46 protein-coding genes and 2 pseudogenes are annotated in these 53,833 nt (G+C 64.0%); 33 read left to right on the top strand and 15 right to left on the bottom strand.

The window, feature by feature from the left end; translation table 11 throughout:
• Positions 1–701: zinc-binding dehydrogenase (locus Q7U29_RS16845; protein ID WP_304743369.1), on the top strand; the 701-nt coding region annotated here is incomplete at its 5' end.
• Between the two features lie 148 nt (positions 702–849).
• Positions 850–1,929: an isocitrate/isopropylmalate dehydrogenase family protein gene (locus Q7U29_RS16840; protein ID WP_304743367.1), complete on the top strand. Its 1,080-nt coding sequence runs from the start codon at positions 850–852 to the stop codon at positions 1,927–1,929.
• A gap of 295 nt (positions 1,930–2,224) precedes the next feature.
• Here the strand turns inward: Q7U29_RS16840 and Q7U29_RS16835 are convergent, their stop codons facing one another.
• The 3 genes from Q7U29_RS16835 to Q7U29_RS16825 are packed head-to-tail and all read right to left on the bottom strand — an operon-like array spanning position 2,225 to position 3,886.
• On the bottom strand, positions 2,225–2,692 hold the full coding sequence (locus tag Q7U29_RS16835; protein WP_304743366.1) for a helix-turn-helix transcriptional regulator: 468 nt from the start codon (positions 2,690–2,692) through the stop codon (positions 2,225–2,227).
• On the bottom strand, positions 2,679–3,014 hold the full coding sequence (locus tag Q7U29_RS16830) for a hypothetical protein (RefSeq protein WP_304743364.1): 336 nt from the start codon (positions 3,012–3,014) through the stop codon (positions 2,679–2,681). Before Q7U29_RS16830 ends, Q7U29_RS16835 begins: the two co-directional genes overlap by 14 nt.
• 50 nt (positions 3,015–3,064) lie before the next feature.
• Complete coding sequence (locus Q7U29_RS16825; RefSeq protein ID WP_304743363.1) at positions 3,065–3,886, bottom strand: enoyl-CoA hydratase; 822 nt, start codon at positions 3,884–3,886, stop codon at positions 3,065–3,067.
• A 227-nt stretch (positions 3,887–4,113) separates the two neighbouring features.
• Between Q7U29_RS16825 and Q7U29_RS16820 the strand changes: the two genes are divergently transcribed.
• The gene (locus Q7U29_RS16820) at positions 4,114–5,091 is read left to right on the top strand and encodes a tripartite tricarboxylate transporter substrate binding protein (protein WP_304743361.1); all 978 of its coding nucleotides are present in this window, start codon (positions 4,114–4,116) and stop codon (positions 5,089–5,091) included.
• 211 nt (positions 5,092–5,302) lie between these two features.
• On the opposite strand, the gene Q7U29_RS16815 is transcribed toward Q7U29_RS16820, so the two are convergent.
• Both Q7U29_RS16815 and Q7U29_RS16810 read right to left on the bottom strand, forming a co-directional pair.
• Complete coding sequence (locus Q7U29_RS16815) at positions 5,303–5,698, bottom strand: helix-turn-helix domain-containing protein (protein WP_304743359.1); 396 nt, start codon at positions 5,696–5,698, stop codon at positions 5,303–5,305.
• Complete coding sequence (locus tag Q7U29_RS16810) at positions 5,695–6,753, bottom strand: LysR family transcriptional regulator (RefSeq protein ID WP_304743358.1); 1,059 nt, start codon at positions 6,751–6,753, stop codon at positions 5,695–5,697. Before Q7U29_RS16810 ends, Q7U29_RS16815 begins: the two co-directional genes overlap by 4 nt.
• A gap of 238 nt (positions 6,754–6,991) precedes the next feature.
• Here Q7U29_RS16810 and Q7U29_RS16805 point away from each other — a divergent pair, with 238 nt between their 5' ends.
• From Q7U29_RS16805 to Q7U29_RS16780, 6 genes and pseudogenes are all read left to right on the top strand, one after another.
• Positions 6,992–7,534, top strand: coding sequence for a cysteine hydrolase family protein (locus Q7U29_RS16805; RefSeq protein WP_304743356.1), 543 nt, complete (start codon positions 6,992–6,994; stop codon positions 7,532–7,534).
• Positions 7,527–7,799 (top strand): hypothetical protein, encoded by a 273-nt coding sequence (locus Q7U29_RS16800; RefSeq protein WP_304743355.1) that lies wholly within the window; start codon positions 7,527–7,529, stop codon positions 7,797–7,799. Before Q7U29_RS16805 ends, Q7U29_RS16800 begins: the two co-directional genes overlap by 8 nt.
• A gap of 174 nt (positions 7,800–7,973) precedes the next feature.
• Positions 7,974–8,387 carry a DUF3830 family protein gene (locus tag Q7U29_RS16795; RefSeq protein ID WP_304743353.1) on the top strand — a complete coding sequence of 138 codons (414 nt, stop codon included), beginning with the start codon at positions 7,974–7,976 and terminating at the stop codon, positions 8,385–8,387.
• Between the two features lie 2 nt (positions 8,388–8,389).
• Positions 8,390–9,210 (top strand): annotated as a pseudogene (gene puuE / locus Q7U29_RS16790) (allantoinase PuuE); the annotation flags it as partial.
• Positions 9,185–9,649: pseudogene (locus tag Q7U29_RS16785) on the top strand (M20/M25/M40 family metallo-hydrolase); the annotation flags it as partial. The pseudogenes puuE and Q7U29_RS16785, both read left to right, overlap by 26 nt.
• A 453-nt stretch (positions 9,650–10,102) precedes the next feature.
• Positions 10,103–10,837: a cytochrome c biogenesis CcdA family protein gene (locus tag Q7U29_RS16780; RefSeq protein WP_304743352.1), complete on the top strand. Its 735-nt coding sequence runs from the start codon at positions 10,103–10,105 to the stop codon at positions 10,835–10,837.
• 131 nt (positions 10,838–10,968) lie between these two features.
• Here Q7U29_RS16780 and Q7U29_RS16775 read toward each other — a convergent pair whose 3' ends face one another.
• The 3 genes from Q7U29_RS16775 to Q7U29_RS16765 form a co-directional block, all read right to left on the bottom strand.
• Positions 10,969–11,271: a copper-binding protein gene (locus Q7U29_RS16775; protein WP_304743350.1), complete on the bottom strand. Its 303-nt coding sequence runs from the start codon at positions 11,269–11,271 to the stop codon at positions 10,969–10,971.
• Between the two features lie 143 nt (positions 11,272–11,414).
• Positions 11,415–12,929, bottom strand: a complete 1,515-nt coding sequence (locus Q7U29_RS16770) for a sensor histidine kinase (protein ID WP_304743349.1) — start codon at positions 12,927–12,929, stop codon at positions 11,415–11,417.
• Positions 12,930–13,059: 130 nt separating this feature from the next.
• Positions 13,060–14,334 (bottom strand): serine hydrolase, encoded by a 1,275-nt coding sequence (locus Q7U29_RS16765; RefSeq protein WP_304743347.1) that lies wholly within the window; start codon positions 14,332–14,334, stop codon positions 13,060–13,062.
• A 137-nt stretch (positions 14,335–14,471) separates the two neighbouring features.
• Between Q7U29_RS16765 and Q7U29_RS16760 the strand changes: the two genes are divergently transcribed.
• The 13 genes from Q7U29_RS16760 to Q7U29_RS16700 all read left to right on the top strand — a co-directional run bounded on the left by Q7U29_RS16760 (position 14,472) and on the right by Q7U29_RS16700 (position 32,468).
• Positions 14,472–15,386, top strand: a complete 915-nt coding sequence (locus tag Q7U29_RS16760; protein ID WP_304743345.1) for a dioxygenase — start codon at positions 14,472–14,474, stop codon at positions 15,384–15,386.
• 314 nt (positions 15,387–15,700) lie between these two features.
• Complete coding sequence (locus Q7U29_RS16755) at positions 15,701–17,020, top strand: CmpA/NrtA family ABC transporter substrate-binding protein (RefSeq protein WP_304743343.1); 1,320 nt, start codon at positions 15,701–15,703, stop codon at positions 17,018–17,020.
• Between the two features lie 62 nt (positions 17,021–17,082).
• Positions 17,083–17,991: a nitrate ABC transporter permease gene (ntrB, locus tag Q7U29_RS16750; protein ID WP_304743342.1), complete on the top strand. Its 909-nt coding sequence runs from the start codon at positions 17,083–17,085 to the stop codon at positions 17,989–17,991.
• 12 nt (positions 17,992–18,003) lie between these two features.
• Complete coding sequence (locus tag Q7U29_RS16745) at positions 18,004–18,798, top strand: ABC transporter ATP-binding protein (protein ID WP_304743340.1); 795 nt, start codon at positions 18,004–18,006, stop codon at positions 18,796–18,798.
• Between the two features lie 89 nt (positions 18,799–18,887).
• On the top strand, positions 18,888–19,313 hold the full coding sequence (locus Q7U29_RS16740; RefSeq protein WP_304743339.1) for a globin family protein: 426 nt from the start codon (positions 18,888–18,890) through the stop codon (positions 19,311–19,313).
• An 8-nt stretch (positions 19,314–19,321) separates the two neighbouring features.
• Entirely contained in the window at positions 19,322–20,539 is a 1,218-nt protein-coding gene (locus tag Q7U29_RS16735) for an NAD(P)/FAD-dependent oxidoreductase (RefSeq protein ID WP_304743337.1), read from the top strand.
• A gap of 13 nt (positions 20,540–20,552) precedes the next feature.
• Positions 20,553–23,261, top strand: a complete 2,709-nt coding sequence (locus Q7U29_RS16730) for a nitrate reductase (RefSeq protein ID WP_304743336.1) — start codon at positions 20,553–20,555, stop codon at positions 23,259–23,261.
• 200 nt (positions 23,262–23,461) lie between these two features.
• Positions 23,462–24,298, top strand: coding sequence for an aldo/keto reductase (locus Q7U29_RS16725; RefSeq protein WP_304743334.1), 837 nt, complete (start codon positions 23,462–23,464; stop codon positions 24,296–24,298).
• 294 nt (positions 24,299–24,592) lie between these two features.
• A complete protein-coding gene (locus Q7U29_RS16720) occupies positions 24,593–25,582 on the top strand; it encodes a DMT family transporter (protein WP_304743333.1) in 990 nt (329 codons plus the stop codon).
• A gap of 269 nt (positions 25,583–25,851) precedes the next feature.
• Positions 25,852–29,220, top strand: coding sequence for an autotransporter domain-containing protein (locus Q7U29_RS16715; protein WP_304743330.1), 3,369 nt, complete (start codon positions 25,852–25,854; stop codon positions 29,218–29,220).
• Positions 29,221–29,268: 48 nt separating this feature from the next.
• Positions 29,269–30,351 carry a zinc-binding dehydrogenase gene (locus Q7U29_RS16710; protein WP_304743328.1) on the top strand — a complete coding sequence of 361 codons (1,083 nt, stop codon included), beginning with the start codon at positions 29,269–29,271 and terminating at the stop codon, positions 30,349–30,351.
• Between the two features lie 129 nt (positions 30,352–30,480).
• The gene (locus tag Q7U29_RS16705) at positions 30,481–31,182 is read left to right on the top strand and encodes a class I SAM-dependent methyltransferase (protein ID WP_304743326.1); all 702 of its coding nucleotides are present in this window, start codon (positions 30,481–30,483) and stop codon (positions 31,180–31,182) included.
• A 113-nt stretch (positions 31,183–31,295) separates the two neighbouring features.
• Entirely contained in the window at positions 31,296–32,468 is a 1,173-nt protein-coding gene (locus Q7U29_RS16700) for a fumarylacetoacetate hydrolase family protein (RefSeq protein WP_304743324.1), read from the top strand.
• Between the two features lie 120 nt (positions 32,469–32,588).
• On the opposite strand, the gene Q7U29_RS16695 is transcribed toward Q7U29_RS16700, so the two are convergent.
• Together Q7U29_RS16695 and Q7U29_RS16690 are read right to left on the bottom strand one after the other, a co-directional pair.
• Positions 32,589–32,825, bottom strand: coding sequence for a hypothetical protein (locus Q7U29_RS16695; protein ID WP_304743322.1), 237 nt, complete (start codon positions 32,823–32,825; stop codon positions 32,589–32,591).
• 307 nt (positions 32,826–33,132) lie between these two features.
• On the bottom strand, positions 33,133–33,594 hold the full coding sequence (locus Q7U29_RS16690; RefSeq protein WP_304743320.1) for an Lrp/AsnC family transcriptional regulator: 462 nt from the start codon (positions 33,592–33,594) through the stop codon (positions 33,133–33,135).
• Positions 33,595–33,732: 138 nt separating this feature from the next.
• Between Q7U29_RS16690 and Q7U29_RS16685 the strand changes: the two genes are divergently transcribed.
• Both Q7U29_RS16685 and Q7U29_RS16680 read left to right on the top strand, forming a co-directional pair.
• Positions 33,733–36,102 carry a transketolase gene (locus Q7U29_RS16685; RefSeq protein ID WP_304743318.1) on the top strand — a complete coding sequence of 790 codons (2,370 nt, stop codon included), beginning with the start codon at positions 33,733–33,735 and terminating at the stop codon, positions 36,100–36,102.
• A 279-nt stretch (positions 36,103–36,381) separates the two neighbouring features.
• Positions 36,382–37,812, top strand: coding sequence for an aldehyde dehydrogenase family protein (locus Q7U29_RS16680; RefSeq protein ID WP_304743316.1), 1,431 nt, complete (start codon positions 36,382–36,384; stop codon positions 37,810–37,812).
• A 218-nt stretch (positions 37,813–38,030) separates the two neighbouring features.
• Here the strand turns inward: Q7U29_RS16680 and Q7U29_RS16675 are convergent, their stop codons facing one another.
• Positions 38,031–38,996, bottom strand: coding sequence for an SMP-30/gluconolactonase/LRE family protein (locus Q7U29_RS16675; RefSeq protein ID WP_304743314.1), 966 nt, complete (start codon positions 38,994–38,996; stop codon positions 38,031–38,033).
• Positions 38,997–39,239: 243 nt separating this feature from the next.
• On the opposite strand from Q7U29_RS16675, the gene Q7U29_RS16670 reads away from it, so the two are divergent.
• Entirely contained in the window at positions 39,240–40,058 is an 819-nt protein-coding gene (locus Q7U29_RS16670; protein ID WP_304743312.1) for an NAD(P)-dependent oxidoreductase, read from the top strand.
• A 6-nt stretch (positions 40,059–40,064) separates the two neighbouring features.
• Here Q7U29_RS16670 and Q7U29_RS16665 read toward each other — a convergent pair whose 3' ends face one another.
• A complete protein-coding gene (locus Q7U29_RS16665; protein WP_370691769.1) occupies positions 40,065–40,730 on the bottom strand; it encodes a GntR family transcriptional regulator in 666 nt (221 codons plus the stop codon).
• Between the two features lie 200 nt (positions 40,731–40,930).
• Here Q7U29_RS16665 and Q7U29_RS16660 point away from each other — a divergent pair, with 200 nt between their 5' ends.
• Positions 40,931–42,637 (top strand): IlvD/Edd family dehydratase, encoded by a 1,707-nt coding sequence (locus Q7U29_RS16660; RefSeq protein ID WP_304743308.1) that lies wholly within the window; start codon positions 40,931–40,933, stop codon positions 42,635–42,637.
• 148 nt (positions 42,638–42,785) lie between these two features.
• On the opposite strand, the gene Q7U29_RS16655 is transcribed toward Q7U29_RS16660, so the two are convergent.
• Positions 42,786–43,592 (bottom strand): enoyl-CoA hydratase/isomerase family protein, encoded by an 807-nt coding sequence (locus tag Q7U29_RS16655; RefSeq protein ID WP_304743306.1) that lies wholly within the window; start codon positions 43,590–43,592, stop codon positions 42,786–42,788.
• 249 nt (positions 43,593–43,841) lie between these two features.
• On the opposite strand from Q7U29_RS16655, the gene Q7U29_RS16650 reads away from it, so the two are divergent.
• From Q7U29_RS16650 to Q7U29_RS16635, 4 genes are all read left to right on the top strand, one after another.
• A complete protein-coding gene (locus Q7U29_RS16650) occupies positions 43,842–45,062 on the top strand; it encodes an NAD(P)/FAD-dependent oxidoreductase (protein WP_304743304.1) in 1,221 nt (406 codons plus the stop codon).
• A gap of 102 nt (positions 45,063–45,164) precedes the next feature.
• Positions 45,165–46,151: a sialic acid TRAP transporter substrate-binding protein SiaP gene (locus Q7U29_RS16645; RefSeq protein ID WP_304743302.1), complete on the top strand. Its 987-nt coding sequence runs from the start codon at positions 45,165–45,167 to the stop codon at positions 46,149–46,151.
• A gap of 158 nt (positions 46,152–46,309) precedes the next feature.
• Entirely contained in the window at positions 46,310–46,882 is a 573-nt protein-coding gene (locus Q7U29_RS16640; protein ID WP_304743300.1) for a TRAP transporter small permease, read from the top strand.
• Between the two features lie 15 nt (positions 46,883–46,897).
• Positions 46,898–48,178, top strand: a complete 1,281-nt coding sequence (locus Q7U29_RS16635; RefSeq protein ID WP_304743299.1) for a TRAP transporter large permease — start codon at positions 46,898–46,900, stop codon at positions 48,176–48,178.
• Between the two features lie 91 nt (positions 48,179–48,269).
• Here the strand turns inward: Q7U29_RS16635 and Q7U29_RS16630 are convergent, their stop codons facing one another.
• Positions 48,270–49,217: a ribokinase gene (locus Q7U29_RS16630; RefSeq protein WP_304743297.1), complete on the bottom strand. Its 948-nt coding sequence runs from the start codon at positions 49,215–49,217 to the stop codon at positions 48,270–48,272.
• Positions 49,218–49,261: 44 nt separating this feature from the next.
• Positions 49,262–50,155, bottom strand: a complete 894-nt coding sequence (locus Q7U29_RS16625; RefSeq protein WP_304743295.1) for a sugar kinase — start codon at positions 50,153–50,155, stop codon at positions 49,262–49,264.
• A 224-nt stretch (positions 50,156–50,379) separates the two neighbouring features.
• On the opposite strand from Q7U29_RS16625, the gene Q7U29_RS16620 reads away from it, so the two are divergent.
• From Q7U29_RS16620 to Q7U29_RS16610, 3 genes are all read left to right on the top strand, one after another.
• On the top strand, positions 50,380–51,639 hold the full coding sequence (locus Q7U29_RS16620) for a Glu/Leu/Phe/Val dehydrogenase (protein ID WP_304743293.1): 1,260 nt from the start codon (positions 50,380–50,382) through the stop codon (positions 51,637–51,639).
• Positions 51,636–52,478, top strand: coding sequence for a VOC family protein (locus Q7U29_RS16615; protein WP_304743291.1), 843 nt, complete (start codon positions 51,636–51,638; stop codon positions 52,476–52,478). The genes Q7U29_RS16620 and Q7U29_RS16615 overlap by 4 nt, the downstream gene beginning before the upstream one ends.
• Before the next feature lie 139 nt (positions 52,479–52,617).
• Complete coding sequence (locus Q7U29_RS16610) at positions 52,618–53,325, top strand: TetR/AcrR family transcriptional regulator (protein ID WP_304743289.1); 708 nt, start codon at positions 52,618–52,620, stop codon at positions 53,323–53,325.
• The last annotated feature ends 508 nt before the right edge of the window (positions 53,326–53,833 follow it).

Below are 53,833 nucleotides of genomic sequence, written 5' to 3'. Positions count from 1 at the left end.
TCAAGCCGAACGCAATCGGCGTCTATTGCGACGGCGGCTATGCCGACCACATGACGGTGCCGCACCCGAAATACCTGATCAATCTGAACGGTCTCGATCCCATCACCGCGGCGCCCTATGCCTGCTCCGGCGTGACCACCTGCAGCGCGCTGAAGAAGGTCGAGAAGGATTTCAGCACGCCGATCGTGATCTTCGGCGCCGGCGGGCTCGGCCTGATGGCGCTGTCGCTGCTGAAGGCGATGGGCGGCAAGGGCGCCATCGTCGTCGATATCGATGCGCGCAAGCGCGAAGCAGCCATGGCGGCGGGCGCGCTCGCCGCCGTCGATGGCAAGGCCCCCGACGCGCTGGAGCAATTGACAAAGGCAGCCGGCGGCCCGATCCGCGCCGTGATCGATCTGGTTGGCAATGCCGCGACCGCGCAACTCGGCTTCGACTGTCTTTCCAAGGGCGGCAAGCTCGTGATCGTCGGCCTGTTCGGCGGCGGCGCGCCATGGGCGCTGCCGCTGATCCCGATCAAGGCGATCACCATCCAGGGCAGCTATGTCGGCAATCTGCGCGAGACCAAGGAACTGCTCGATCTGGTGCGCAACATGAAGATCCCGCCGATCCCGGTGACGACGATGCCGCTGGCCCAGGCCAACCAGGCGCTGCTCGATCTGCAGAAGGGGAAACTGGTCGGCCGCGCGGTGCTGACGCCGTAGGTTTTCCACCTTCGTCACTTCCGTCATTGCGAGGAGCTCTTGCGACGAAGCAATCCATCTTTCTTCGCGTTGCCACATGGATTGCTTCGCTGCGCTCGCAATGACGTTGTTAGTTGATTGCCCGCTTCTTTCATCAAGGAAACTCCCCATGTCCGCCAACAATGCCCTCCACATCGCCGTGCTCGGCGGCGACGGAATTGGCCCCGAGGTGATGGCGCCGGCGCTGGAAGTGCTACGCAAGATCGAGGCGACCACCGAGTTGAAATTCCGCTTCACCGAGGCGCCGGCCGGCGCCAACCATTATCGCGAGACCGGCAAGTCGATGCCGGAAAGCACGATCCGGCTATGCGACGAGGCCGACGCCGTCCTGCTCGGCGCCTGCGGTCTGCCGTCGGTGCGCTACCCCGATAACACCGAGATCGCGCCGCAGATCGAACTGCGCGTTCACTTCGATCTCTATGCCGGGGTGCGGCCGGCACGGCTCATTCCGGGCGTGCCGAGCCCGATCGTCGGCGCCGATGCGCGCGGCATCGATCTGATCGTTGTCAGGGAATCCACCGAGGGCCTGTTCGCCTCGATGGGCAAGGGCGTCGTCACCGACAGCGAGGCGCGCGAGACGCTGGTGATCACCCGAAAAACCTCGGAACGATTGTTCGAATTCTCCTTCCGTCTCGCCGAACGCCGCAAGGCGCGCGGCAAGCCCGGTCAGCTGGCCTGCGTCGACAAGGCCAATGTGTTCAAGGCGTTTGCCTTCTTCCGCGGGATTTTTGACGAGGCCGCCAGGAAGCACCCCGGGGTCAGGGCGGATCACATGTATATCGATGCCTGCTCGGCGCTGCTGGTGAAGCGGCCCTGGGATTTCGACGTGCTGGTGACGGAGAACATGTTCGGCGACATTCTCTCCGACCTCACCGCCGGCCTGATCGGCGGCATGGGCATGGCGCCGTCGGCCGACATCGGTGATAAACACGCCGTGTTCCAGCCCTGTCACGGCACCGCGCCCGACATCATGGGGCAGGGCAAGGCCAATCCTACCGGCATGATCCTCTCCACCGCGATGATGCTGGACTGGCTCGCCGACAAGCACGGCATCGAAGGCGCCGCGGAAGCCGGCGAATGCATCGAGCGCGCGGTCGACAAGGTCTATGCGGACGGCATCAAGCCGATGGAATTCGGCGGCAACAACGGCACCGCGGATATCGCGAAGGCGGTGATCGCGGCGTTGTAGGCGGGGCGGCGTCAAGAGCTTGCCCGTCTGCCTGATCCCACCACAGCTCGTCATACCCCGCGAAAGCGGGGTGCCCAGTACGCCGCGGCCTTTCGGTTCAATCGCTACCGTCTCTGGAATACTGGATCACCCGCTTTCGCGGGTGACGACAGTTTTGGGTGGCGAGACCGTCATTGCGAGGAGCACTCTTGTCCGCCGAAGCCCGCCTTCGGGCGAAGGCGGATGCGACGAAGCAATCCAGCTTCCTTGCTTGCTGCAAGCTGGATTGCTTCGCTGCGCTCGCAATGACGGTAGATTACTTCAGCAACGCGATCAGCTGGCTGCGTTTGCTGACGCCGAGGCGCTCGTAGATGGCGCGGAAATGGTTGCCGACGGTGTGGTCGGAAATCGCCAGCCGCCGGGCGATTTCCTTGTCGGACATTCCGGTGACGGCGAGGTCGACCATTTCACGCTGTCGGTCGGTCAGCGCGGTCAGATCGATCGGCGATTTCGCGGCCTGTTTGGTTCGCAGAAACAGCGTGTGCAGCACCGGGGCGATCAGGTCGAGCGCCGCCAGGGTTCGCTTCGGCCATTCGCGCGGCACGCCTGAAAAGCTGAGATAGGTTCCGGCATTGGCAAAGGGATCGATGACGCCGTGGGCGGCTACGACGCCGAGCGCGAAGCGGCCGATCTCCTCGAGCTCGAGCCGGGTGGCGGTGATCGGGACGCCGGCTTCATCGAGGGCGCCGTCCTTGTCGAGGATGAAGGCCTTACGGTTGGACACCCACCACGCGCGATTTCAGATCGAATTTGCTTTCGAGGCCGGCGAGGAAATCCGGGGCATGCCCGCTCGATACCAGCGAGCGCATCTGGATGCGGCCGCCCGACAGGTTGCCGTAGGCGCCGAGGAATTTTTCGAACGGGAAGAAGTTTCGCAGCGGTCCTTCGGTCCACGCCAGCACTTCGGTTTCGGTCACCGATGCCGCCGGGAGTGCGCGCAGCGCCTCGATCCAGACCTGGAGATCCAGATCGGGACTGGGCGGGGCGGCGTGGTCCTTCCCGGTTTTGCGTGGCGCGACCGCTTTCTTCTTTGATGGACGACGCAATTGGTACTCCACGCGGTCGGACAAGTCCGCCTGTTTTCCGGCCGTTCGATTTACCGTCCCTTGAACTGCGGCTTCCGCTTCTCCATGAACGCCTGCCGGCCCTCGCGGAAATCTTCCGAATCCATGCAGGTCGTGCCGATGTTCCTGATCGCGTCCATGTCGCGGTGGCTCTCGTCCTTCAGCACCTGCGCGATGGTGATCTTGGCGGCCTGAATGGCGAGCGGCGCGTTTCCTGAGATGGTGCGGGCAATTTCCAAAGTCGCGTCCCACAGTTCGAGGTCCGCCACGACGCGATCGACCAGTCCGATCCGTACCGCTTCCGCGGAATCGATCCGCATGCCCGTGTACATCAACAGCCGTGCCCAGGACGGACCCACCAGCGACACCAGGTGCTTCAATCCGTCATAGCCATAGGCGATGCCGAGCCTGGCGGCGGGAATGCCGAACTGGCTGTAGTCGGAGGCGATGCGGATATCGGCCAGCATCGCCACCTGCATGCCGCCGCCGAGGCAGAAGCCGCGGATGCAGGCGATAGTCGGCTTTGGATAATCCGCCAGCAGCGCGCGCTGCGCGGCGCTCTTCCTGGAATATTGCTCCGACGCCTCGGCGTTGTGCCGGGTCTTCTCGAACTGGCTGATATCCGCACCCGAAACAAAAGCCTTGTCGCCGGCACCGACCATGATCACGACGCGCACATCGGGATCGTCGCGCAGTTCGACCAGCGCATGGCCGAGCCCTTCCCACATGTCGAGCGACATGGCGTTGCGCTTTTGCGGGTTGTTGAAGGTGATGACGCCGATGCCATCGGCCACGCTTTGCAGGATTTTGCCGTCGGCGAAGGATTTTTCTGATTTTTGCGGGATGTCCAGCATGGTGTGCGCTTTCGTGAAGGGATCAGGAGGCCGCGGGATTGAAGCACTGCTTCGATGCCGCGGCAATGAAGGTGAGCCAGCGCATGGCTGTGAACTGAAGCCAGCCCGGCTGCAGGGGTAACGGAATGGGATATCAACGAAATGCTCGCGAAAGTTGTATTGAGATGTCGCATGAGCGGCTATGCTGTTCCGCAACAGCGATGGAGATAATGCGCTGGGAGGAAACCATGGGATTGACGCGCCGGGAAGCGATGGCCGGATGCGGGGCAGCCTTGCTGACGGGATTGCCGGCCTTTGCGCAGGCGGCCTATCCCAGCCAGAGCATCAAGATGATCGTGCCCTATCCCGCGGGTGGCACCACCGATCTTCTCGGCCGCCTGGTCGCCGATCAGCTGAGAAGCGGGCTTGGCGCGCATGTCAGTGTCGAGAACAAGCCCGGCGCCGCCACCGCCGTCGGCGCGGAGCATGTGGCGCGGTCTGCGCCGGATGGCCATACCTTGCTGATGGCGACCTCGACCACGCTGGCCATCAACAAGACGCTCAACAGGAAGTTACCTTACGATCCGGTCAAGGACTTTACCCCGATTGCGCTGGTGGCCGGCGTGCCGTTCGCGCTGATCGTCAACCCGCAGATGCCGGCGAAGACGCTGTCCGCCTTCATCGCCTACGCCAAATCGAAGCCGGGACTGGCCTATGGTTCGGCCGGCAATGGCAGTCCGCAGCATCTCGGCGCCGAGATGCTGAAGGCGGCGACGGGGATCAAACTCCGCCACGTGCCGTATCGCGGCAGCGTGACCGCGATGCAGGACATGATCGCGGGGCACATTGCCTTCGTGATGATGGATTTGCAGCCTGCGCTGAAGCCGATTCGGGAGGGCAAGGTGAGGTGCCTCGGCGTCGCCACGTCAAAGCGGGTCGCCGCCGCGCCCGAGATTCCGACGTTGGCTGAAGCGGGCCTGCCCGGCTTCGAACTGGTGGCGTGGCAGGGCGTAGTCGGGCCCGCCGGCCTGCGGCGCGATATCGCCGACCAGCTGGCGGCGCAGATCGGAAAACTGCTTGCCGATCCAGCAACGCGCGACAAATTGACGACGCTGGCGCTGGAGCCGCTGCCCGGCTCAACGCCGGAAAGTTTTGCAGCTTACGTCAAGACCGAGGTCGATCGCTGGGCCGTGATCGTCAGGAATTCGGGCGCCACGCTGGAATGACGAGACGTCATGCCACAGCTGGCGCTGCTCGCACGAGGCGCGATGGTGCCTTGATATCGAACAGCCCAATGCCGCCGTTTTCTACGGCGGTGGGCTCGTCCTGTCGCGCCCGGACCGGCTATGGCCCGGCGAGAGATACCGCGAGCCAACCGTTTGCACTGCGATCCCGGGCCGCGAACCACGGGTTCGCGCCGGGATTGATTTGCAGCGCTCAGTCTTCGTTCGCGGCGATCGATTCCATCAAGGACACCAGCTGACGCTGAACGGTCTGGTCCTTGATCTTGCTGTAGGCGCGCAACAGCCTCAGGCTGAACGCGCTGTCGAGGAACAGCAGGCTCTCGACTTCGCGCGCCTTGCCGTCGCCGTCATAGAAGAACGTCACGGGCACATCGAGCGCGGTGGCGATTGCCTGAAGACGGGCAGCGCCGACGCGGTTGACGCCCTTCTCGTACTTCTGCACCTGCTGGAAGCTGACGCCGAGTTTGTCGCCGAGCTCCGCCTGCGAGATCTTCTGCTCAACGCGCCGAAGCCGGATCCGCTTGCCCAATTCAATGTCGGGTTTCCCGGCACTGCGTTGCTTCATTTTCTTCGCTGCTGCTTTCATCATTCTGCCTTTTGTCGTCCGTCGGTCGAGAAGCCCCCGAACAGATGGGTCAGGGATTCACCCATATATACCGCTTTAAATTCGCGTGGATGGACGAATTCGTCCTTGAACCACGGGAATCTTGCGGGATTGAAAGCCTCCACCAGCCAGTCGATCATGTGCCGTACCCGGGGGATACGGCCACTACCGGCATGATAGGAAAGCCAAATGTCGAACGGCCGGCTCAATGGAATTTCGAGCGGCACGATCTTACCGCCGAGCGCCCAGCCGTAGGTTGGAAATACGCCGATGCCAGCGCCGTTGGCGACGGCCCAGTAATGCGCGCTGCTGACGTTGGTTTTCATCACCAGCAAATCGCGTTGAGAATATCCCGGAAACAGACTGTCGAACGTTTCCTTGGCGGCGATCTCATCGGCGACCTGCATCACCAGCCGGTGCTTGACGAGTTCTGCCGTCGTTTTCGGCGCGCCGAAAGTCTCGATGTATTTCTCGCTGGCGAAGAACATCATGTGCATGCGGCCGAGCCGCACCAGCTTGACGTCGAGCGCCGCGGGTCGCGACAGATGGATCGCAACGTCGGCCTCATGCCGCGACACGTCGGCAGAGCGCATCGCGCAGTGCAGGTCGACCATGATGTTCGGGAACGATTGCTGGAATTCGACGAGGCGGGGCGCCAGCCAGAATGTCCCCAGGCCCTCGGTAACGGCTACCCGGACTTCGCCGGACAGCGTATTGGTGACGGAATTGCTGGCGCGCAGCAGGTCGAACGAAGCCGCCTCCATGCGTTCCACCGCCGACACCACCTGCGAGCCTTCGTCGGTCAGCCTGGTGCCGTGGACGTCGCGGGTGAACAGGGTGGCGCCGATCTGCCGCTCGAAATCGTCGATGCGGCGGCGCACGCCGTTGATGGACAGGTCCAGCCGCTCCGCGGCGGACCTGAAACTGCCGCAGCGGACCACTTCCAGGAAAACCCTGGCGGCGTCCCAGTCCGTGAGACTGCCGATGGCGACCTTCTGGCGTTCCTCCTGAGGAACGCCCCTTTCCACTACCAGACGCATACAGATTCCTTTCTGCCCGCTAAACTTGGCAGAATATCGTGAAAACTACAACCATTGCGGGTCCAGGGGCTGGGGATTCCGAGGGTTATACTTACCCTGTGGCTGAGCCTGCAGGCCGCCCCCGGCACATTGGGATACCACCCGGTAACCGTTCCGGGCTCGAGAGGGGCGCCAAGTGACGTCAGTTGTAAGCCTTCGGAGTTTCGCGAATTCCTCCAGCGTCCCGATCGTCGTGTTCGTGGACATGCAGCAGGAATATGTGGCGAAGCCGCGGCTGCTGGCGATTTCCCAGATCGACCGCGCGCTGGATAATTGCCGCAGGGTGCTGGACCATTCGCGCCAGATCGGGCTGCCGGTGGCCTTCATCCGGATGCTCAACGAGTCCGCCTTCTTCGACCGGGCAACCCCGTTCGTGCGCTGGATCGAGGGTTTCGAGCCCACCCGCAACGAAATGGTATTCGAACGGGCGAGCCCGTCGTGTTATTCTTCCCAATCGTTCACCGCGTTGGTGAACCAAAGCCGTGGCGGCATCGTGCTGGTCGGGTTTGCAGGCGAGTCGGCCTGCCTGTCGACCATGATCGATGGCTTCCATCGTAACCACAAGGTCGCCTATCTCAGCGATGCATCGGCCAGTCATGCCCTCCACGACATGTCCGCGGACGACGTTCAGCGGGCCGTATCGAGAATATCTGCGCTTTATGGAGACGTCTATGAAACCGCCGACTGGATCGCCTCCACTTTACCTCGCAAGCTCGGTAACGGAAGAAACGCTGGTGGCTAATTCAGAAGAACGACTGCAGTCGATCCTCGCAACCCTCGAGCAGTGCCGGGCGGCCCTGGTCAAGGAAGCTCGCCCGGAGACCGCCAAGCTTGTTTCGCTGGCCGTTCTCGACCTCCGGATCGACATCGGCCAGCTCCCGGATTCGGACCTGAAGGCGCTGTGCGATGCGATGACGCCGCCGGAGCGGGGGCCTGCGGGACGGTCGAACGATCCGAACTCGCCACGGGGCCCGCGAAAGCGCGCCGTGCTGAAGCTGGTCAAGTAGCGCCGCGGGTTCGGCGATAGCGGGATTGCTTGCTGGATGGGCGGCTCATCCGATCCGGCCGGTGAGCTTTTTCCGCAAATCCAATTACCGCAAATCCAGTGACAAAAATGATCTTGCTTGATCGCGCGGCGGCTGCAATCTGGTCCTCAAATTGAGGAACAGGGAAGCATCTGGATGAGCCAACTCATTGTCCGCGTGGGCGACTTCACGTTCGACGCACGTTTCGAAGACCAGCTGGCGCCCAAGACCTGTTCCGCCTTCCGCACCGCGATGCCGTTCGAGAGTCAGGCGGTTCACGTCCGCTGGAGCGGCGAGGCGGTCTGGCTGCCGCTCGGCGATTTCGACTTCGGCGTCGGCTATGAGAACCACACCAGCTATCCCGCACCAGGCCAGATCATCCTTTATCCCGGCGGCATCAGCGAGACCGAAATTCTGCTGGCCTATGGCGGGGTGCACTTCGCCAGCAAGATGGGCCAGCTCGCCGGCAACCACTTCATCACGCTGACCTCGCGGCTCGAGCGGCTGCCGGAACTCGGCAAGACCGTGCTCTACAAGGGGGCGCAGAAGGTCCGGTTCGAGGCGGCCTAGGAATGGCTGATACCCCTTATCCCCGGGATCTCCGCGGCTATGGCCGCAACCCGCCCGATCCGCAATGGCCCGATGGCGCGCGGATCGCGGTGCAGTTCGTGGTCAATTTCGAGGAGGGCGGCGAGAACAATATCCTGCACGGCGATCCCGCCTCGGAAGCCTTCCTGTCCGATGTGCTCCGCAGCCATGGCCGGGACAACGCCACGCCAACATCGAATCGATGTTCGAATACGGCTCGCGCGCCGGCTTCTGGCGGCTGTGGCGCGCCTTTACCGAACGCAACTGGCCTGCAACCGTGTTCGGAGTCGCAACCGCGCTGCAGCGCAATCCCGACATCGTCGCGGCGATGAACGAGGCCCGTTGGGATATCGCCAGCCACAGCCTGAAATGGGTCGAGCACCGCAATATGCCGGAGGCGGAGGAGCGGGCGACCGTTGCGGAGGCGATCCGCATTCACACCGAGGTGACCGGCGCGCGGCCGCTCGGCTGGTACACCGGACGGTCCTCGATCAACACGCTGCGGCTGGTGATGGAGGCCGGCGGCTTTCTGTATTCCAGCGATTCCTACGCCGACGATCTGCCCTACTGGGTCAGGGGCGCGTCCGGACCGCATCTCGTCATCCCCTACAGCCTCGATGCCAACGACATGCGTTTCGTCAATGCCCAGGGTTTCGGCGATGGTGATCAGTTCTTCAATTATCTGAAGGACAGCTTTGATGTGCTCTACGCCGAAGGCGCGACCTCGGCGAAAATGATGTCGGTGGGCCTGCATTGCCGGGTTGCCGGCCGGCCGGGCAGGGCTGGTCGGCACCGTCGGATATATCGATGCGAGGCCGGGCGCCACCAATGTCATCCCGGGGCAGGCGTCGTTCACCATCGATATCCGCGCGCCGTCAGATGCGCACCGCAAGCTCGCCGTCGCCGATATCGTCAGGCGAATCGAGAACATTGCCAAACGCCGCAAGCTGGCGCTGCAACTCGATGTCACCCACGAGAACCGCTCCGTGCCCTGTGCACCCTGGCTGCGGAACCAGTTGTCGGAAGCCGTCGCCGCGGAGGGATTTCGCACCTTCGAACTGCCGAGCGGGGCCGGCCATGACGGCATGGCGATGATCGACGTCGCCGACGTCGCGATGCTGTTCGTGCGCTGCCGCGGCGGCGTCAGCCATCATCCGGACGAGCATGTCGATCCCGATGACGCCGATGCCGGCGCCCGCGTGCTGCTGCGGCAGATCGAGAATTTCCGTCCGCGGCAGCCGTGAGCGGTAACGGCGACGCAAGGCGTTCAAAAAATCTCAAAAACAACCCCATGGACAGAAAGAAAGTCGAGCAATAACAACCTGTTGCTGGCGCCGCCGAATGCCCGATTCACCCTAACATGATACCTGTCAGCTTTGTCGTCGCCGGCAGGTGGTATTTCTGTCCCAGCCGCGATCAACTGTTTCCACAGTCGGACTGTAGGTTTCCGGAATCGATACCTCGCCGCACGCGGGAAAGCTGGCGCTGCGGAAGCACTCATCCGAGACGCCCATGCCAGGACCGATCCCCGGCAGCAGGGCTCACCGGGAGCTGAACGAAAAGTGAGCGGCAGAGCGGCTTTCGCAGGCTTGCAGCGGTCGCGGAGATGCTAGACCGCTGCGGGGAACCGCAGACAACGAACCGGGGCCCAGGCTGGAACTCCAATCCGGCCCAATAGCAATGATGGCAATGGCGGCATGATGCACGATGTCTCGATCCCCGCGGCGCTGCTTGCCGGTCTGGTCAGCTTTCTGTCGCCCTGCGTACTGCCGCTGGTGCCGCCCTATCTGATCTACCTCACCGGCGCGACCATCGAACATGTCGCCAACGACGAGACGGAAGCGACCTCCCGGCGCGCGGTGATGATCTCGGCCGGCATGTTCGTGCTCGGCTTTTCCACCGTGTTCGTGGCGCTCGGCGCCAGCGCCTCGTTGATCGGAAGCCTGATCCGCGCCTGGTCGGCGGAACTGTCAATCGTGGCGGGCATCGTCATCATCGTCATGGGCCTGCATTTCCTCGGGTTGACCCGGATCGGCTTCATGATGCGCGAGGGACGGTTGCCGATCCCGAAGCCGGTCGGCCTGTGGGGCGCCTATGCGATGGGGCTCGCCTTTGCGTTCGGCTGGACGCCCTGCATCGGCCCGATCCTGGCGGCCATCCTGTCGGTGGCCGCCGCCGAGGCCACGGTGGCCAAGGGTGCGATGCTGCTGGCGGTCTATTCCGCCGGGCTCGGGATTCCCTTCCTGATCGCGGCCTTCATGGTCGAACAATTCTCCGCGCTGTTTGCGCGGATGAAGCGCTACCTCGTCAATGTCGAGCGGGCGATGGGCGTGCTGCTGGTCGTCACCGGCATCGGCTTCCTGACCGGCGCGGTCACCAGCGTCAGCATCTGGCTGCTGGAGACGTTTCCGGCATTGCAGAATTTCGGCTAGGGCGTTTGCCGCCTTTGATCTCAGGCGTGCCCCGCGCGACACTATGGTCATGCAGATGGCGCGGCTCTGCTCATGAACACCGCGTTGTTCGCCCGGAGAATCCGGATCGGATGAGAGGTGGCCTGGAAAGACTAGCGCTTCTCGATTTTCGTAATGGTCTTCGTTCCGCCCGTTTCGCTGACGGAAAACGCGACCCTGTCGCCGGCATGCAAATTGGTCAGCATGCCGGCCTGTACCTTGAATTGCTCCGCCGTTCCGCCGGTATTCGCGCCAACCGTGGCGCTTTCAGTGCCCTTTTGCGCCCGTTGAATGGTGACGGTCCCGCTGAGCCGATTGACCATGGTGACCGTTCCCGTCAGCGCCTCCTGCGCCAGCGTCACCGAACCGATGAGCGTGAGCAGGGAACCCGCCAAAAACGTCTGTGTCAGCTTCATCGCGATCTCCCGGATTTCGAGCCTTCGGAGATAAGCTCCGAGGAGCGGATATTGTTCCCTGCCGGGCAAACCCTCAATCGAAAAAAGCTCCGCCGCCGGGCCGGGCGCGGACGCCGCGATGCGGCCAGCGACTGCCGGGACGGCTAATCGGCGCCGGTGGGCTCGAGCGTGCAGGTCACGGTGTAAACCACGCCATGGGGCAAAAAATCAACGGTGGCCTCGCCGCCGAGTTGATCGCGGGCGCTGCGCTCGATCAGCCGCGATCCGAATCCGCGCTGCACCGGGGCCGTGACGTGAGGGCCGCCGGATTCGGTCCAGATCAATCTCAATTGCGGTTTAGCGTCTTCCGTAATCACTTCCCAGTCCAGCCCAACCTTGCCGCTGTCGTTCGACAGCGCGCCGTATTTGGCGGCGTTGGTCGCGATCTCGTGCAGGATCATCGACAGAACCACCGCCAGCCGTGGCGACAGCGGCACGTCCGGTCCGGACATTCGCAGTCGCTCCGGCGTGCTGAGCAGATAGGGCTGCAGCACGCGGTCGATGACGTCCTTGAGTTTCGAGCCCTCCCATTTTTCCTTGCTCAGGAGGTTATGCGCTTCCGCCAACGCGCCGAGCCGTCCCTCGAATTTCTCGCGCTCGATCCTGCTGGCGCTGCGAAAGGTCTGCGTGGCGATCGACTGCAGGATCGCCAGCGTATTCTTGACGCGATGATTGAGCTCCTCGATCAGGAGGTCATGGAGCATCTCGCCGCGGGCGATGGTGGTTGCCATCCGCACCGCGAAGGCGAGGCCGACCAGCAGCAGAAGGCCGCCGATCACGCTGGTGATCGCGAGATTGCGCCACAGCGGACCGACCAGCGAGCTTTCCGAAATGCCGGCGGCTATCGTCCAGCCGGTGAGCGAGGACCGTGCAAAGCTCGTGATCAGGGGCACGCCTTCAAGCGACACCGTCGGCAGGGTAGCTTCCGGTGCGCGCAGCATCGCGGCGTACAGCGTCGGCGAGGCCCGTTTGCCGATCGTTTGCTGCGGATTCGGAACGCGCGCGAAGTTGATGCTTTCGCGGTCGAAGATCGAGATCGTCCAGTCCTCGCTCGGGCGCTGTTTTTCGATGAGAGCCTGGAAGAGCTCGATCGGCGGGCTGAAAGAGATGACACTGACGACCTCGCCATCGCGAAGCACCGGCACTTCGACGGTCACGATCAGCTGCTTCTTCACGGCGTCGATGAACAGGTTGGAGTATTGCGGGCTTCTGGCTGCGAACACCTTCTCGACGATGTCGCGATTGTTGCGCGGCGGAAGGCTTGCGGTGTCTTCCGTTACCGAGGAAAACAGCTGGCGGCCGTCGCGGTCGGCCACCAGCACGACACCGTCCTTGCCATACTGCTCGAGAAAGCCCGAGGCGATGCGACGGAAACTGTCGAAGTCCCGGTTCCGCAGCACGTTGGTCAGCGACATCACCTCGAGCCCGCCGGTCATCCGCTGCATCTCGGCGTCGAGCACCAAGCGGATGCTGCGCACGGTCTCCAGCACGCGCTGCGACGCGTCCCTGCGGTCCTGTTCGTAGTTATAGAGGACGAGACCAACCGCGAAGACGATCAGCGGCAGCGTGGTTCCCGCGACCAGCAGGACGAGACGCACTGGCAGTGAGAGTTTTGGCACGCGGATCCCGGGCCCATGGCATCCGGCGCGAAAGCGCCTGATGCTCCGGAGCATAAGAGAAGCCACTGGAACGCGCCAGCGGCAGCCGGGTTCCATGGTGGGCTGGATGCCCGAGAACCCGGGTTGAGGCTCAGAGATTGCTGTCGGTGATGGCCGCGTACACCATGGTGCGCAGTTCGCGCCGGATCGGATAGGCGCTCGACGGCAGCACCTGGGTCATGAAAATGGCGATCAGTTCTTCCGCGGGATCGATCCAGAACGACGTCGTCGCGGCGCCGCCCCAGGAATACTCGCCGGCGCTGCCCGGTATCAATGTCTGTGCCGGGTTCATGGTGACGGAGAAGCCGAGGCCGAAGCCGATGCCGTTATAGGCGGCCTCGGAGAACAGGGAGCGCGACATCGCCGGCAGGTCGCAGCCGCCCGGCAGATGGTTGGAGGTCATCAGCGCCAGGGTTTTCGGCCCGAGCAGCCTGACGCCGCCGAGTTCGCCGCGGTTCAGCAGCGCGCGGCAGAAGGTGAGATAATCTGAAACGGTCGAGCACAGCCCGCCGCCGCCGGAAATGAACGACGGCGGCGACAGGAACGAACTGGTGGCCGGGTCGTCCTGCAGCGTCAGGCTGACCTTGATGTCGGTGCCGTGGGAGGCCATGCCGAGCTTCGCGTCGGCCGAGTAGCAGGCCGCGAAGCGATGCGCCTTGTCCGCGGGCACATGAAAATCGGTGTCGGTCATCCCGAGCGGATCGAAGATGCGCTCTTTCAAGAACTGTTCGAACGGCATGCCGCTGATCTTGCCGATGAGATAGCCGATCACGTCGGTGGCAACCGAATAATTCCAGGCCTCCCCGGGAGAGAATTCCAGCGGGATTTTGGCGAGGTCCTCGATCATCGACTGCAGCGTGCCCGATTTGACGACTTCGCCGATCTTCATCTCGCGGTAGGCGGCATCGACATTGGAGCGCTGCTGGAAGCCGTAGGTCAGTCCTGAAGTATGCCGCAGCAGGTCGACGATCAGCATCGGCCGCGACGGCGGCCTGGTCAGGAAGGCGGGCGCGGTGCCGGCCTGGAAAACCCCGAGGTTCTTCCATTCCGGGATATATTTGTGCACGGGCTCGTCGAGCGCCACGCGGCCTTCCTCGACCAGCATCATGAAGGCCACCGAGGTGATCGGCTTGGTCATCGAATAGATCCGGAAGATGGTGTCGTCCTGGACCGGCGCCTTGCGCTCGATGTCGGCAAAGCCCTGCACCGCGCTGTGCACCACCTTGCCGCGGCGATAGACCAGAAGCTGCGTACCCGGAAAACGGCCGGCATCGATATAGCGGTGCTTCAGATGGGCATCGACACGGTCGAAGCCGGCCTTGGACATGCCGGCGGATTCGGGCGAGGCGGGGGTAGGGGCTAGCATCTGATGTCTCCGGAGCTGGCGAGGTCAGCCTTGATAGCCGAAATGTGTGCCCCGTTCCAACCGCCGCCGCTTACCCCCGGCGGGCGGCTGGTGTAGGCTTTCCCCCACAACCGCGTACCCCCCGCAGGACAGCCCAAATGCCCCAATTCAACGACACTGAACTGACCGCCGCCGTCATCGAAAGTTTTGAGAAGACGCCGGATCCGCGGGTCAAATTCCTGATGCAAGAACTGGTCAAGTCGCTGCACGACTACGTGCGCAAGACCGACCTGACCTTCGACGAATGGGGCTACGCGATCGATTTCCTGACCCGCACCGGCCAGAAATGCACCACCAGCCGGCAGGAGTTCATCCTGCTGTCCGACGTGCTCGGGGTCTCGATGCTGGTCGATGCCGTCAACCATCGCGAGCGCGAGGGCGCGACCGAGACCACGGTGCTGGGACCGTTCTATGTCGGAGAACACAAGGTGCTGCCGCACGGGTCAGATGTTTCCCCCCACAATCTGACGGGCGAACGGATGTTCGTGCAGAGCCGCGTCACCGACCTCAAGGGCAAGCCGCTGGCCGGCGTCCCGGTCGACATCTGGCACGCCGACGATGACGGCCATTACGATTCGCAGAAGCCGGATTACGAGGTGACGGGCCCGTCATCGCGGGCGCGGTTCATCACCGATGCCGATGGCCGGTTTTTCTTTCGCACCATCCTGCCGTGCAGCTATCCCATTCCCACCGATGGCCCGGTCGGCGAGATGATCCGGCAGGTCCGCCGCCACGAGATGCGGCCGGCGCATGTGCATTTCCTGGTCGCTGCACCGGGCTACGAGCCGCTGGTCACCCACGTCTTCATCGAGGGCGACAAATATCTCGATTCCGACGTGGTGTTCGGGGTGAAGGACGAACTGGTCGCCAAAATCGAAAAGCGCAGCGATCCCTTGATGCCGGACGGCAAGCCGGCGCCCACGCCATGGCATCTGATGACCTATGATTTCCGCATGAAGCCGGGCAAGGGAACGGCGCCGAAGCCGATGCTGGCGGTGGCCGAGGACGCCTGAAAACCACTGATTCGGCGTCTGCTAATTTGTTGTGCGGCGCACAAGATTTGACCTTTGCGCAAATTTTCGATGCAATATTGGGCATGCACACGATTTGTGCAAATGTACTAAGGTATTAAAAGATTTACGCTTTTTCTAACGGGACCGCTTGGCACGAAGCTTGAATAGTTTGTGCCGACGCCATTGATGCCGTCCCTCGAGACCAATCATCCGAATTGTGAAACCGCCAGACCGGGGCCTCCCCGGAGCGCGCCTCCATGCGCTGCGGTGACACCGGACGGACGGCCAAACCGACGCAAAGGACGCCAGCGCCCATGACGAAGCCTACCGACCAGACTTCCGCCCGTGGCCTCAGCCGCCGCCATATCCTCAAAGCGACGGCGGGGACGGCCGCAGTGCTTGCCGCGGCAAGACTGAATTTCCCCGCGGGCGCCTTTGCGCAGGGCGCGGGTCCGGAAGTGAAAGGGGCAAAACTCGGCTTCATCGCGCTCAGCGATGCCGGTCCGCTGTTCGTGGCCAAGGACAAGGGCTTCTTCGCCAAACACGGTATGCCCGACGTCGACGTGCAGAAGCAGGCCTCATGGGGCACCACGCGCGACAACCTCGTGCTCGGCTCGGAAGGCAACGGCATCGATGGCGCGCATATCCTGACGCCGATGCCGTACCTGATCTCGTCCGGCAAGGTGACGCAGAACAATCAGCCGACCCCGATGTACATTCTGGCCAGGCTCAATCTCGACAGCCAGTGCATTTCCGTCGCCAAGGAATATGCCGACCTCAAGCTCGGCGTCGATACCGCGCCGTTCAAGGCGGCGCTCGAAAAGAAGAAGGCCTCCGGCAAATCGATCAAGGCGGCGATGACGTTTCCCGGCGGCACCCACGATCTATGGCTGCGCTACTGGCTCGCCGCCGGCGGTATCGATCCCGACAAGGACATCGAAACCATCGTCGTGCCGCCGCCGCAGATGGTCGCCAACATGAAGGTCGGCACCATGGATTGCTTCTGCGTCGGCGAACCCTGGAACCTGCAGCTGATCCACCAGGGCATCGGCTACACCGCGGTCAACACCGGCGAAATCTGGAACAAGCATCCGGAGAAATCGCTCGGCATGCGCGCCGCCTGGGTCGACAAATATCCGAACGCGGCAAAAGCCATCCTCATGGCGGTCATGGAGGCCCAGCAATGGTCCGACAAGGCCGAGAACAAGCAGGAACTCGCGACCATCATGGGCAAGCGGCAATGGATGAATTGTCCGGTCGAGGACGTTTACGACCGCACGGCAGGCAAGTTCGATTACGGTATCCCCGGCAAAGTGGTCGAAAACAGCCCGCACATCATGAAGTATTGGCGCGACCATGCCTCCTATCCGTTCCAGAGCCACGATCTCTGGTTCATGACCGAGGACATTCGCTGGGGCAAGTACGAGCCCGGCTTCGATTCCAAGGCGCTTATCGCCAAGGTCAATCGCGAAGACCTCTGGCGCGACGCCGCCAAGACGCTCGGCGTCGCCGCTTCCGACATCCCGGCCTCCAAGTCGCGCGGCAAGGAGACCTTCTTCGACGGCAAGGTGTTCGATCCGGAAAATCCGACGGCTTACCTGAAGTCGCTTTCCATCAAGCGTGCCGACGTCTGATCCAGGCCGGGCCGCGCGTTCGCGTGCGGCCCGCTCCATCGAACCACGGAGACATACTCCCGATGAATATGCATGCCCTGAAGACCGAACCCGATACGGCGGTGGAAGCGGTGGTGGTTGCGACCGCCCCGGCGCCGGTCGTCGCGTTGACACCGAAGCGAGCTCCACGCGCCGAGAAATACGCCAAGATGGCGAAGGAGACCGCGGTGCGCGTGGTGCCGCCGCTGATCGTGCTGGCGCTCGGCATGCTGTTCTGGGAGCTGATCTGCCAGCGCGCCGGCTCGGCCCTGCCGCCGCCCTCGCGCGTGTTCAAGGAAACCAGGGAACTGATTTTCGATCCGTTCTTCGACCGCGGCGGCATCGACAAGGGTCTGTTCTGGCACCTGTCCGCCAGCCTGCAGCGGGTCTTTCTCGGCTATTCGCTGGCGGCGGTCGCCGGCATCGGGCTCGGCACCCTGGTCGGCCAGTCGGTCTGGGCGATGCGCGGGCTCGATCCGATCTTCCAGGTGCTGCGCACCATTCCGCCGCTGGCCTGGCTGCCGCTGTCGCTGGCCGCGTTCCGCGACGGCCAGCCCTCGGCGATCTTCGTGATCTTCATCACCTCGATCTGGCCGATCATCATCAACACCGCGGTCGGCATCCGCAACATTCCGCAGGACTACCGCAACGTCGCGGCGGTCGTTCAGCTCAACCCGCTGGAATTCTTCTGGAAGATCATGATTCCGGCGGCGGCGCCCTACATCTTCACCGGCTTGCGCATCGGCATCGGCCTGTCCTGGCTGGCCATCGTGGCGGCGGAAATGCTGATCGGCGGCGTCGGCATCGGCTTCTTCATCTGGGACGCCTGGAACTCGTCGCACATCAGCGAAATCATCCTGGCGCTGTTCTACGTCGGCATCATCGGCTTCGTGCTCGATCGCATCATCGCGGGCATGGCGCAGTTCGTCACCCGCGGCACCGCGCTGAACTGAAGGAACATGTCCATGCATCCCTATCTGAAGCTCGACCATATCGACAAGGTTTTCACCCGCGGCAGTGCTTCGACCGAGGTGCTGAAGGACATCAACCTGACGATCGACAAGGGCGAGTATGTCTCGATCATCGGGCACTCCGGCTGCGGCAAGTCCACGCTGCTCAACATCGTCGCCGGCCTCACCACCGCCACGATGGGCGGCGTGCTGCTGGAAAACCGCGAGGTCAACTCGCCGGGTCCGGATCGTGCCGTGGTGTTCCAGAACCACAGCCTGCTGCCCTGGCTCACGGTCTACGAAAACGTCCGGCTCGGCGTCGACAAGGTGTTCGCGTCGAGCAAGAGCCGCAGCGAGCGTGATGCCTGGACCATGCACAATCTCAATCTGGTGCAGATGGCGCATGCCAAGGACAAGCGGCCCTCGGAAATATCCGGCGGCATGAAGCAGCGCGTCGGCATTGCCCGCGCGCTGGCGATGGAGCCGAAAGTTCTGCTGCTGGACGAGCCGTTCGGCGCGCTCGACGCGCTGACCCGCGCCCATCTGCAGGATTCGGTGATGGCGCTGCATCAGAAGCTCGGCAACACCATCCTGATGATCACCCACGACGTCGACGAGGCGGTGCTGCTGTCGGACCGTATCGTGATGATGACCAACGGGCCGAGCGCGCGAATCGGCGAAGTGCTCGACGTGCCCCTGGCGCGCCCGCGCAAGCGGCTCGAACTCGCCACCAACGCCGGCTACCTGAAATGCCGCCAGCGCGTGCTCGAATTCCTCTATGAGCGGCATCGTTTTGTCGAGGCGGCGTAAGCCCTTACGTCTCTTTCGAACTTTGACGTGAACTAATGTTCCCAGAGCGCGACCAACAGGTTCTGCTTTAACGCATTAGGAGAGCTGAAATGAATTCGACGCAGGTGAAACTGGTTCAGGAGAGTTTTGCAAAGGTGGTGCCGATCTCGGAAGCCGCGGCGGTGATCTTCTACGATCGCCTGTTCGAGGTCGCGCCGTCGGTGAAGGCGATGTTTCCGGACGACATGACGCAGCAGCGCAAGAAGCTGATGATGATGCTGGCCGCGGTGGTGAACGGCCTCGGCAATCTCGATTCGATCCTGCCGGCCGCCAGTGCGCTGGCGAAGCGCCACGTCGATTACGGCGCCCGGCCGGAGCACTACCCCGTTGTCGGCGGCGCCCTGCTGTGGACGCTGGAAAAGGGACTTGGCGAGGCCTGGACATCAGACGTCGCCGACGCATGGACCACGGCCTACGGGACGCTGTCCGGTTACATGATTTCGGAAGCATACGGCCGCGCGGAAGCCGCGGAGTAAGGATCGATGTGAGCGAACCGCTGGTTATCGTCGGCAATGGAATGGCGGCGGCGCGTCTGGTCGACGAGCTGTCGAAAGCAGCCCTTGGCCGCTACGCCATCGCGGTGATCGGCGAAGAGCCGCGGCTGGCCTATAACCGCGTGCTGCTGTCGTCGGTGCTGGCCGGTGAGACCGCCTCGCATGACATCGAGCTGCGGCCTGCGTCATGGTGGCGCGACCGCGGCGTTACCTTGAAATACGGCTGCGTCGCCACCGAGATCGACGTCGGCCGCCGCGAACTCAAGATCGCGGGTGACGAGAACATGGCGTTCTCGAAGCTGGTGCTCGCGACAGGCTCGACGCCGTTGCGGCTGAACGTGCCCGGCGCCGACCTCGCCGGCGTGCATACCTTTCGCGACAGCCGCGACGTCGATCTGTTGCTGACGCTGGCGGCGCAGAAGAAGCGCGTCGTCGTGATCGGCGGCGGATTGCTCGGGCTGGAAGCGGCCTACGGCCTCGCCAAGGCCGGCGCCTCCGTCACCCTGGTTCATCTGATGGACCGGCTGATGGAGCGCCAGCTCGATGCGCCGGCGGCCGAGCTCCTGAAGTCGCTGGTCGAGCTCAAGGGCATCAAGATTCTGCTCAATGCCAACACCGCGCGCTTTCACGGCGAAACCTGCGTCGAGGGCGTCGAACTGACCGACGGCCGCCGGATCGAGGCCGACGCGGTGATCTTCGCGGCCGGCATCCGCCCCAACATCGCGCTGGCGAAGGAAGCCGGCATTGACGTCAACCGCGGCATCGTGGTCGACGATGTCATGCAGACCGGCGTGCCCGATATCTTCGCGCTCGGCGAATGCGCCGAGCATCGCGGCATTTGTTATGGCCTGGTCGAACCGGCCTACGAGCAGGCGCGCGTGCTGGCGCGGCATCTGGCGGGCAGGCCAGTCGCCTATCATGGCAGCGTGGTCGCGACCAATTTGAAGGTCTCCGGCGTCAGCGTGTTTTCGGCCGGCGATTTCATGGGCGCCGATGGCAGCGAGGCCATCGTGCTCAACGATATCCGACACGGCACCTACAAGAAGCTGGTGATCTCGGGTGGCCGGCTCACCGGCGCGGTGCTGGTCGGCGATGTCGCCGACGCGCTCTGGTATCTCGAATTGATCAGGGATCGCAAACCCGTCGTGGGCATTCGCAGCCAGATGATGTTCGGCCGCTCGCTCGCACTGGCCTCGGAGGCGGCGTGAGCCGGTTGCTCATATGACTGCTGTCGATCCCGTCTTTCGCGCCACCCGTACTACCTGTGCCTATTGCGGCGTCGGCTGCGGCGTCGTGGCGACGCCTGACGGCAGCGGCGGTGCGGCGATCTCGGGCGATCCCGAGCATCCGGCCAATTTCGGCCGGCTGTGCTCGAAAGGCTCGGCGCTCGGCGAAACCCTCGGGATTGAGGATCGGCTGCTCCATCCGATGATCCGCTGCAGCAAAGGCACCATGGAGCGGGTGGCCTGGAGCGACGCGCTCGACCATGTCGCGCATCGCTTCGCGCACATCGTCAAGCGCGACGGTCCGGATGCGGTCGCATTCTATCTGTCCGGACAGCTTCTCACCGAAGACTATTACGTCGCCAACAAGCTGATGAAGGGGTTCATCGGCAGCGCCAATGTCGACACCAATTCGCGGCTGTGCATGGCGTCCTCGGTGGCCGGCCACCGCCGCGCCTTCGGCACCGACACCGTGCCCGGCTGCTATGACGATCTCGACCAGGCCGACCTGCTGGTGCTGGTCGGCTCCAACGCGGCGTGGTGCCATCCGGTGCTGTACCAGCGCATGGTCGCCAACAAGCAGAAGCGCGGCGCGCGCATCGTCGTGATCGATCCGCGCCGTACCGACACCGCAGGGGATGCCGACCTGTTTCTGTGCCTGAAGCCCGGCACCGATACCGCGTTGTTCTCCGGGCTGCTGGCGCATCTGGCCGACAACGGCGCGCTGGATTCCGGTTATATCGAGCGGCACACCCAGGGTTTCGAAGAGGCGCTGGCGCGGGCGCGAACGATCGCCGGCAGTGTCGGCGCGACCGCACTGGCGACCGGCCTTTCCGAACGCGACGTCGCGGACTTTTTCCGGCTGTTCGCCACCATGCCGCGCGTGGTGACGCTGTATTCGCAGGGCGTCAACCAGTCGGCGCAGGGCACCGACAAGGTCAATGCCATCATCAACTGCCATCTCGCCACCGGCCGGATCGGCAAACCCGGCGCGTCGCCATTCTCGCTGACCGGGCAACCCAATGCGATGGGCGGCCGGGAGGTCGGCGGGCTCGCCAACCAGCTCGCCGCCCATATGGGCTTCACGCCGCCCGACATCGACCGCGTGCGCCGGTTCTGGAAAGCGCCGCGCATCGCCACGCATGAAGGACTGAAGGCGGTCCAGATGTTCGAGGCGATCGCGCGTGGCGAGATCAAGGCGCTGTGGGTGATGGGCACCAATCCCGCGGTGTCGCTGCCGGACGCCGACGCCGCCCGGGCCGCGCTGAAAAAACTCGAGCTGTTCGTGGTCTCGGAGAATGTGCGCTCCAACGACACGGTGAACGCGGGCGCGCATGTGCTGCTGCCGGCGCAGGCCTGGGGCGAGAAATCCGGCACGGTGACCAATTCGGAGCGCCGGATCTCGCGGCAGCGTGCATTTCTCGATCCGCCCGGCGAAGCCAAGCCGGACTGGTGGATCGTCGCCGAAGTGGCCAGGCGGCTCGGCTTCGGCGCGGCGTTCGATTTCAACTCGGCCGCCGACGTGTTTCGCGAACACGCGGCTTTATCGGCTTTCGAGAACACCGGCGGCCGCGATTTCGATATCGGCGCGCTGAAGTCGCTGTCGGACGAGGCGTTCGACGCGCTGGCGCCGGTGCAGTGGCCGACGCGGATCGATAGCAGCCAGCCGCAACGGCGGCTCTTTGCCGATGGCGGCTTCTTTACCGATGATTTCAAGGCGCGCTTCATAGCGCCTGAAATCCCGGCGTTGCGCAGCGTGACGACGGCCGCGCGGCCGCTGCGGCTGAACACCGGCCGCATCCGCGATCAATGGCACACCATGACCCGCAGCGGCCAGAGCCCGCGGCTGGGCCAGCATTTGCCCGAGCCGTTCGTCGAGGTGCATCCCGACGACGCGCTGAGATTCGGCGTGGCCCATGACAGTTTTGCGCGCGTCACCACCGATTACGGGCAATGCACGCTCAAGGTCGTCGTCAGCGAGCGGCAGCAGCGCGGCATGCTGTTCGCGCCGATCCACTGGAGCGAGGCCACCGCCACAGGTTCGCGGGTCGGCGCGCTGGTGGCGCCGTTCACCGACGGGTTTTCCGGCCAGCCCGAGAACAAGGCGACGCCGGCCTCGATCACGCCTTATGAATATGTGTTCCGGGGTTTTGCGTTGTCGCGCACGCCGCTGGTCTTGCCCGACCATGCGTGGTGGGCCCACGTCGCGGTTCCCGGCGGCCATGGCTATCTGCTGGCCGACAATGCGGACCTCGGAGGTTGGCAATCCTGGCTGCGCTCGGCGACTTCGGACGATCTCGCCGAGTACAAGGATTTCGGTGGCGGCGTTTACCGCGCCGCGGCGTTTGCCGCCGATCGGATCGAAGCATGTCTGTTCATTGGACCGGCGCACGACGCCGGCGACTGGGACGTGATCAAGCAGCTGTTCGCCGCCGGCGTGCTCAGCGACGACCAGCGCCGCATGCTGCTGTCGGGCAAGTCGATCGACGGGATGGCCAGCGCCGGGCCGATCGTCTGCGCCTGCTTCGGCGTCGGCCGTACCACGATCTGCGACGCTATTGCGGCGGGAGCGGGCAGTGCCGCCGAGATCGGCGTGAAGCTGAAGGCCGGCACCAATTGCGGCTCGTGCATTCCGGAGATGAAGCGGCTGATCGCGCAGGCTGGCGCGGCAGATTCGAAGCAACCTCAATTGGCGGTGGCTAACTAGCCATAATCACACCTGTCATCGCCCGGCTTCGACCGGGCGATCCAGTACGCCGTGCCACCTCGGTCAAATCGGTGACGTCTCCGGAATACTGGATCACCCGCTTTCGCGGGTGACGACGGCTGCGATGGTTCCAGAAGGACTTTTGAATCACGTTCGTCTAAGGTCGGGCCAACGCGGCTTCTCCGGCGAACGAGGCGATCTTGCAAACCAGAAAATTCGGCAATGGTCCCGACGTGTCCGTGATCGGGCAGGGCACCTGGTATATCGACCGCGGCGATCGCAAGAGCGCGGTCGCGGCGTTGCGTCGTGGCCTCGATCTCGGCATGAGTCACATCGACACCGCCGAGATGTACGGCGATGCCGAACCCGTGGTCGCCGAAGCGATCGCGGGGCGGCGCGACGCGGTGTTCCTGGTCTCGAAGGTGCTGCCGAGCAACGCGTCGCGGCGCGGCACCATCGCCGCCTGCGAGCGTTCGCTGGCACGATTGAAGACCGACCGGCTCGACTGCTATTTGCTGCACTGGCGCGGATCCCATCCGCTACAGGAAACGGTCGCGGCGTTCGATGAACTGGTGGCCTCGGGAAAAATCCGCAGCTGGGGCGTCAGCAATTTCGACACCGACGATCTCAACGAATTGCTCGCGGTTGCCGGCAAAGGCAAGATCGCCTGCAATCAGGTGCTCTATCATCTGCAGGAGCGCGCCATCGAGCACGCGGTGATCCCGTGGTGCGAGCAACACGGCGTCGCGGTGGTGGCCTATTCACCGTTCGGTCATAATGATTTTCCGTCCGCGCGCAGTCCGGCGGGCCAGCTGCTGCAGACCACGGCAGCAGCGCATGGCGCTTCACCGCGCCAGGTCGCGCTGGCCTTTCTGACGCGCCGGTCATCGGTGTTTGCAATTCCAAAAGCCGGAACGCCGGAGCATGCCGCTGACAACGCAGCCGCCGGCGTACTCGTGCTCCGAGACGACGAAATCGCCGCGCTAGACACGGCGTTTCCGCGCGGTCCGAAACCGCGCGGTCTGCCGATGCTGTAGCGGAGTCCCTCGAACCACCCCGCGCTCCCTCATGGTGAGGAGCGCGTCGGGCAGCGCCGTTGCGCTGTCCGGCGCGCGTCTCGAACCATCTGGCACATGACCTGATGCCATCCTTCGAGACGCCGCGCGAAGCGCGCGCGGCTCCTCAGGATAAGGCGAAATTGTGGGCGGCGCGGCGGCACGCCGTGCGCAATCGCGCATATCGGCGTCCCGGTTTCGTGTCTTGTCGATTTCCCCCGATTGGGGTTCTTGGAGGCTCGCCCGAATCGAAAATTATTGCCTCCGAGATTGCCCGTGACACCGCCCCCCGCCGCAGCCGTCAGGCTGGACAGCGTTCCCCTGCCGTTGCCCGAGAAGAAGCCCTCCGCGCGCAAGGCGCCCGCGCGCGCCGATCATCCGTTCAAGGGTATCGCGCTGATCCTCGCCTCGACCGTGTTTCTCGGCGCCTCGGACGTGACCGCGAAATATCTGTCGGCGACGCTGCCATCGGTCGAGATCGCCTGGATCAGGTTCCTGACCTTCGCGTTGATCATGTCGCCGGCGATGTTCCCCGGATCGCCGCTGTTCGCCTTGCGCACCGAACGCCTCGGCCTGCAGCTGATGCGCGGCGCGGCGCTGCTGGGATCATCGCTGTTCTTCATCTCCGGCCTGCGCTATCTGCCGATCGCCGAGGCCTCCGCCACCGGCTTCGTGGCGCCGCTGTTCGTCACCGCGCTGTCGATCGTGTTTCTTTCCGAGAAGGTAGGCGTCCGGCGCTGGCTGGCGACCGCGGTCGGGCTGATGGGCGTGCTGATTATCCTGCGGCCGGGCACGTCGGCGTTTCATGCCGCCGCGTTCTTTCCGCTGGTGTCGGCGCTGGCCTGGGCCTGCACCCTGATCCTGACGCGCATGATGAGCGGGCGGGAACACGTTCTCACCACCATGACTTATTCGTCGATCGCGGGGCTGTGCATTCTCTCGGTGCTGGTCCCGTTCGTCTGGGTCACCCCGACCTGGCATGACATCGCCTTCGGCGTTTTCATCGGCCTGGCATCTACCGCCGGGCAGTGGATCGTGGTGTTGGCCTTTCGTTATGCCGACGCCTCCGTGCTGGCGCCGTTTTCCTACACCCAGTTGCTGTGGGTCAGCCTGCTCGGCTTCCTGGTGTTCGGCGAAGTGCCGGATGCATGGACCATCACAGGCGCCGTCTTCATCGTCGGCAGCGGCCTCTACACCGCGCACCGCGAGCGTGTCAGGCGCTCGCAACTGCTGGCAGTCGAGGGCGAGTCCTCGCCCAACGCTTGATCCCCGGGCCAGCCCCCAAAGCGCCGATCCGTGCGCAGGATGAGAAGCGTCGAGCCACGGCCGTTGCGTGCAGGCAACAGTGGAGCCCGAAAACGCCCGTTTTCGCGTTGAATCATGGGATTCCGCGGCGAGCCGTAAAATTACGGGGAGCCCTGTGCTAGCGTAGCCCCGGACAGCGCCGCAGAGCGCTGGACGACAGGGCTGTGGGGTTGGCGTTGGGTTTTCTATTGCCATTGCGGGTGCGGGGCCGGCTGCGCCGAGGCGTGGCTATGCTGTCATGCGGAGCGGTGCTGGTCGCCGCGGGCCTGGGATCGATTTCCGCCGCGCAGGCGCAAGCGTTCACCTGGGGCGATGTCGGCAGCACCACCAATACGACGGATTACAATCTCGGGACCAACTGGGGAAATCCGCCCGTGGGCGCGCCGCCGGTTGCCGCCGGCCAATCGGCGATCTTCGATGCGACGGGATCGAACGCCATCACGGTAACGACCGGTCCGATTGCGCCGGGCTCATGGACCTTCAACGCAAACTCGCAAAACTATGTCATCGATGGCGCTGCGATAAATTTCGGAATCGCGGGAACCGGTGGCGGCATCATCAACAACGCCAATGCCGGTCAGGCGATTTCGATCTCGAACAACATCGGGGAAACGGTCGCGGGCGTTCAGGTGCAGCAACTCGATAGCAGCGTGCTGACGCTGTCGGGCGCCAACACCTATTCGGGGGGCACCATCATCGGCGCCGGCATACTGCAGGTGACCAACAACAGTTCGGTCGGCTCGGGTGCGGTGACCCTAAACGGCGGCAAGTTTCTGGCCGATGGATTGAGCAATCTGGCGTTCAGCAACAATTTCACGCTCAATGCGCCTGCTTTCGGCAGCGCGGTCGACACCAACGGCGTCGCACTGACGTTCTCCGGGGTGGTCGGCGGTACGGGTGCGCTGACGGTGCTGGACACTTTCGGCGGCGGCACCCTGATCCTCACCAACACCAATACCTATAGCGGCGGGACCACGATCTGCAGCTGTGTGACGCTGCAGCTTGGGACGCTCGCCACCCAGGGCAGCATCGTCGGCGCCGTTACCAACGAAGGCGCCTTGAACATCGTCAATGCCAATACCGCCGGCATCACCTCGATTATCAATGACGGCACTTTCGGTTTTGCCACGACGACCTTTTTCAACGCCAGCTCTGCCAGCAGCATCGCCATCACCAATGACAACGGCGGCGCAACCGCCTTCGGTGTCGCCGCCGGGATCGATACCGCGACGGCCGGCAACGCCGTCATTACCAATAGCAACGGCGGTTCGACGGCGTTCCTGGCGATGACCACGGCCGGCAACGCCACCATCATCAACCAGTCCGGCAGCGGGACCTTCTTTGGTGATTCAAGCACCGCGGGCAACGCCAGCATCACCAACCGGCCTGGCGGCCAGACCATATTCGGAACCCCGGTTGGCACCGATGCTCCGAGCGCCGGTACGGCGACCATTTCCAACGAAATGGGCGGCAGTACCGAATTCAACGCCTTCGCGACCGCCTCTTCCGCCAGTATCACCAATCATGACGGCGGCGGCACCAACTTCTTCGATTCCAGTACCGCCGGCAAAGCGACCATTACCACCAACCATGGCGGCGCCACGTTCTTTCACGACAACGCCGATGGCGGCACCGCGCAGTTCATCACGGTCGGCACCGGCGTTGTCGACTTCGCCGGCAGCCTCGGTCCCAATGGCGACGGCCGGATCAACGCCGGCTCGATCGCGGGCTCGGGAATCTACTACATCGGCGCCGGCAACACTTTGGTGGTCGGCGGCAATAATCTGTCGACCGAGGTCAGCGGCGTGATTGCCGATGATTGCGGCTGTTCGCCGGGACCTGGCTCGCTGGAGAAGGTCGGCACCGGCACGCTCACCCTGTCGGGTACCAACACCTATACCGGTTTGACTTTCGTAAATGCAGGCACCTTGCTGGTGACCGGTTCGATCGCGCCCTCGGCGAGTGTAGCCGTCGAGAACGGCGCGACGCTGGGCGGCACCGGCACGGTTCCGTTCACCACTCTTGCCAGCGGGGCGGTGCTGGCGCCCGGCCTGCCGACCGCGCTCGGCACCCTGACCGTGAACGACCTGCTGCTGTTCTGCAATTGCACGTTCTATGACGTGAAGGTGACATCGACCGGCAACGATCTCACAGTGGTCGTTCCGAATTTCGCCCCGGGAATTGCCAGTCTCGCAGGGGCGGTGCGGGTCAGGTCTCTCGATAACACCTACCGCTTCAGTTCGCCGTACACGATCCTGACGGCGCAGGGCGGCTTTGATAGCGGCTTCGGCCCAACGCAGTTCAATTCGCTGATCGTGCCCACCGGCATCAACGGCGTGCTCAGCTATACCGCAACCGATGTGAACCTGACGCTGGTGTCCGCACTCGGACGGGTAACGGGATTGAACGTCAACCAGCGCAATGTGGGCAACGCGCTCGACGCCGCCTTCAACACGATTGGCAATTCCGGTAATTTGGGCGGCATCTTCAGCGGCAATGTGCCGTTCAACCTCAGCCAGGTTTCCGGCGAGACCGCCACCGGCACGCAGCAGGCTACCTTCGATGCGATGAACCTGTTTCTGGGATTGCTGACCGATCCGTTCATCGGCGGACGCGGCGGATCGAGTGGCGGCCCGGGCGCGACCCCGTTCGCCGCTGAAGCCGCGACCGCCTATGCCGGGAAGAAGTCGAATGCCGCGCGCGACGCCTTCGCCAAGCTCCCGACCAAGGCCGAGGTCGCGCGCAACGACCTGTTCGATCCGCGCTGGAGCGTGTGGGGCAGCGCCTATGGCGGCAGCAGTTCCACCGACGGCAACACGGCGCTGGGATCGAACAACGCCACGGCACGCGCGTTCGGCTTTGCCGCCGGCGCGGACTACCGGATTTCGCCGGCGACATTGGCAGGTTTTGCGTTGGCCGGCGGCGGCACGAATTTTAACGTCAACGGCTTCGGCTCCGGACGTTCGGACCTGTTCCAGGCCGGCGCCTTCGTGCGCCACACCATGGGCAAGGCCTATGTGACGGCTGCTGCCGCCTATGCCTGGCAGGACGTGACGACGGATCGCACCGTTACCGTGGCCGGGATCGATCGGCTGCGCGCGCAGTTCACCGCCAACGCATGGTCCGGCCGGGTCGAGGGCGGCTACCGTTTCGTCACGCCGTGGATGGGCATTACGCCCTATGCTGCCGGGCAACTTACGACTTATAGCCTGCCGGCCTATGCCGAGCAGGTGGTGTCGGGCGCCAACACCTTCGCGCTGAACTACGCGGCCAAAGACGTTACCGCGTCGCGCTCCGAACTCGGCATCCGCACCGACAAATCGTTCGCGATGCAGACCGCGATCCTGACGCTGCGGGGCCGTGCCGCCTGGGCGCATAATTTCAACACCGACCGCAGCATCACCCCGGTGTTCCAGACGCTGCCGGGCGCTGCCTTCGTCGTCAACGGCGCGGCGCAGGCCCGCGATGCCGCGCTGACGACGGCGTCCGCGGAGATGAAGTGGCTGAACGGCTGGTCCGCCGCCGCTACCTTCGAGGGCGAATTCTCCCACGTCACGCGGTCCTATGCTGGCAAGGGCGTTGCGCGCTATACGTGGTGAAGGCCCGGGGCTGAACACGGCAATAACAAGAACGCGAAGGAAACGCCGATGCGCGCAGCCATCTTCAGGAACGGCGAGATCGTGGTCGATGCGCTGCCCGAGCCGAAGCCGGCTTCGGGGCAGGTGCTGGTCAGGACGCTGGCCTGCGGCATCTGCGGTTCCGACCTGCACGCGCGCAAGCATGCGCATCGCATGGTCGAGCTGGCGAAGCATTTCCCCGGGCGCAAGCCGATGGACCTTTCGCGCGACATCGTGTTCGGCCATGAATTCTGCTGCGAGATCCTCGATTACGGGCCGGGTACGGAGCGCAGGCTGAAAGCCGGCACCCGCGTCTGCTCGCTGCCGGCGCTGCTGACGGCGGAAGGCCCGCAGGGCATCGGCTATTCCAACGACAATCCCGGCGGCTATGCCGAGCGCATGCTGCTCAGCGAGGCGCTGCTGCTGGAGGTGCCGAATGGCCTCGCGGCGGAGCACGCCGCCTTGACCGAGCCGCTCGCGGTCGGCGTTCACGCCGTCGCCAAGGCCAATGTGAGGGGCGACGAGGTGCCGCTGGTGATCGGCTGCGGCCCGGTCGGGCTGGCGGTGATCGCGGCGCTGAAGCTGAAGGAGTTGCACCCGATCGTCGCCGCGGATTATTCGCCGGCGCGCCGCGCGCTGGCGGAGAAGATGGGCGCCGACATCGTGGTCGATCCCGCGCGCACGCAGCCTTATGCGACCTGGGCCGAGCATGCCGCGATGTCGCCGGAACAGAAGGCGGCGCGACCGCCATTGCAGGCCCTGTTGCCGGCGCTGAAGCCCGCGCTGATCTTCGAATGCGTCGGCATTCCCGGCCTGATCCAGCAGGTGTTCGAGGGCGCGCCGCGCGACGCCCGCATCGTCGTGGTCGGCGTCTGCATGGAATCCGACCGCTCCGAACCGATGCTCGGCATCATGAAGGAACTGAACGTTCAATATGTGCTGGGCTACACGCCCGACGAATTCGCCCATTCGCTGCGCCTGATCGCGGAGGGGCAAGTCGACGCCGCCGCGCTGGTCACCGCGACTGTCGGGATCGACGGGGTTGCCCAGGCGTTCGCCGATCTCGCCAATCCGGGGCGCCACACCAAGATCATCGTCGAGCCGTGGCGGTAGGCCGCAGCTTCCTCATGGTGAGGAGCGCGTCTTCGCGCGTCTCGAACCATGAGAGCCCGTATCTCTCACCCTTCGAGACGCGTCCAAGTGGACGCTCCCCAGGGTGAGGGCAGTGCGCTATGATGCGCCATGACCCCTGATGATTCCGATCGTCCGCCCGTGCTCGCGCATCAGCGCTTTGTCGATGACCGGGAATCTTTCGCGGGTCTCGATCTGGCGCAGCGCTTCCGGCGCATTCACGACACCAATCTGTGGGGTGCTGTGGCCTCAACATCCGGGCTCGGTTCGGAACTGGACGCCACCGCGGTGCTGCGCGCGGAATTATCAGGGCTTTTTCAAAGGCTCGGCGTGACCTCGCTGCTCGATGCGCCCTGCGGCGATGCCGGCTGGATCAACCAGGCCGATCTCGGCGTGCGCTATGTCGGGGTCGACATCGTGCCTGAACTGATCGCGCGGCTGCGGGACCGCGCCGCGTCAGGCGAAGTCACCGGCGAGTATCATCTCGCCGATATCACGTCGGAACCTCTGCCGCGGTGCGACGCCATCCTGTGCCGGGACTGCCTGGTGCATCTGTCGTTTGCCAATATCGGGCGCGCGGTGGCAAATTTTCAGGCGTCCGGCGCGATGTGGCTGATCGCGACCACGTTCCCGGAATGGCAGGGCAACGCCGACTGCGAGGACGGCGACTGGCGCGCGCTGAATTTTGAGCGCGCGCCGTTCAATTGGGGGCCGCCCGTTGAATTGCTCAACGAGAATTGCCAGGAGGCCGGCGGCGGCTGGCGCGACAAGAGCCTTGGCGTGTGGCGGCTGGCGGAGATTCCATACGGCTAGTTGGCGCACCAGAGGAGGCGGCCGCCGTGGCGTCGCGCAAGCATTCGCCAACTGTCTATTTTGAGGCCGTGGCGATAGAGTGATAAAAATTGAGTGGCAAGGGGAGACGGAACATGATCGCGCTGACCTCAAAGGACGTCCTGCCGGAAGACGGCGCCAGCGGCACGTTGGTGGGGCGGGTCTGGGTGCCTGACCTGGCAGGCCCGGCCGTGGTCGCGGTTCGCCATGACGGCGTGTTCGACGTCAGCGCGCGGTTCTCCACCGTGAGCGCACTGTGCGAGGAAGCCAACCCGGCGGCCGCGCTGCGTGGAACCGCGGGGATGCGGATCGGCGATCTCGACAGCATCGTTGCCAACACGCCGCCCGATCGCCGCGACCGGACAAAACCCTGGCTGCTGGCGCCGCTCGACCTGCAGGTGCTGAAAGCGGCGGGTGTCACCTTCGCGATCTCGATGCTCGAGCGCGTGATCGAGGAGCGGGCGCGCGGCAACCCGGCCTCGGCGGAAGCGATCCGCAAGGAAGTGGTGCGGCTGGTCGGCGACGATCTCACAAAGCTCAAGCCGGGGTCGCCGGAAGCGATGAAGCTGAAGGCGGTGCTGATCGATCAAAACGCCTGGAGCCAGTATCTGGAGGTCGGCATCGGACCCGACGCGGAAGTCTTCACCAAGGCGCCGACGCTGTCCTCGGTCGGAACAGGCATGGACGCCGGCCTGCATCCGAAATCGACCTGGAACAATCCGGAGCCGGAGGTGGTGCTGGCGGTGTCGAGCCGCGGCGCGATTGTCGGCGCGATGCTCGGCAACGATGTCAATCTGCGGGACTTCGAGGGACGCTCGGCGCTGCTGTTGTCGAAGGCCAAGGACAACAACGCCTCCTGCGCCGTCGGCCCGCTGCTGCGGCTGTTCGACACCGGCTTTTCGCTGGACGATGTGCGCAAGATGGACGTCGGATTGACGGTGAAGGGGCAGGACGGTTTCGTGCTCGATGGTCATTCGTCGATCAGCAAGATCAGCCGCGACCCCACCGACCTGGTCGCCCAGACCATCGGGCCGGTGCATCAATATCCCGATGGTTTTGCGCTGTTCCTCGGCACCATGTTCGCGCCGGTGAAAGACCGCGATGCGCCGGGCGAGGGGTTTACGCACAAGCGCGACGATATCGTCACGATATCCGCGCCCCAACTCGGCAAACTGGTCAACCGCATGCGCACCAGCGATGAGTGCGAACCCTGGACCTTCGGCATCGGCGAATTGATGCGAAACCTGGCGAAGCGGAAGATTCTGTAAGGCTGCTTCGCAGGGTGGGCACAGCGTAAGCGTGCCCACCATCTCGCATCGTGCAGGTGATGGTGGGCACGGCGCAAGGGCGCCCTTGCCCACCCTACGGTCCGCGCTGGCAAGCACCCGTCAAGGCATCACGAGCGTAATGACACCGTCTTCGACGGTGCCCGTCTTGATGCCGTCGCGCGCCATCGACTCGATGATGGGCCATTTCTCCCGAAACAGCGCCGACGCCTCATGTATGTCAGGCGCGTCTACCTTGACGCAACAGGCGCGCCGTTCGCCATCGGTCGCGATCTGAAAGAAGAAAGTGTATCCATCCGGCTGCCCATCGCCGTTTATCGAAAGTCGTGCTTGCCGCATTCAGTGTCCCCTGATTTGCGTCGAAACGGGCAGTTGCATTTTCGAATTGGTTTTTCGTGCGGCGCGATTGTGACGCTGGAAATTCACGCGCGGAGTGTTGCAAACATCCAACAGTTGGAACGGGGACTCATCTCACTCCGGTTCCTCCACGTCGTCCCGGACAAGCGAGCGCAAGCGAGTGCTGATCCGGGACCCATACGCCGGGGCGGAAGTTGCATGGCATGATGGTCGACGGCTTCCTTCAACAACAGATGACCGGGATTATGGGTCCCGGCGTTCGCCGGGACGACGGATGATGGAGCGTGGCTCAAACCGGCAGTGCGATGGAATATTTAACCTGGCTTAGCGCAAAACTCGACTCGATCGAGGCGATGCCGTCGAGGCGGGTCAACTTGTTTTTCAGGAACGCTTCGTAGGATGACAGGTCGGCGGCGACCACGCGCAGCAGATAGTCGCGATTGCCGGTCATCAGATAGCATTCCAGCACCTCGTCCCATTTCGAGATCGCCTTGGCAAAGCGGTTGAGGTCTTCCTCCTTCTGCCGCGCCAGTTTGATCGAGATGAAGACGCTGACGTGGAGCCCCAGGGATTTCTGGTCGACGGTGGCGATATAGCGCGTGATGACGCCGCGCTGTTCCAGCAGCTTGACACGGCGATGGCATGGCGACACCGACAGGCCGACCTTGTTGGCCAGTTCCTGCATGGTGGTGCGGCCGTCGGATTGCAGTTGGGTGAGGATCTTGCGGTCGATGGCATCGAGGGCGTGCATTGGGATAGACTCGGTTCACTGGGCTCTGGATTGGGATTTTATCCCAATATTGGCAGGTATGTCGCGGAAATTTGAGATTTTTGAGGGCGGCCAAAGCGTTAATCTTTCCGGATATTTCGCCCTGCCGGGAGTATTGCCATGCCGATCGATCCCGCACGCCTCGAAACCCTGTCCGCGCTGGCCCGCAAGGTGCTGTGGCTGTCGTCGTGGACCATCCACCACGCCAACCACATCAGGCCCAATGCCGACGGGCTCAAGGTCGGCGGCCACCAGGCCTCGTCGGCCTCGCTCGCCACCATCATGTCGGCGCTGTATTTCTCGGTGCTGAAGCCGGAGGACCGCGTTGCGGTGAAGCCGCATGCCAGTCCCGTGTTCCATGCCATCCAGTATCTGTTCGGGCACCAGACCCGCGAGAAGCTGGAAAACTTTCGCGGCTTCAGGGGCGCGCAATCCTATCCGTCGCGCACCAAGGACACCGACGACGTCGATTTCTCCACCGGCTCGGTCGGCCTCGGCGTGGCGCAGACGCTGTTCTCTTCGCTGGTGCAGGATTACGTCAAGGCACATGGCTGGATGAAGGACCGCCCGGAGGGGCGGATGATCGCGCTGGTCGGCGACGCCGAGATGGACGAGGGCAATATCTTCGAGGCGCTGCTGGAAGGCTGGAAGCACGGCCTGCGCAACACCTGGTGGGTGGTCGATTACAACAGGCAGAGCCTCGACGCGGTGGTGCGCGAGGGGCTGTGGGAAAAGTTCGAATCCATGTTCCGCAATTTCGGGTGGGACGTGGTGATCGTGAAATACGGGCGTCTGATGCAGGCGGCGTTCGCCGAGCCCGGCGGCGCGGCGCTGAGAGGCTGGATCGATGCCTGCCCGAACGCGATGTATGCGGCGCTGTGTTTCCAGGGCGGCGCGGCATTTCGAAAACATCTCGACGACGAGATCGGCGACCAGGGCGCGGTGTCGCAGCTGATCGGGCGGCGCAGCGACGACGAGTTGCTGGCGCTGATGTCCAATCTCGGCGGCCATGACATGGCCAGCATGATCGAGGCGTTCGAGTCTGTTGATCACGACCGCCCGGTCTGCTTCATCGCCTACACCATCAAGGGTATCGGCCTGCCGTTCCAGGGCCACAAGGACAACCATGCCGGGCTGATGACGGTGACCCAGATGGAAAAGTGGCGCGTCGCGCAGAACATCCGCGCCGGCCATGAGTGGGAGAAATTCGAGGGTCTCGCGCAGGATCCGGCGGTGCTGGAAGCCTTTCTGGCCGATGCGCCGTTCAACCGCGACGGCCGCCGCCGGCTGACCGCACCCGTCATCGACGTCCCCGAGCGACTGTCCTTCAAGCCATCGCCGCAGATGTCCACGCAGCAGGGATTTGGGCTGGTGCTCAACGAACTCGCACGCGGCGACAGCGCGCTGGCGGCGCGCATCGTCACCGCGTCGCCCGACGTCACGGTCTCGACCAATCTCGGCGCCTGGGTCAACCGCCGCGGGCTGTTCGCGCGCGCCGAGAAGGCCGACCTGTTCCGCAGCGAGAAGATCCCGTCGACCTTCAACTGGGACTTTTCGCCCAAGGGACAGCACATCGAGCTCGGCATCGCCGAGATGAACCTGTTCATCCTGATGTCCGCGCTGGGGCTGTCGCATGCCATCAACGGCGAGCGGCTGCTGCCGGTTGCCACTTTGTACGATCCCTTCATCCAGCGCGGCCTCGATGCCCTGAATTATGCCTGCTACCAGGACGCCCGCTTCATGGTGGCGGCGACGCCATCGGGCATGACGTTGTCGCCGGAAGGCGGCGCGCACCAGTCGATCGCAACGCCGCTGATCGGCATGGCGCAGGATGGCCTCGCCTCGTTCGAGCCGGCCTTCGTCGATGAACTCTCCGTGATGATGGGCTGGGGATTCCAGCACATGCAGCGCGAGGAAACGGGCGAGGGCGGTTCGGTCTATTTGCGGCTGTCGACCCGCACCATCGACCAGCCGCAACGGATCATGACGCCGGAGCTGCAACGCAGCATCACCGATGGCGCCTATTGGTTGCGAAAACCCGGCGAGAACTGCGAGGCGGTGGTCGCCTACACCGGCGCGGTGGCGCCGGAGGCGATCGAGGCGATCGGCCTGATCGGCGAGAGCCGCCGCGACGTCGGCCTGCTCGCGGTGACCTCGGCCGACCGGCTGCATGCGGGCTGGACCTCGGCGCGAAAATTGCGCCGCGACCGCCGTGGGGTGCAACACCTCAGCCACGTCGAAAAACTGCTGGCGCCGCTGCCGCGCGATTGCGGCATCGTCACCGTGATCGATGGCCACCCGGCCACGCTGGGCTGGCTCGGCAGCGTCCGCGGCCACCGCGTCGAGGCGCTCGGCGTCGAGCATTTCGGCCAGACCGGCTCGATTCCCGACCTCTACCGCCACCACGGCATGGACGCCAACGCCATCATCGATGCCGCCGAAAGCCTCACGGCGGGCGCCCCGGTGCGGCACCGCAAAATGGCGGTATAGCCTGTCGTCCCTGCGAAAGCAGGGACCCATACTCCGCGGCGGTAATGGTTTAGAAGGCGTCTATCGTTTGCGCAAAAACGTGAGGACACGGCGTATGGGCCCCGGCGTTCGCCGGGGCGACGGAGCGTCTTGCTTCCATCACGAACCTCACCCTATATTCCGCGCCTGCCGCATCGCGGCGTCCCGCATATGGCGGTTCAATTCCCCCGGCTTTCGTGCAAGGATGCCTGCCGAACGCTCCGTTCCTCCTCCATTTACTTCGAAATAAAGAGGTTTCCGATGGTCAACCGCATGCAATTCTACATCGATGGCGCCTGGGTCGATCCCGCCGTCAAGAAGTCCACCCCGGTCGTCAATCCGGCGACCGAAGAGGCGATGTATGAGGTTGCGCTGGGATCCAAGGCCGACGTCGACAAGGCGGTTGCCGCCGCCAGGCGCGCCTTCGAGACCTATTCGCAGACCAGTCGCGAGGAGCGCGTCGCGCTGCTGACCAAGGTCATGGAGGTCTACAAGACCCGCATGAAGGACATCGGCGCCGCCGTGTCCGACGAGATGGGCGCGCCGCTGCCGATGGCGGAAAGGCTGCAGGCCGGCGCCGGCCTCGGCCATATTGCCTCCACCCTGGAAGTGCTGAAGAACTATCATTTCGAGGAACCGGTCGGCTCCGCCATGGTGGTGCGCGAGCCCGTCGGCGTCATCGGCATGATCACGCCGTGGAACTGGCCGCTCAACCAGATCGCCTGCAAGGTGGCGCCCGCGCTCGCCGCCGGCTGCACCATGATCCTGAAGCCGTCGGAATTCACCCCGACCTCGGCGCTGATCTTCGCGGAAATCCTCCATGAAGCCGGCGTGCCGAAGGGCGTGTTCAACCTGATCAACGGCCTCGGGCCCGAGGTCGGCGCCGCCATGAGCGAGCATCCCGACATCGACATGATCTCGTTCACCGGCTCGACCCGCGCCGGTGTCGATGTCGCCAAGCGTGCCGCCCCCACGGTCAAGCGCGTCAGCCAGGAACTCGGCGGCAAGTCGCCGAACGTCATCCTGGAAGGCGCCGACCTCGCCAAGGCCGTCACCGGCGGCGTCATGCACATGTTCAACAATTCCGGACAGTCCTGCAACGCGCCGTCCCGCATGATCGTGCCGCTGTCGAAGATGAAGGAAGTCGCCGCGATCGCGAAGAGCGTGGCCGACAAGACCAAGGCGGGCGATCCCCGCGCCGAAGGCACCACCATCGGCCCGGTCGTATCCCGCATCCAGTGGGACAAGATCCAGACCCTGATCCAGAAGGGCATCGACGAAGGTGCCACTCTGGTCGCCGGCGGCCCCGGCCTGCCGGAAGGCGTCAACAAGGGCTTCTACGTGCGCCCGACCATCTTCGCCGACGTCACCAACGACATGACGATCGCGCGGGAGGAAATCTTCGGACCCGTGCTCACCATCCTCGGCGCCAAGGACGAGGAAGACGCCGTCAAGATCGCCAACGACACGCCGTATGGCCTGGCCGGTTATGTCTTCGCCGATACCGTCGAGCATGCCCGCAAGGTCGGTCGCCGGATCCGCGCCGGCAACGTCAACCTGCAGGGCCAGCCCAACGACCGCACCGCGCCGTTCGGCGGCTACAAGCAGTCCGGCAACGGCCGCGAGTGGGGCAAGTACGGCCTGGAGGAATATCTCGAGGTGAAGGCGGTCGCGGGTTACAACGCCGCGTAAGTTCTGCACGAGAGAGAATGCAGCGCCGGGGCGGATCATCCGCCCCGGCGTTTTTGCGTTTGGGTGTGACGCGTCAACAAACTCGATGTCGTCCCTGCGAACGCAGGGACCCATAACCCCGGTCGTCTGTAGTTGCGCAAGGTCTCTGACAAATTGCCCGAACGAGGTGCCACGGCGTATGGGTCCCTGCGTTCGCAGGGACGACAGCTGGGGTGTTGCTATCCCCCCGGCGCGCCCTGCGTGTTGACATACAGCGCGTAGATCGACTGGCTCGCGGCCATGAACAGCCGGTTGCGCTGCAGTCCGCCGAAACACAGATTGGCGCAGCGTTCGGGCAGCGCGATGCGGCCGATCATGACGCCGTCGGGCGCGAACACCACGACGCCGTCGAGTTCGGGATCGCCCATGCCCCAGCCGCACCACAGATTGCCGTCGATGTCGGCGCGCATGCCGTCGGGGGTACCGGGGCCGGCGTCGACGAAGGTGCGCTTGTTGGAAAGTTTTTCGCCGCTGGCTGAAACGTCATAGGCCAGAATCCTGCGGGTCGGCACGCCGCGGGATTCGATGATGTAGAGAATTTTTTCGTCCGGCGAGAAGCACAGCCCGTTCGGCCCCAGAATGCCCTCGGCGACGATGCTGGCTTTGCCGGTGGCGCCATCGATCCGGTAGACGTTCATGTCGATCTCGGACTCGGCCTTGTAGCCCTCGTAATTGCCGAGGATGCCGAACACGGGATCGGTGAACCAGATCGAGCCGTCGGATTTTACGATGACGTCGTTCGGCGAATTGAGCCGCTTGCCGTCGAAGGAATCCATCAGCACGGTGATGGCGCCGTCATGCTCGGTTCGGATGACGCGACGGCCGCCATGCTCGCAGGTGACCAGACGGCCTTGGCGGTCGCGGGTGTTGCCGTTGGCGAAACCGGACGGCTTGCGGAACACGCTGACCGCGCCGGTTTCCTCCTCCCACTTGATGATGCGCTGGTTGGGAATGTCGCTGCACAGCAGATAGCGCCCGTCGCCGAACCACACCGGGCCTTCGGCCCAGCGCAGCCCCGTGGTCAGCCGTTCCACCGCCGAGAGTTTCCACCAGTATTTTTCGAAGCGCGGATCGAGCGCGTGAATGGCGGGATCGGGATAACAGGTCGCCGGCTGCCAGCCGGCGCGGGGTAAAGCCTCGGACATTTGCTGTTCTCGTTGCTGTTGCGTTTCCTCGCGGGTCCGTCTTGCTATCATCCGTGCGGTTTGGCAGCAAGCAACCGATGCTTCACCCGTCATTGCGAGCGCAGCGAAGCAATCCATCGCGCCACGGGCAGGAAAGCTGGATTGCTTCGTCGCAAGTGCTCCTCGCAATGACGTTGAGAGAGTCTTGTTGCATCGCATTCAGCGCGCCATACTCGTCTCAAATCATAAGAACGAGGAAATGAAATGCCACGCATATTGATGACCGGCGCCGCGGGCGGCATCGGCACGAGCCTCCGCAAGCTGCTGCCGCCGGTCTATCCGGACCTGCTGCTGAGCGATTTGAAGGCGCCGGACGATCTCGGCGCGAACGAAAAATTCAAGACCGCCGATCTGGCGGATCTCGCGCAGGTCGAGGCGATCTGCGAGGGCGTCGACGGCATCCTGCACTTTGGCGGCCATTCGGTGGAAGGCACCTGGGACCAGATCCACCAGTCCAACATCATCGGCTGCTACAATCTGTTCGAGGCCGCGCGCAAAAAGGGCGTCAAGCGCGTGGTGTTCGCGTCGTCGAACCACGCGGTCGGCTTCTATCCGCGCCATCACCGCATCGGCACCGATGTGACGCCGCGGCCGGACAGCCGCTACGGCGTCAGCAAGGTGTTCGGCGAAGCGGTCGGCGCGCTCTATGCCGACAAGCACGGGCTCGGCGTCACCTGCCTGCGCATCGGCAATTTCGGCGAAGTGCCGCTGGATCACCGCCGGCTCTCGATCTGGCTGAAGCCGGAAGACCTGGTGCAGCTCTGCCGGATCGGGCTCGATCATCCCGACATCCATTTCGAAATTCTGTACGGCGCGTCCTACAACGAGCGTAGCTGGTGGGACAATCACCGCGCCTACGACCTCGGCTATCGCCCGACTGGCCGCGGCGAGGATCATCGCGAGCACGCGATGGCCGAGCAGGCCAGACTCAAGCCCGATCCCGTCGGCGACTTCTACCAGGGCGGGGCGTTTTGCGGCATGGAGTTCGATGGCGACATGAGCAGGATTGTCGACTGGAAGTGACGGTCGTTAGTTTGCGCCCTTCTCCCCCGCGATCCGTTCGAGATAATCCGACTTGCTGAACTGCATGTGGTCGACGCTGAGCTGCGCCAGCGCCCAGTTGTCACGGCCACGCAGCAGTTCGATCATGAATTCGTGCTGGCGGCGCGACAGGGCCAGGCCCTCTGCATCGGCGAGATTTTTCGCCCGCATCGGCAGGGTCAGGTTCATGTAATCCTGCAGCGAGCGCACCAGATAGGGATTGCCGCAGGCGGAGAACAGCGCGACGTGAAAGGCGTCGTTGGCTTCATGGATGCCGCGGAGGTCCTGCGCGTCGGCTTTGACGCAATATTGCCGCTGCAGCTCGGTGAGCTGCTCGATCAGGCTTGCGGGCGCGGGCAGGGCGATCATCAGCGCCGTCTGCCGCGTCAGCATTTCCCGCACCTCGTAGATCTGCCGGACCTCCTCGCTGGAATAGCAGCGCACGGTGGCGCCGATGTTCTTTTCGCGCAGCACGATGCCCTGGCGCTCCAGCTGGAACAGGCCTTGCCGGACGAAATGCCGGCTGGCGCCGTAACGCGCCATCAAGGTGTCCTCGACCAGCCGCGAGCCCGGCGCGAAGCGGCCGAAGATGATGTCTTCCTCGAGCCGGCGGATCACGTCGGCCTGTTCTTCCTCGCGCGAGAGCGCGGACATTTCCGGTGACGCCGCCTGTGCTTTCATGGGCACTCGCTTCGGATCAATCGCTCAAGTCAGCACGGCGCGGCGTTCATTGTCAATAATGGCGGCTTGCGGTTGGCATTTTCGACCGGCCGACCATGATGATTATCAAACATTGACAATAATTCTGCGGACTTCATAAGTGGGGGGAAACAGGGCGACAAGGAATAGTCACGATGGCGGACGGGCTGCGCAAGGGTTTGACCAGTTACGGCGACGCCGGCTTTTCGCTGTTCCTGCGCAAGGCCTTCATCAAGGCGATGGGCTATTCCGACGACGCGCTGAACCGCCCCATCGTCGGCATCACCAACACCCACAGCGATTACAATCCCTGCCACGGCAACGTGCCTGACATCATCGAGGCGGTGAAGCGCGGCGTGATGCTGGCGGGCGCGATGCCGATGGTGTTTCCGACCATCTCGATCGCCGAGAGTTTTGCGCATCCGACCTCGATGTATCTGCGCAATCTGATGGCGATGGATACCGAGGAGATGATCCGCGCCCAGCCGATGGATTCCGTGGTCGTGATCGGCGGCTGCGACAAGACCTTGCCGGCGCAGATCATGGCCGCGGTCAGCGCCGATCTTCCGACCGTCGTCATTCCGGTCGGGCCTATGGTGGTCGGGCATCACAAGGGCGAGGTGCTGGGCGCCTGCACCGATTGCCGGCGGCAGTGGGGGAAATACCGCGCCGGCGAAATCGACGATGTCGAGATCGAGGCGGTCAACGGCCGGCTCGCGCCGTCTGTCGGCACCTGCATGGTGATGGGCACGGCCTCGACGATGGCCTGCATCACCGAAGCTCTGGGCCTGTCACTGCCGATGAGCGCGACGATCCCGGCGCCGCATGCCGAGCGCTTTCGCTCCGCCGAAGCCAGCGGCAAGGTCGCGGCCGAGATGGCGAAGGCCAAGGGGCCGAAGCCCAGCGAGTTCCTGACCAAGGCGTCGTTCCGCAACGCGCAAGTGGTGCTGCAGGCCATCGGTGGGTCGACCAACGGTCTCATTCATCTCACCGCGATCGCCAACCGCACCGAGCACCGTATCGATCTCGAAGATTTCGACGAGCTCGGCCGCGAGGTGCCGGTGCTGATCGACCTGAAGCCGTCGGGCGATCATTACATGGAGCATTTCCATCATGCCGGCGGCCTGCCGAAACTGATGGCGCAGCTTGGCGACCTCATCGACCTCGATGCCAAAACCATCACCGGCGCGACCTTGCGCGATGTCGTCGCCGCCGCCGAGGAAGTGCCGGGACAGGATGTGATCCGGGCCCGACAGAGCCCGATCAAACCGGAGGGCGCGATGGCGGTGCTGCACGGCAATCTCGCGCCGCGCGGTGCCGTGATCAAGCATTCGGCGGCGAGCCCGAAATTGCTGCAGCACACCGGCCGCGCCGTGGTGTTCGAATCCGTCGAGGACATGACGCTGCGGGTCGACGATCCCGATCTCGACGTCAACGCCGACGACGTGCTGGTGCTGCGCAATGCCGGCCCCAAGGGCGCGCCGGGCATGCCGGAAGCGGGCTATCTGCCGATTCCGAAAAAGCTGGCGCGCGGCGGCGTCAAGGACATGGTGCGGATCTCGGACGCGCGGATGAGCGGCACCGCGTTCGGCACCATCGTGCTGCACATCACGCCGGAATCCGTGGTCGGCGGCCCGCTGGCGCTGGTGCGGAACGGCGACATGATCCGTCTCGACGTCGCCAAACGCAGCATCGATCTCTTGGTCGATGCCGCCGAGCTCGCCAAGCGGCAGGCCGCGCTGGCGCCCGCCACCGCGCCGGAATGGGCCAGGCGCGGCTACGCGCACCTGTTCAACGAGACCATCCTGCAGGCCGACGAAGGCTGCGATTTCGATTTCATGCGCGGCCAGGGGAAGGATTAGTAGTGTCAACGTCGTCCCTGCGAACGCAGGGACCCATACCGCGTTGACCTCTCGGTGGGAGCGATATGGTTGATGCCTTCTGAAATAATTGACGCCTGTGGTTATGGGTCCCTGCGTTCGCAGGGACGACGAGGGGAGAGAGCGTCCGCTACTTCCCCTTGCTCGTGAATTTCTTCACCGCCACGCGAAAATCATCCGTGTGCATGGCGTCGATGATCTTGGTTTCCTCGGCATCGAGCTGCTGTTTGGTCGGGGTGACCGCGGCCTGGTAGACCAGCGACTTGGTGCCCGCGATGGCGGCCGGCGGATTCTGCGCCAGCCGTTCGGCGAATTTTCGCGATTCCGCTTTCAGCTCGGCCGCCGGCACGACTTTGGCGACCAGACCCCAATCATACGCCTGCTGTGCGGAGAAGCTGTCTTCGCTGAGAAATATCTGCAACGCGCGCCGGACGCCGACGGTGCCGACCATCCCGACGGTGCTGCCGCCATCCGGCGAGACGCCGATCTTGGCATAGGCCGGCGTGAAGCGGGCGGTATCGGCTGATATGCAGAGGTCGGCGACGAAGGCGAGGCCCATGCCGGCGCCGGCCGCCGAGCCGTGAACGCTCGACAGCACGATTTTCGGCATCCGCCTGACGGTCTCGATGAAGGCGTGATAATGTTTGAGCAGTTCGCCGACCACGGGCGCGATGGTGTCCGCTTCGGCGGCGGCCCCAATGGTCTGCAGATCGCCGCCGGCACTGAAGGCGCGGCCTTCGCCCTCGATCACCAGCACCCGGATGTCGTCATTGGCCTCGACCTCGGCGCCGAGCTGTTCGAGCTTTTTGGCGATCGAAAGGTCGATCGAGTTGAAGGCGCCGGGCCGGTTGAGCGTGATGGTGGCGATCGGACCGTCGATCCTGAGCAGCGCCGGATCGTCGGGCAGGGAGGCAGTCGCCGGATCGGGTGTCGGCATTGCGGGGGACCTCGGGGGTTTAAGGGCGCGGGCATTTAAATCGCAGAAGGGGACAGGTGACAATCCCGCCGAAGTCTGCGAGGCTTGTTCCAGCCCTCATGCACGAGCCATGAGGTCGAGCGATGCCTCCGTCCTGCACGACGCGGCCACGAGCGCCGCAGCCCGGGATCAGGTGGGCAAGCACCAAATCGGCTGATATTAAGGAGATGACATGGGTAATCCCTGTGCCCTTCCAGTTGGGCTGTCCCGATGACGCAGGGAACGGTCGTCATTGTCGGAGCCGGCCACGCCGGTTTTCAGGTCGCGGCGTCGTTGCGCCAGCACGGCTTTGCCGGGCGCGTCTGCCTGCTCAACGATGAAGCCCATCTGCCGTACCAGCGACCGCCGCTGTCGAAGGCCTATTTGAAGGGTGAGGGACGGCCGGACAGCCTGATGTTCCGGCCGGACAAGTTTTATCGCGATCAGACCATTGAATTGATCGCCGATCGCGCCGTCTCGATCGATCGCGGCGCGCGAAAGTTGCAACTCGCATCGGGCGCCTCGCTCGATTACTGGCACCTGGTGCTGGCGACCGGCGCACGCAATCGCCTGCTCGACATTCCCAATGCCGGTCTCGAGGACGTGCGTTATCTGCGGACGCTCGATGAAAGCGAGACGTTGCGCCAGCGGATCGCGTCGGGGAAGGGCGTCGTCGTGATCGGCGCCGGCTTCATCGGGCTGGAATTCGCCGCTACCGCGCGGGCCAAGGGCCTCGAGGTGGATGTGATTGAACTCGGCGCCCGCGTCATGGCGCGCGCGGTGACCGCGGAAATCTCGGAATATTTTCAAGCCAGGCACACCGCGGCCGGTATCCGCATCCATCTCGGTGTGCAGGCCACCGCCATCGAGGGCGACGGCGGCCGCGTCACCGGGGCCAGCCTCAGCGACGGCCGTCATATACCGGCAGACCTGGTCGTGGTCGGCGTCGGTGTCCTGCCCAATGTCGAGCTGGCGGGTGAGGCCGGCCTGAAGGTGGCGTCAGGCATCATCGTCGATGAACAATTGCTGACGTCGGATCCCGATATCTCGGCGATCGGCGACTGCGCGCTGTTCGCAAGCCCGCGCTTCGGCGGCTCGCTGCGGCTGGAGTCGGTGCAGAACGCCACCGATCAGGCGCGCTGCGTGGCGGCTCGGCTGACCGGCGATGCCAGGACCTATGACGGTCTGCCATGGTTCTGGAGCGACCAGGGCGATGACAAGCTGCAGATTGCCGGCCTGACCACCGGCTACGATCGCGTGGTGGTGCGCGGCGACCCGGCGCAGCGATCGTTCTCGGCCTTCTGCTATAAATCCGGGCAGCTTGTCGGCGTCGAGTCCGTCAACCGCGCGTCGGATCACGTGTTCGGACGCAAGATCCTGGCGCTGGGCCGTTCGATCGAGCCGGAACAGGCGGCGGATTTGAGTTTCGATCTGAAGGCGGCCCTTACTTAAGTTGGCTTTGCCGCCACTTGCATCCGAACTTCATATCGGCGACGTTGTCGACTGAGGGCCCGTCAACGAGGTCCCGGTAATGATTTTGAAGGGGAGCGAATCATGTCCGTTTGGACGCGCCGTGCAGTCTTGTCGACGGCATTCATCATCGCAGCAGCCATTGCAGGACCGGCTTCGGCCCAGACCAAGCTGAAATGGGCGCATGTCTACGAGGTCGCCGAACCCTATCATACCCAGGCGCTGTGGGCCGCCGAGGAAATCAAGAAGCGCACCTCCGGTCGCTATGAAATCTCGGTGTTTCCGGCGTCCCAGCTCGGCAACGAGAACCAGATCAACGAGGGTCTCGGCCTCGGCACCGTGGACATGATCTACACCGGCACGTCGTTCGCCGGCTCGATCCACAAGCCGCTGGCGATTTCCGGCGCGCCGTTCATGGTGCGCGATTTCAATCACTGGAAGTCCTACCGCGACAGCAAGCTGTTCCGCGACATCGCCAAGGGCTACGAAGACAAGACCAGGCACAAGATCGTGGCGCTGACCTATTACGGCGAGCGCATGGTCACCGCCAACAAGGAAATCAAGAAGCCCGAGGACATGAAGGGCATGAAGCTGCGCGTGCCGCCGGCGCCGCTCTATCTGATGCTGGCGAAATCGGTCGGCGCCAACGCCACGCCGATCGCGTTCGCCGAGGTGTACCTCGCGCTGCAGCAGGGCACCGTCGACGGCCAGGAGAACCCGCTGCCCACCATCATGGCCAAGAAGTTCTACGAGGTGCAGAGCCACGTCATGCTGACCGGGCACATCATCGAATCGCTGCTGACCATCACCGGCACCCATGTCTGGTCGAAACTGTCGGATGCCGACAAGAAGGTGTTCGAGGAAGTGCTGGTGCAGGCGGCGGCCAAGTCTTCGGATCAGATTCGTGAGTCCGAGCAGAAGATCGCGGACGAACTGCGCAAGCTCGGCAAGACCGTGGTCACGGTCGATCGCGAAGCGTTCCGGAAGGCGGCGATCCCGCTGCACAACGATGCCTCGGCCGGCGCCGGCTGGAGCCGGGCGGAATACGACGCCCTGCAGGCGCTGAAGTAATAGCTCTCAGCTCGTCGTCCCGGCGAACGCCGGGACCCATACGCCGTGTCGTTTCGGTAGCGCAAGGTCGCAGAGACCTTTTGTCCACCCGGGCGCCGCGGCGTATGGGTCCCCGCTTTCGCGGGGACGACACCGAGAAATATGCGAGACTCTCCGCCATGAACACCAACCCCAAATCCACCAACGCCACGCCGCTCGACGACGTCCATTTGATCGTCGTCGAGGACGAAGAGGTCGTGATCGAGCACCATCCGGAGGACTGGATCGCATTCGTGCTGTTCTGGGCGCTCGCCTTCATCGTCTTCCTGCAGTTCTTCACCCGCTATATCCTCAACGACAGCCTGGCCTGGACCGAGGAGATCGCGCGCTACGGCCTGATGTCGCTGGCGTTCATCGGCGGCGCGGTGGTGACGCGCAAGAAGGCGCATATCGCGGTCGAGCTGGTGTCGAATCTGATGGGTCCTGGCCCCGTTCGGGCTGCGCTGCTGGCGCTGGTCGATTTCATCACCCTCGGATTCATGGGCCTGCTGGCGTATTTTTCGGTGACGATCGTCGAACGCATGCATTCGCAGCCGATGACCGTGTTCGACATGCCGATGAGTCTGGTCTACGGCCTCGTCGGCCTCGGCTGCTTCATGATGCTGGCGCGCCAGCTCCAGGTTGTCTGGAGAAACGCCCGCGACGGCTGGCGGCGGGCGCCCGACGTCGCCGATCAAATTCACGCCGATTGAAAGCCGGGTTGACCGATGCCGATCCTGATTTTCGTCTTCTTTGCGACCCTGCTGGCCGGAATTCCCGTGTTCATCGCGCTGGCGTTCTCGTCGCTGCTCTACACCCACTTCATCGCGGGGATTCCCGATTTCGTGATCCTGCACCGGATGGCGGGGGGGCTCGACAGTTTTCCGCTGCTGGCGGTGCCGTTCTTCATTCTCGCCGGCAATTTGATGAACTCCGCGGGGATCACCAACCGCATCTATGACTTCGCGGTGGCGACCTGCGGCTGGATGAAGGGCGGGCTCGCCCACGTCAACATCTTCGGATCGGTGATCTTCGCCGGCATGTCCGGCACCGCGATTGCCGACGCCGCCGGCCTCGGCACCATCGAGATCAAGGCGATGAGGGACCACGGCTACAGCACTGAATTCGCGGTCGGCGTCACCGCGGCCTCCGCCACGCTCGGTCCGATCATTCCGCCGTCGCTGCCGTTCGTGATTTACGGCATGATGGGCAACGTCTCGATCGGCGCGCTGTTTCTCGGCGGCTTCATCCCCGGCGTCGTCATGACGCTGTTCATGATGCTCTATGTCAGCTATTGCGCGCGGCGTTACGGCATGGGCCGCGATCAGTCGTTTCGCTGGGACGTTCTGTTCAAGACCTTCATCGCGGCTCTGCCGGCGCTGATGACGCCGATTATCATCGTCGGCGGCATGACCTTCGGCTGGTTTACGCCGACTGAAGCCGCGATCGCGGCCTGCACCTGGGCGCTGATGCTCGGCATCTTCCTGTACCGTTCGCTGTCGCTGAAGCAGTTCTACAAGGTTACGATGGACACCATCGAGACCACGTCCGGTGTGCTGCTGATCGTTGCCGCGGCCTCCCTGTTCGGCTGGGTGCTGACGACGACGCGCCTGACGGAAGCCGGCGCCGAGGCGCTGCTGCAGCTGACCGACAACAAATACATCATCCTGCTCCTGATCAACGTGCTGCTGCTGATCGTCGGCTGCTTCCTGGAACCGATCGCCTCGATCAGCATTCTGGTGCCGGTGCTGATGCCGATCATCCTCAAGGTGGGTATCCACCCGGTTCATTTCGGTGTGGTGATGACGCTCAATCTGATGATCGGACTGTTGCATCCGCCACTCGGCATGGTGCTGTTCGTCTTGTCGAGAATTGCAAAACTGTCGATCGAGCGCACCACCATGGCGATTCTACCCTGGCTGATACCGCTCATGATGTCGCTGATCGCGATCACGATGATCCCCGAACTGACGCTGTGGCTGCCGCGCACCATGGGAATGTTGAAATAGCTGTCGTCCCTGCGAACGCAGGGACCCATACGCTGAGGCCTTGCGGTAAGGCAATATGGTAGAGACTTTTTGTAGTAATTGAAGCCGGTGGTTATGGGTCCCCGCGTTCGCGGGGACGACTCGCGGAGATAGCGATTTCCATTTCAACCTCTGCTGCCGTCGGCATCGACGGCGCGGCGCCCATCCGCTGCACGCAGATCGAGGCCGCTGCGTTGGCGTAAGCCAGCGCGTCGCCTATTGAGTTGCCGCCAGCGAGCTGCGCGGCGACCGCGCCGACAAAGCAATCGCCGGCGCCGGTGGTATCGACAGCCTTCACCGTTCGGCCCGCAACGATCGTTGGTTCGCCGTTGACGAGCGCCAGCACGCCGCGCTTGCCCAGGGTCACGCAAATGACGCTGTCCTTGCCGATCGGCAGCGAACGCGCGGACGTGATGTAGCGCGCGGGATCGTCGGTGTCGCGAAGCTCGGTCTTTGTCAGGAAGCCGAGTTCGGTTTCATTGAGGACCAGGATATCGACGAGTTCGAACAGCTCGGCGTCGAATTCGACGGCGGGTGCCGGATTGAGGATGGTGGTGGCGCCGGCGGCACGGGCGCGTTTGAAGAAGGCGCCGATCGTGGGCAGCGGAATCTCGAACTGGCTGACCGCGATGTCGCCCCTGGCGAGGACAGGCGAGGCGACATCGGCGGCGCTCACCAGCGCATTGGCGCCGGGAATGACGACGATGGTGTTGTCGGCATTGGCTGCCGTGATGACCGCCGTTCCGGTATGGGCGCCGGCGGTTGCCTGCACGAAACCCAGGTCGACTCCCTGTGTGGCGAGAAACGCCATCAACTGATCGCCGAACGCATCCGTGCCGAGCCGGCCGATCAGCGTCGTCGGGGCGCCGAGCTTTGCGGCGGCAACCGCCTGGTTGGCGCCTTTGCCGCCGGGAAAGTAGAGCAGCGCGGTGCCGGAGACGGTCTCGCCGATGCGGGGATGCCGGTCGGTCGTCGCCACCACATCCATGTTGATGCTGCCGGCGACGAATACGGAACCCATGCCTTGTCCCCAGGAAGTCCGACGAGAGGTGATGCGAGAGGTGATCAGACCCGGACACCAAACTCCTGCCTGACGGCTTCGATGTCGGGCAGCGTCGGCAATCCGGCTTCGTTGCCGAGCCGCTGGATCTTGTAGGTCGAGGCCGCTCGCGCGAACTCGAAATGGTCGTGCCAGCTTTTGCCGGGATTGGCGAGATAGGAATAGACATAGGCGCCATGGAACACGTCGCCGGCGCCGTTGGTGTCGAGCACGCGCTCGCGCGGGATCGGCAGCGCGGGGAGGGTGTGAACCGCGCGGGTCTCGTCATACCAGAGCAGACCTCTTTCACCGAGGGTGACGCCGCCGACCCGGCAGCCGCGGCTCTTGAGATAATCCAGCATCTTCTCAGGCGTCATATCCATCTGCTCGCACAGCCGCTCGGCGACGATGGCGACGTCGATGAATTCCAGCAGCTCGTGGGTGTTGGTGCGCAGGCCGCCGCCGTCGAGCGAGGTCAGGATCCCGGCCTCGCGGCACAGTCTGGCGTAGTGGATCGCGGCGTCCGGCTGGTGGCCGTCTACATGCAGCGCGCGGCAGCCGCGGAGGTTCAACAGCGGGAAGGGATGGATATGCTCGTCGTCGCGGCAGCGCACGATCGCGCGCTTGCCGTCCTTCGGCATGATGAAGGACAGCGACGAGGAATTGACCTTGCGCGGATGGATCGAGATGCCGTACTTCGCGCTCATGTCCTGGAACATGCGTCCCAGCCAGTCATTGGCGACCGTGGCGATCAGGTCGGGAATGATGCCGAGCTTGGCGCAGCAGAATGCGGCGGTGACCGCGTTGCCGCCGAACGAGACCGCGTAGGCGGAAGCGACATGCTTCTCGTCGCCGGTCGGCATATGGTCGGTGATGAAGGTAACGTCGATATAGGTCTGTCCGATGAAGAGCGCCTGCATAAATCTGTCCGTGGTGGCTGAGGGGTGGTCCCGGCCGGCAGCGATACATTAGCACCGTATATGGCGGATTATTCGCTGAAATTATTCGCAAGCGTGCCACCTTAATCGCTTGAGATAACCGCAGGGCGGGACTACGACCGTGCTGAAGTGTCGTCGGCGTGCAGCCGGGCTAACGGCCTGTGCCGCTCCGGGTTCCTGCCAGCAGGACAAAAGGGGAGGGAACGATGACCGTCTATTCCGGTCCGGTGTTCGAGATGGCGGTCAACCAGTTCGGGGTGATCGCCAATCATCTGTCGATCCCGATGGACGAGCGCGACCGTCTGCTGCTGCCGAAGCGGGCGGTGATCATCTCCTGTCCGATCCATCGCGACGACGGCTCGATCACGGTGTTCGAAGGCTACCGGGTGCAGCATCACCTCACGCTCGGCCCGACCAAGGGCGGCACAAGGTTTGCCCCGTCCGTCGATATCGGCGAGGTGGCGGCGCTGGCGATCTGGATGAGCTGGAAATGCGCGCTGGTGGGGCTGCCCTATGGCGGCGCCAAGGGCGGCGTCCGCGTCGACCTGTCCACCATTTCGAAGCGCGAACTGGAGTCGCTGTCGCGGCGCTACATGCAGGAAATGATCCCGTTCGTCGGGCCGCATACCGACGTGATGGCTCCGGACATGGGCACCAACGAGCAGGTGATGGCCTGGTTCATGGACACCTATTCGATGTATCAGGGCCGCACCGTGACCGAGATCGTCACCGGCAAGCCGGTGGCCTCCGGCGGCACGCTGGGACGCCGCGAAGCCACCGGGCGCGGCGTTGCGCATCTCGCCAAGCGCGTGCTGAATGAATTATCGATCAGCCTGAATGGCGCCACCGCCGTGATCCAGGGCTTCGGCAATGTGGGCTCCCACGCGGCGCTGGAGTTGCGGCAATTCGGCCTCAAGGTGATCGCGGTCAGCGATCACTCCGGCGCGCTGCACGATCCCGCCGGCCTCGATATCCCGGCGCTGATGCGGCACGCCGGCAAGCACGGCAGCATCGCCGGCTTTTCCAGCCAGCTGCAATTCGATCCCGCCGATATCCTGACGCTGCCCTGCGACGTGCTGGTGCCGGCGGCGATGGAACGCGTGATCGACGCCAAGGTTGCGGAAAACCTGAAATGCCGGGTGCTGGCGGAAGGCGCCAACGGCCCCACCACGCCGGACGCCGACCTGGTGCTACAAAAACGTCAGGGCGAAATCTTCCTGATTCCCGACGTCCTCTGCAACGCTGGCGGCGTCATTGTCAGCTATTTCGAATGGGTGCAGGACCTGCAGCAGCTGTTCTGGGAAGAAGAGGAAGTGATGCGGCGCGAATATCAGATCCTCGACCGCGCTTTCGATACGATGGTGGCGCGCTCCAGGGCCGACAACATCCCGCACCGGACCGCCGCCATGGCGATCGGCGTGGAAAAAGTCCGGGCCGCCAAGAACACCCGTGGACTTTTTCCATGATCAGCGGGCTCGACCACGTCGTCGTTCTGGTCAGCGACCTCGCTGCCGCCGCTGCTTCCTGCCAGACCCTGTTCGCGCGTAAGCCGGCGTGGCGCAGCAGCGGCGACGGCGCCGCGCGGGTGCTGTTCACGCTCGACAACATGACGCTGGAACTGATGGCGCCCGCCGGCGAGGGCGCCACCGCGGAGCGGATCCGCGCCGTCATTGCCAAGCAGGGCGAGGGGCTGGCAAGTCTGTGCTTCCGCACCATTGATATTGACAAGATGCATCGCCGGCTGGAGCGACTGTCGCTCAAGCCCGAGCCGGTCGCGGAGGCCGACAGCCAGGATACCGAGACCGGCGCCACGCTGTCGTGGAAGCGGACCCGGGCTGCGACCGATGCCACGCGCGGCGTGCGGTTGTTCTTCCTCGAACTGGCGAAGGAGCGCCCGCTCTCGGTGCGCACCGAGGTGGCCTCGATCTCCGCGATGGACCATGTCGTGGTCGCGACCGGCGATCCCGAACAGGCTGCAGCACTGTACGGCGCGCGGCTCGGCCTCGACATGCGGTTCGACCGTTCGCATCCGGACTGGGGCCGGCTGATGTTCTTTCGCTGCGGCGACCTCGTCGTCGAGATCGTGCACCGGCCCGGCAACGATCTCGATGCCACGCGCGACCGGCTGTGGGGCCTGAGCTGGCGCGTCGCCGATGCCGATGCAACACGGGCCCGGCTCGCCGCCGCCGGCGTCGATGTCTCCGAGGTGCGCACTGGCCGCAAGCCGGGCACGCGGGTACTCACCGTGCGCAGCGGCACCTGCGGCATCCCCACGCTGCTGGTGGAGCGAACGGCGGCGGGGTGAGCATTCCGTCATTGCGAGGAGCCGCAGGCGACGAAGCAATCCGGCTTCCTTCCCGTGGCAAGAAAGCCGGATTGCTTCGCTTCGCTCGCAATGACGGTTGTGCTACATCCGCACTCCACACTCTCACCGGGCACCCACCTTGGCCAAGGCAAAGCAAGCACTGAAATGGCAGCGCGATCCCGAGGGCATGCGGCTTCGCATCCTGGAGGCCGCCAAACAGGAATTTGCCGCCCATGGCCTGGCCGGCGCGCGGGTCGACCGGATCGCCGTCAAGGCCGGCGCCAACAAGCGCATGCTGTATTACCACGTCGGCAAGAAGGACGATCTCTACCTCGCGGTGCTGGAAGGCGCCTATGAGCAGATCCGGGCCGAGGAGCGCGGGCTCGATCTCGAGCACCTCGATCCGCCCGACGCGATCGAGCGACTGATCGGCTTCACCTGGAATTATTTCATCAGGAACCCGGAATTCCTCGCGCTGTTGAACACCGAGAACCTTGCCAAGGCGCGCCATCTGAAGCGATCGACAAAGGTCAAATCGATGCACTCGCCGTTCGTCGAGATGATCCGCACCGTGGTGAGGCGCGGCGTCGAAAGCGGGGATTTCGTCGTCGCGGTCGATCCGGTGCAGCTTTACATCTCGATCGCGGCGCTGTGCTTTTTCTATCTCTCGAACTCGGCGACGCTGAGCGTGATTTTTGGTCGCGACCTCATGGGCAAGCAAGCCCGGGACGAGCGGCTCGCCCACATGGTGGCGCTGGTGCTGGCGGCGCTGACGGGGAAATCGGCGGCCAGCTTTGGCAAGGGCAAGACGCCGAAGGCGCGTGCGGCGGTGCAACAACCAGCGTGATTTGCCGTCATCAGGCGAGCCGTTCCCACCGTCAATATTACGTCTTAACCAAACATTAATTATCTATTTGTGGGCGCGAGGGGGCCGGCCTAGCCTGCGCCAGGGCCTGCTCAGTAACCAACAACAGGTGCGTGCCATGGCGTATCGGATGTATGGGGCGTTAATCGCCCCCCTCAGCGTCGCAGTGCTGATGCTTGCAACAAGCGATTCATTCGCCCGCTCGGCGCAGGCCGGGCCCCGCGCAGGCGTTGCTTCGACGCATTCGGTTCACCGCCCGCCGGGCATAGGGCATCACCGGCGAGGCCATCCCGGAGCGTTCTGGCCTGGAGGCTATGCCTATGGGCCGTCGTCCTATGGCGAGCCGCCCATGGCGGCCGACGTCAATCAGACGATCAAGGGCGATTTCCGTTACACCTACACCCAGGACGTTCCCTGGGACTGGCCGCATCGCTTCCCGCCGATGGTAGCCCCCTCCGACCGTCCCTATGTGCAGAGTTGCGCCGCGGAG

Origin of the sequence: Bradyrhizobium sp., assembly GCF_030654605.1 — a bacterium.
GTDB lineage: Bacteria > Pseudomonadota > Alphaproteobacteria > Rhizobiales > Xanthobacteraceae > Bradyrhizobium.
The sequence above is the reverse complement of the archived record's forward strand: the minus strand, read 5'-3'. Positions and strand labels throughout refer to the sequence as shown.

Excerpts from the sequence above, each read along its gene's own strand:
- Q7U29_RS16715 (WP_304743330.1), top strand. The coding sequence starts at position 25,852 with ATGCTGTCATGCGGAGCGGTGCTGGTCGCCGCGGGCCTGGGATCGATT.
- Q7U29_RS16815 (WP_304743359.1), bottom strand. The coding sequence starts at position 5,698 with ATGATGAAAGCAGCAGCGAAGAAAATGAAGCAACGCAGTGCCGGGAAA.
- Q7U29_RS16730 (WP_304743336.1), top strand. The coding sequence starts at position 20,553 with ATGACTGCTGTCGATCCCGTCTTTCGCGCCACCCGTACTACCTGTGCC.
- Q7U29_RS16755 (WP_304743343.1), top strand. The coding sequence starts at position 15,701 with ATGACGAAGCCTACCGACCAGACTTCCGCCCGTGGCCTCAGCCGCCGC.
- Q7U29_RS16775 (WP_304743350.1), bottom strand. The coding sequence starts at position 11,271 with ATGAAGCTGACACAGACGTTTTTGGCGGGTTCCCTGCTCACGCTCATC.
- Q7U29_RS16840 (WP_304743367.1), top strand. The coding sequence starts at position 850 with ATGTCCGCCAACAATGCCCTCCACATCGCCGTGCTCGGCGGCGACGGA.
- Q7U29_RS16690 (WP_304743320.1), bottom strand. The coding sequence starts at position 33,594 with ATGCACGCCCTCGATGCCATCGACCGCAAGATCCTCACCCAACTGCAA.
- Q7U29_RS16685 (WP_304743318.1), top strand. The coding sequence starts at position 33,733 with ATGCCGATCGATCCCGCACGCCTCGAAACCCTGTCCGCGCTGGCCCGC.
- Q7U29_RS16740 (WP_304743339.1), top strand. The coding sequence starts at position 18,888 with ATGAATTCGACGCAGGTGAAACTGGTTCAGGAGAGTTTTGCAAAGGTG.
- Q7U29_RS16795 (WP_304743353.1), top strand. The coding sequence starts at position 7,974 with ATGAGCCAACTCATTGTCCGCGTGGGCGACTTCACGTTCGACGCACGT.
- Q7U29_RS16670 (WP_304743312.1), top strand. The coding sequence starts at position 39,240 with ATGCCACGCATATTGATGACCGGCGCCGCGGGCGGCATCGGCACGAGC.
- Q7U29_RS16810 (WP_304743358.1), bottom strand. The coding sequence starts at position 6,753 with ATGCGTCTGGTAGTGGAAAGGGGCGTTCCTCAGGAGGAACGCCAGAAG.
- ntrB (WP_304743342.1), top strand. The coding sequence starts at position 17,083 with ATGAATATGCATGCCCTGAAGACCGAACCCGATACGGCGGTGGAAGCG.
- Q7U29_RS16705 (WP_304743326.1), top strand. The coding sequence starts at position 30,481 with ATGACCCCTGATGATTCCGATCGTCCGCCCGTGCTCGCGCATCAGCGC.
- Q7U29_RS16700 (WP_304743324.1), top strand. The coding sequence starts at position 31,296 with ATGATCGCGCTGACCTCAAAGGACGTCCTGCCGGAAGACGGCGCCAGC.
- Q7U29_RS16695 (WP_304743322.1), bottom strand. The coding sequence starts at position 32,825 with ATGCGGCAAGCACGACTTTCGATAAACGGCGATGGGCAGCCGGATGGA.
- Q7U29_RS16680 (WP_304743316.1), top strand. The coding sequence starts at position 36,382 with ATGGTCAACCGCATGCAATTCTACATCGATGGCGCCTGGGTCGATCCC.
- Q7U29_RS16710 (WP_304743328.1), top strand. The coding sequence starts at position 29,269 with ATGCGCGCAGCCATCTTCAGGAACGGCGAGATCGTGGTCGATGCGCTG.
- Q7U29_RS16645 (WP_304743302.1), top strand. The coding sequence starts at position 45,165 with ATGTCCGTTTGGACGCGCCGTGCAGTCTTGTCGACGGCATTCATCATC.
- Q7U29_RS16650 (WP_304743304.1), top strand. The coding sequence starts at position 43,842 with ATGACGCAGGGAACGGTCGTCATTGTCGGAGCCGGCCACGCCGGTTTT.
- Q7U29_RS16665 (WP_370691769.1), bottom strand. The coding sequence starts at position 40,730 with ATGTCCGCGCTCTCGCGCGAGGAAGAACAGGCCGACGTGATCCGCCGG.
- Q7U29_RS16620 (WP_304743293.1), top strand. The coding sequence starts at position 50,380 with ATGACCGTCTATTCCGGTCCGGTGTTCGAGATGGCGGTCAACCAGTTC.
- Q7U29_RS16675 (WP_304743314.1), bottom strand. The coding sequence starts at position 38,996 with ATGTCCGAGGCTTTACCCCGCGCCGGCTGGCAGCCGGCGACCTGTTAT.
- Q7U29_RS16820 (WP_304743361.1), top strand. The coding sequence starts at position 4,114 with ATGGGATTGACGCGCCGGGAAGCGATGGCCGGATGCGGGGCAGCCTTG.
- Q7U29_RS16825 (WP_304743363.1), bottom strand. The coding sequence starts at position 3,886 with ATGCTGGACATCCCGCAAAAATCAGAAAAATCCTTCGCCGACGGCAAA.
- Q7U29_RS16780 (WP_304743352.1), top strand. The coding sequence starts at position 10,103 with ATGATGCACGATGTCTCGATCCCCGCGGCGCTGCTTGCCGGTCTGGTC.
- Q7U29_RS16655 (WP_304743306.1), bottom strand. The coding sequence starts at position 43,592 with ATGCCGACACCCGATCCGGCGACTGCCTCCCTGCCCGACGATCCGGCG.
- Q7U29_RS16760 (WP_304743345.1), top strand. The coding sequence starts at position 14,472 with ATGCCCCAATTCAACGACACTGAACTGACCGCCGCCGTCATCGAAAGT.
- Q7U29_RS16625 (WP_304743295.1), bottom strand. The coding sequence starts at position 50,155 with ATGCAGGCGCTCTTCATCGGACAGACCTATATCGACGTTACCTTCATC.
- Q7U29_RS16745 (WP_304743340.1), top strand. The coding sequence starts at position 18,004 with ATGCATCCCTATCTGAAGCTCGACCATATCGACAAGGTTTTCACCCGC.
- Q7U29_RS16635 (WP_304743299.1), top strand. The coding sequence starts at position 46,898 with ATGCCGATCCTGATTTTCGTCTTCTTTGCGACCCTGCTGGCCGGAATT.
- Q7U29_RS16660 (WP_304743308.1), top strand. The coding sequence starts at position 40,931 with ATGGCGGACGGGCTGCGCAAGGGTTTGACCAGTTACGGCGACGCCGGC.
- Q7U29_RS16615 (WP_304743291.1), top strand. The coding sequence starts at position 51,636 with ATGATCAGCGGGCTCGACCACGTCGTCGTTCTGGTCAGCGACCTCGCT.
- Q7U29_RS16640 (WP_304743300.1), top strand. The coding sequence starts at position 46,310 with ATGAACACCAACCCCAAATCCACCAACGCCACGCCGCTCGACGACGTC.
- Q7U29_RS16630 (WP_304743297.1), bottom strand. The coding sequence starts at position 49,217 with ATGGGTTCCGTATTCGTCGCCGGCAGCATCAACATGGATGTGGTGGCG.
- Q7U29_RS16765 (WP_304743347.1), bottom strand. The coding sequence starts at position 14,334 with ATGCTAGCCCCTACCCCCGCCTCGCCCGAATCCGCCGGCATGTCCAAG.